This is a genomic window from Brevibacillus sp. SAFN-007a, from assembly GCF_051967035.1.
In the GTDB taxonomy this organism is placed as follows: Bacteria; Bacillota; Bacilli; order Brevibacillales; family Brevibacillaceae; genus Brevibacillus.
Map to the genome: position 1 here is coordinate 1 of NZ_JBQCKK010000010.1, position 57671 is coordinate 57671.

At 55.7% G+C, this 57671-nt stretch carries 50 protein-coding genes and 1 other annotated feature (1 of these 51 running past the window's edge); of the genes, 17 read left to right on the top strand and 33 right to left on the bottom strand.

The features are described 5' to 3' along the window. Positions 1 to 138: 138 nt before the first annotated feature. The 9 genes from nrdJ to ACTHO6_RS12415 form a co-directional block, all read right to left on the bottom strand. Positions 139 to 2400: a ribonucleoside-triphosphate reductase, adenosylcobalamin-dependent gene (gene nrdJ, locus ACTHO6_RS12375; protein WP_440241871.1), complete on the bottom strand. Its 2262-nt coding sequence runs from the start codon at positions 2398 to 2400 to the stop codon at positions 139 to 141. 273 nt (positions 2401 to 2673) lie between these two features. Beyond that, positions 2674 to 4428: a pyruvate kinase gene (gene pyk / locus ACTHO6_RS12380; protein WP_440241872.1), complete on the bottom strand. Its 1755-nt coding sequence runs from the start codon at positions 4426 to 4428 to the stop codon at positions 2674 to 2676. Positions 4429 to 4473: 45 nt separating this feature from the next. Further along, positions 4474 to 5433, bottom strand: a complete 960-nt coding sequence (gene pfkA / locus ACTHO6_RS12385) for a 6-phosphofructokinase (protein WP_440241873.1) — start codon at positions 5431 to 5433, stop codon at positions 4474 to 4476. Positions 5434 to 5655: 222 nt separating this feature from the next. Continuing rightward, the gene (gene accA / locus ACTHO6_RS12390; RefSeq protein ID WP_440241874.1) at positions 5656 to 6612 is read right to left on the bottom strand and encodes an acetyl-CoA carboxylase carboxyl transferase subunit alpha; all 957 of its coding nucleotides are present in this window, start codon (positions 6610 to 6612) and stop codon (positions 5656 to 5658) included. Continuing rightward, on the bottom strand, positions 6579 to 7523 hold the full coding sequence (gene accD, locus ACTHO6_RS12395; protein ID WP_440241875.1) for an acetyl-CoA carboxylase, carboxyltransferase subunit beta: 945 nt from the start codon (positions 7521 to 7523) through the stop codon (positions 6579 to 6581). Before accD ends, accA begins: the two co-directional genes overlap by 34 nt. 21 nt (positions 7524 to 7544) lie before the next feature. After that, positions 7545 to 7727: a glutamate decarboxylase gene (locus tag ACTHO6_RS12400; protein WP_440241876.1), complete on the bottom strand. Its 183-nt coding sequence runs from the start codon at positions 7725 to 7727 to the stop codon at positions 7545 to 7547. An 82-nt stretch (positions 7728 to 7809) separates the two neighbouring features. Then, positions 7810 to 8481 (bottom strand): FadR/GntR family transcriptional regulator, encoded by a 672-nt coding sequence (locus ACTHO6_RS12405; protein WP_440241877.1) that lies wholly within the window; start codon positions 8479 to 8481, stop codon positions 7810 to 7812. Positions 8482 to 8576: 95 nt separating this feature from the next. Next, positions 8577 to 9821, bottom strand: coding sequence for an NAD(P)-dependent malic enzyme (locus tag ACTHO6_RS12410; protein WP_440241878.1), 1245 nt, complete (start codon positions 9819 to 9821; stop codon positions 8577 to 8579). A gap of 168 nt (positions 9822 to 9989) precedes the next feature. Further along, positions 9990 to 13418, bottom strand: coding sequence for a DNA polymerase III subunit alpha (locus ACTHO6_RS12415; protein ID WP_440241879.1), 3429 nt, complete (start codon positions 13416 to 13418; stop codon positions 9990 to 9992). Between the two features lie 177 nt (positions 13419 to 13595). Here ACTHO6_RS12415 and ACTHO6_RS12420 point away from each other — a divergent pair, with 177 nt between their 5' ends. Further along, complete coding sequence (locus ACTHO6_RS12420; protein WP_440241880.1) at positions 13596 to 13907, top strand: YtpI family protein; 312 nt, start codon at positions 13596 to 13598, stop codon at positions 13905 to 13907. A gap of 227 nt (positions 13908 to 14134) precedes the next feature. On the opposite strand, the gene ACTHO6_RS12425 is transcribed toward ACTHO6_RS12420, so the two are convergent. Continuing rightward, complete coding sequence (locus ACTHO6_RS12425; RefSeq protein ID WP_440241881.1) at positions 14135 to 14773, bottom strand: metalloregulator ArsR/SmtB family transcription factor; 639 nt, start codon at positions 14771 to 14773, stop codon at positions 14135 to 14137. A 342-nt stretch (positions 14774 to 15115) separates the two neighbouring features. Here ACTHO6_RS12425 and ACTHO6_RS12430 point away from each other — a divergent pair, with 342 nt between their 5' ends. Beyond that, positions 15116 to 15517 (top strand): hypothetical protein, encoded by a 402-nt coding sequence (locus ACTHO6_RS12430; RefSeq protein WP_440241882.1) that lies wholly within the window; start codon positions 15116 to 15118, stop codon positions 15515 to 15517. A 326-nt stretch (positions 15518 to 15843) separates the two neighbouring features. Here the strand turns inward: ACTHO6_RS12430 and ACTHO6_RS12435 are convergent, their stop codons facing one another. Next, the gene (locus tag ACTHO6_RS12435) at positions 15844 to 17154 is read right to left on the bottom strand and encodes a DRTGG domain-containing protein (protein WP_440241884.1); all 1311 of its coding nucleotides are present in this window, start codon (positions 17152 to 17154) and stop codon (positions 15844 to 15846) included. 212 nt (positions 17155 to 17366) lie between these two features. After that, positions 17367 to 18524, bottom strand: a complete 1158-nt coding sequence (locus ACTHO6_RS12440) for a DUF445 domain-containing protein (RefSeq protein ID WP_440241885.1) — start codon at positions 18522 to 18524, stop codon at positions 17367 to 17369. Between the two features lie 93 nt (positions 18525 to 18617). Here ACTHO6_RS12440 and ACTHO6_RS12445 point away from each other — a divergent pair, with 93 nt between their 5' ends. The 5 genes from ACTHO6_RS12445 to ACTHO6_RS12465 all read left to right on the top strand — a co-directional run bounded on the left by ACTHO6_RS12445 (position 18618) and on the right by ACTHO6_RS12465 (position 24956). Then, positions 18618 to 20051 (top strand): YheC/YheD family endospore coat-associated protein, encoded by a 1434-nt coding sequence (locus tag ACTHO6_RS12445; RefSeq protein ID WP_440241886.1) that lies wholly within the window; start codon positions 18618 to 18620, stop codon positions 20049 to 20051. A 5-nt stretch (positions 20052 to 20056) separates the two neighbouring features. After that, a complete protein-coding gene (locus tag ACTHO6_RS12450; RefSeq protein ID WP_440241887.1) occupies positions 20057 to 21145 on the top strand; it encodes a YheC/YheD family endospore coat-associated protein in 1089 nt (362 codons plus the stop codon). 6 nt (positions 21146 to 21151) lie between these two features. Continuing rightward, positions 21152 to 22528: a YheC/YheD family endospore coat-associated protein gene (locus ACTHO6_RS12455; protein WP_440241888.1), complete on the top strand. Its 1377-nt coding sequence runs from the start codon at positions 21152 to 21154 to the stop codon at positions 22526 to 22528. Between the two features lie 42 nt (positions 22529 to 22570). Then, positions 22571 to 23881, top strand: coding sequence for a YheC/YheD family endospore coat-associated protein (locus ACTHO6_RS12460; protein ID WP_440241889.1), 1311 nt, complete (start codon positions 22571 to 22573; stop codon positions 23879 to 23881). 193 nt (positions 23882 to 24074) lie between these two features. Next, positions 24075 to 24956: a hypothetical protein gene (locus ACTHO6_RS12465; protein ID WP_440241890.1), complete on the top strand. Its 882-nt coding sequence runs from the start codon at positions 24075 to 24077 to the stop codon at positions 24954 to 24956. 150 nt (positions 24957 to 25106) lie between these two features. Here ACTHO6_RS12465 and ACTHO6_RS12470 read toward each other — a convergent pair whose 3' ends face one another. The 13 genes from ACTHO6_RS12470 to ACTHO6_RS12530 all read right to left on the bottom strand — a co-directional run bounded on the left by ACTHO6_RS12470 (position 25107) and on the right by ACTHO6_RS12530 (position 40461). Further along, on the bottom strand, positions 25107 to 26783 hold the full coding sequence (locus ACTHO6_RS12470) for a hypothetical protein (RefSeq protein ID WP_440241891.1): 1677 nt from the start codon (positions 26781 to 26783) through the stop codon (positions 25107 to 25109). Between the two features lie 5 nt (positions 26784 to 26788). Continuing rightward, positions 26789 to 27709, bottom strand: coding sequence for a hypothetical protein (locus ACTHO6_RS12475; RefSeq protein ID WP_440241997.1), 921 nt, complete (start codon positions 27707 to 27709; stop codon positions 26789 to 26791). After that, positions 27709 to 28731, bottom strand: coding sequence for a bifunctional UDP-N-acetylglucosamine diphosphorylase/glucosamine-1-phosphate N-acetyltransferase GlmU (gene glmU / locus ACTHO6_RS12480; protein ID WP_440241892.1), 1023 nt, complete (start codon positions 28729 to 28731; stop codon positions 27709 to 27711). Before glmU ends, ACTHO6_RS12475 begins: the two co-directional genes overlap by 1 nt. Then, the gene (locus ACTHO6_RS12485) at positions 28728 to 28910 is read right to left on the bottom strand and encodes a hypothetical protein (RefSeq protein ID WP_440241893.1); all 183 of its coding nucleotides are present in this window, start codon (positions 28908 to 28910) and stop codon (positions 28728 to 28730) included. Before ACTHO6_RS12485 ends, glmU begins: the two co-directional genes overlap by 4 nt. 56 nt (positions 28911 to 28966) lie before the next feature. Next, on the bottom strand, positions 28967 to 30799 hold the full coding sequence (gene glmS / locus ACTHO6_RS12490) for a glutamine--fructose-6-phosphate transaminase (isomerizing) (protein WP_440241894.1): 1833 nt from the start codon (positions 30797 to 30799) through the stop codon (positions 28967 to 28969). A gap of 53 nt (positions 30800 to 30852) precedes the next feature. Further along, the gene (locus ACTHO6_RS12495) at positions 30853 to 32214 is read right to left on the bottom strand and encodes a nucleotide sugar dehydrogenase (protein ID WP_440241895.1); all 1362 of its coding nucleotides are present in this window, start codon (positions 32212 to 32214) and stop codon (positions 30853 to 30855) included. A 41-nt stretch (positions 32215 to 32255) separates the two neighbouring features. Further along, the gene (locus tag ACTHO6_RS12500) at positions 32256 to 33047 is read right to left on the bottom strand and encodes a response regulator transcription factor (RefSeq protein WP_440241896.1); all 792 of its coding nucleotides are present in this window, start codon (positions 33045 to 33047) and stop codon (positions 32256 to 32258) included. Between the two features lie 2 nt (positions 33048 to 33049). Next, positions 33050 to 34486 carry a glycosyltransferase family 2 protein gene (locus ACTHO6_RS12505; RefSeq protein WP_440241897.1) on the bottom strand — a complete coding sequence of 479 codons (1437 nt, stop codon included), beginning with the start codon at positions 34484 to 34486 and terminating at the stop codon, positions 33050 to 33052. A 16-nt stretch (positions 34487 to 34502) separates the two neighbouring features. Then, positions 34503 to 35690: a HEAT repeat domain-containing protein gene (locus ACTHO6_RS12510; RefSeq protein ID WP_440241898.1), complete on the bottom strand. Its 1188-nt coding sequence runs from the start codon at positions 35688 to 35690 to the stop codon at positions 34503 to 34505. Positions 35691 to 35716: 26 nt separating this feature from the next. Then, positions 35717 to 37957 carry a hypothetical protein gene (locus tag ACTHO6_RS12515; RefSeq protein ID WP_440241899.1) on the bottom strand — a complete coding sequence of 747 codons (2241 nt, stop codon included), beginning with the start codon at positions 37955 to 37957 and terminating at the stop codon, positions 35717 to 35719. A gap of 672 nt (positions 37958 to 38629) precedes the next feature. Beyond that, positions 38630 to 39184 (bottom strand): peroxiredoxin, encoded by a 555-nt coding sequence (locus ACTHO6_RS12520; protein ID WP_440241900.1) that lies wholly within the window; start codon positions 39182 to 39184, stop codon positions 38630 to 38632. A gap of 73 nt (positions 39185 to 39257) precedes the next feature. Beyond that, a complete protein-coding gene (locus ACTHO6_RS12525; RefSeq protein ID WP_440241901.1) occupies positions 39258 to 39506 on the bottom strand; it encodes a glutaredoxin family protein in 249 nt (82 codons plus the stop codon). Between the two features lie 31 nt (positions 39507 to 39537). After that, complete coding sequence (locus ACTHO6_RS12530) at positions 39538 to 40461, bottom strand: NAD(P)/FAD-dependent oxidoreductase (RefSeq protein WP_440241902.1); 924 nt, start codon at positions 40459 to 40461, stop codon at positions 39538 to 39540. Between the two features lie 351 nt (positions 40462 to 40812). Here ACTHO6_RS12530 and nhaC point away from each other — a divergent pair, with 351 nt between their 5' ends. Then, positions 40813 to 42171, top strand: coding sequence for a Na+/H+ antiporter NhaC (gene nhaC / locus ACTHO6_RS12535; RefSeq protein WP_440241903.1), 1359 nt, complete (start codon positions 40813 to 40815; stop codon positions 42169 to 42171). Here the strand turns inward: nhaC and ACTHO6_RS12540 are convergent. The 3 genes from ACTHO6_RS12540 to ACTHO6_RS12550 are packed head-to-tail and all read right to left on the bottom strand — an operon-like array spanning position 42168 to position 45174. After that, complete coding sequence (locus ACTHO6_RS12540) at positions 42168 to 43382, bottom strand: sensor domain-containing diguanylate cyclase (RefSeq protein WP_440241904.1); 1215 nt, start codon at positions 43380 to 43382, stop codon at positions 42168 to 42170. The two genes, nhaC and ACTHO6_RS12540, sit on opposite strands and share 4 nt — an antisense overlap. 27 nt (positions 43383 to 43409) lie before the next feature. Beyond that, positions 43410 to 43736 carry a DUF3870 domain-containing protein gene (locus tag ACTHO6_RS12545; protein ID WP_440241905.1) on the bottom strand — a complete coding sequence of 109 codons (327 nt, stop codon included), beginning with the start codon at positions 43734 to 43736 and terminating at the stop codon, positions 43410 to 43412. 25 nt (positions 43737 to 43761) lie between these two features. Then, positions 43762 to 45174, bottom strand: coding sequence for an ATP-binding protein (locus ACTHO6_RS12550; RefSeq protein WP_440241907.1), 1413 nt, complete (start codon positions 45172 to 45174; stop codon positions 43762 to 43764). Between the two features lie 315 nt (positions 45175 to 45489). Here ACTHO6_RS12550 and ACTHO6_RS12555 point away from each other — a divergent pair, with 315 nt between their 5' ends. After that, a complete protein-coding gene (locus ACTHO6_RS12555) occupies positions 45490 to 46779 on the top strand; it encodes an amidohydrolase (RefSeq protein WP_440241908.1) in 1290 nt (429 codons plus the stop codon). A 10-nt stretch (positions 46780 to 46789) separates the two neighbouring features. Here ACTHO6_RS12555 and ACTHO6_RS12560 read toward each other — a convergent pair whose 3' ends face one another. From ACTHO6_RS12560 to ACTHO6_RS12570, 3 genes are all read right to left on the bottom strand, one after another. Continuing rightward, positions 46790 to 47248, bottom strand: a complete 459-nt coding sequence (locus tag ACTHO6_RS12560) for a TspO/MBR family protein (RefSeq protein WP_440241909.1) — start codon at positions 47246 to 47248, stop codon at positions 46790 to 46792. 270 nt (positions 47249 to 47518) lie between these two features. Continuing rightward, on the bottom strand, positions 47519 to 48214 hold the full coding sequence (locus ACTHO6_RS12565) for a metal-dependent hydrolase (RefSeq protein WP_440241911.1): 696 nt from the start codon (positions 48212 to 48214) through the stop codon (positions 47519 to 47521). A 169-nt stretch (positions 48215 to 48383) separates the two neighbouring features. Beyond that, entirely contained in the window at positions 48384 to 48578 is a 195-nt protein-coding gene (locus ACTHO6_RS12570) for a hypothetical protein (protein WP_440241912.1), read from the bottom strand. A gap of 287 nt (positions 48579 to 48865) precedes the next feature. On the opposite strand from ACTHO6_RS12570, the gene ACTHO6_RS12575 reads away from it, so the two are divergent. From ACTHO6_RS12575 to ACTHO6_RS12605, 7 genes are all read left to right on the top strand, one after another. After that, on the top strand, positions 48866 to 49462 hold the full coding sequence (locus ACTHO6_RS12575) for a hypothetical protein (RefSeq protein WP_440241913.1): 597 nt from the start codon (positions 48866 to 48868) through the stop codon (positions 49460 to 49462). Positions 49463 to 49674: 212 nt separating this feature from the next. Continuing rightward, positions 49675 to 50313, top strand: a complete 639-nt coding sequence (locus ACTHO6_RS12580) for a hypothetical protein (protein WP_440241914.1) — start codon at positions 49675 to 49677, stop codon at positions 50311 to 50313. A 256-nt stretch (positions 50314 to 50569) separates the two neighbouring features. Further along, complete coding sequence (locus ACTHO6_RS12585) at positions 50570 to 51580, top strand: helical backbone metal receptor (RefSeq protein ID WP_440241915.1); 1011 nt, start codon at positions 50570 to 50572, stop codon at positions 51578 to 51580. Positions 51581 to 51595: 15 nt separating this feature from the next. Beyond that, on the top strand, positions 51596 to 52579 hold the full coding sequence (locus ACTHO6_RS12590; RefSeq protein ID WP_440241916.1) for a FecCD family ABC transporter permease: 984 nt from the start codon (positions 51596 to 51598) through the stop codon (positions 52577 to 52579). Position 52580: 1 nt separating this feature from the next. Continuing rightward, positions 52581 to 53360 (top strand): ABC transporter ATP-binding protein, encoded by a 780-nt coding sequence (locus ACTHO6_RS12595; protein ID WP_440241918.1) that lies wholly within the window; start codon positions 52581 to 52583, stop codon positions 53358 to 53360. A 28-nt stretch (positions 53361 to 53388) separates the two neighbouring features. After that, the gene (locus tag ACTHO6_RS12600) at positions 53389 to 53895 is read left to right on the top strand and encodes a HugZ family protein (protein ID WP_440241919.1); all 507 of its coding nucleotides are present in this window, start codon (positions 53389 to 53391) and stop codon (positions 53893 to 53895) included. Positions 53896 to 53923: 28 nt separating this feature from the next. Beyond that, positions 53924 to 54400 (top strand): DinB family protein, encoded by a 477-nt coding sequence (locus ACTHO6_RS12605; RefSeq protein ID WP_440241920.1) that lies wholly within the window; start codon positions 53924 to 53926, stop codon positions 54398 to 54400. Between the two features lie 70 nt (positions 54401 to 54470). On the opposite strand, the gene ACTHO6_RS12610 is transcribed toward ACTHO6_RS12605, so the two are convergent. Further along, entirely contained in the window at positions 54471 to 55652 is a 1182-nt protein-coding gene (locus ACTHO6_RS12610) for a M20 family metallopeptidase (protein ID WP_440241921.1), read from the bottom strand. Between the two features lie 121 nt (positions 55653 to 55773). After that, a complete protein-coding gene (locus tag ACTHO6_RS12615) occupies positions 55774 to 57003 on the bottom strand; it encodes a Zn-dependent hydrolase (protein ID WP_440241922.1) in 1230 nt (409 codons plus the stop codon). 181 nt (positions 57004 to 57184) lie between these two features. Continuing rightward, positions 57185 to 57449: a binding site (T-box leader), on the top strand. Positions 57450 to 57517: 68 nt separating this feature from the next. Between ACTHO6_RS12615 and trpS the strand changes: the two genes are divergently transcribed. Beyond that, positions 57518 to 57671, top strand: partial view of a tryptophan--tRNA ligase gene (gene trpS / locus ACTHO6_RS12620; RefSeq protein WP_440241923.1) — the 5' end (the start) only. The gene runs 830 nt beyond the window's last position; only the first 154 of its 984 coding nucleotides appear in the window; its start codon is at positions 57518 to 57520; its stop codon lies off the right edge, out of view.

The window sequence follows — 57671 nt, forward strand, 5'->3', positions numbered from 1 at the left end:
CCTAGGGAATTCAGGGCTACAGCCGCCTAATAATACAGCCTCAATTAATATCTGTCTACTTGACAGGGGTCAGACCACGTGGCAGTCTCTCCCTTTTTCCTATGATTCTCCTGGCTGATTCTCCTCGCCGGACTGGCATTAGCGAATCGGGCAAGCGCCGCCCTCGCACGCTTCTGCGGTCGTCAAATCCGCTTCGCCGTTTGTTTCGAATCGCTGCAAAATCGCCGGGTCGAACGGCTTCATCGATTGCTTCAGCGCCTCGTACTGCTCTTTGGTGCACTCTTCATACGGCGCCAGCTGGTAGTTGCCGCCATCCAGTTGCAGGAAGGAAACGCCGACAAAATTGTCCCAGTTGGCGTAGACGATTTCTTCCACTTCGCCCCACTCTTCTTTGCGAACCGTAATCGTGTTGGAGGAATTGTGCTCCGTGTACTCCTTCTGAAAACGGAAGTACGTCTCGAACTGGCGCTTCGCGCTCACTTCGTTTTTCGTTTCCCGCGCGCCGGACGCGACCGGGAAGTCGATTACGAGCGTGCGCGCATTCGCCATGCGCTCTTCATGCGTCTCTCCCGGTGTGCCCACCTCGGGATGAACGGTCCAGCCGAGAGCCTGGACCGCTTTGGCCAGCGGGTCCTGGGCATTGATGCGAATGCGGCGGATGTAGTACGGCGAGTGCGACCAGTGCAGGCCGCTGGAAACGCCCCCTGCCACCTGCGACAGCGTGCCCTCCGGCTTGACGGTCGTGACGAGCAGCGGCGCGTTCACGCGCAGCTCGTACGCGTAGCGGTCCGCCTCGCTGCGGGCAGCTTCGCCCAGCTGCCGCAAAAGCTCCAGCTCCTGCTCTTCCGTGTAGCCGAGAGAGGCGAGCGCATCCTTCACGCCTGTCAACGACGTTCCCAGCAGGCGGTCGCGCTGCTGCACCGTATCCCAATGCGGCAGCTCCAGTGTCACCAACGTCATCCGCAAGCCAGCGCGGGCCGATTTGCGCTGCGCATCCAACAGCCCCTCCAGATCCAGATATTTGGAGCCATCCTCGCGCTCGTGGACAAACTGAACCAGGTTGACGGTCGTCAAGTTGCAGACGCCGTACGAATCCAGCAAAATTTCCGCACAAGGATTGAGTCCCTCGGCATTCGGACGGCGGCGGTTCGCTTCTTCCAGATTGATAAAGCCTGGCTCGCCTTCCAACTGCATCAGCGTGAAGACCAGATGCAAAAACGCTCTCGTCGGCTGCTTGGTAAACGCAATCGAGTTGTTGGACATGCGGCGGTGATCCAGACCAAAGCGTCCGTCTCCTACTTTTTGGATCCGGTCAAACCAGACGGGCTTGCGCTCTCCCAAAAGCTCTCCGACGCGGCGGTGGTGAGCGAGCTGTTCCTCTGTCCAGAAGCCGTTGATGCCGTATTTCGCCAGCATGCACTCGTAATCATCGTGGTCAAACAGGAAAATTTCCGCGGTGCGCCGCACGCCCCCCACAACGACGTTTGCTCCGATGAGGTTGCCGATGTCGAGAATATGTATGGGGCGGACTTTGCCGTATCCTTTTTCGTCGCTTACGATCGGGTCCAGGTCAGGATCGATCTGGTTTTTCAGTACCTTGTCAATTCCTTCAAACATCTCGCGCAGCGGCTCGTGTCCGCTGGCGGTGCCGCCAAAGCGCTTCAGCCGCTCTCCTTTTGGCCGCACGCTGTTGTAGGAGATTTTGACCGTGTGGATATGCTCGTAGGCGGGATCGGTGAGGATTTGCAGGTACAGACGCAGCGACTCGACCCAGCCCTCCTTGCTGTCCCCTACGTAAATTTTGGCAAAGCCGTTATCCAGCACATTCAGCTCGGATCGTTCCAGACGCTGGTGCTTCGGAAGCGGTCGGTACTCGGAAGAAAGCAAGGTGACGTTGGTGCGGATCGGACGAAGTCCGGCCGCCATTTCCTTCGTGCATTTAAAGCCCACACCCGTTCCGACAAGCAGCAGGTAGAACAAATCCCCCAGGTCGTCCCAGGATTTGATGTTCAAAAACGAGCAGTTGAAGTTGGCCAGCGGGTACAAGTCGGCGACGCCGTTCTCCGCTCCCCCGACCCACAACGTCCGTCCGGACAAAAACTGGCGAAGGTTGAACATGTTGTCAAACAGACCTTCCGCTTCTTGCTCCATCGCCCGCTCATCTGGCTGCAAGCCGATCTTTTTCAGATGCTGATAGGCGAGCTTCATATTGTAGTCTACCGAGCGGCGGCAGGTTTCTTTCCATGTTTCCCGTCTGCCTTTCTCCGGGAGAAAGCGAGAATACGTCCGGTAGAAAACAAATTGTCCCAGCGGGTTCATATGAGCAGGAAAATCTGGATATTGCGCTAGAAATTCATCCCTCAAAAAAACGGTACGGGATACGGTTTCGGTCGCCAGCATGCGTGTTCCTCCTTCGTTTCTTTCCTCTCTAGTTAACTATCTTTATGGAAAAAACTCAATAGTTTCACCTATATATTGTGCAAAATAAAATTCGACAGCACTAGATATTGTGTTTTTGTAAAAAAATGCTTGACATGACCGCCCGCCCCAAAGGAGCCATTTTCCCCTTTTCGCCAAGCGGGCGAGAGAGTCGGAGAGTCGGCCCAACGCAAAAAAGGGTGACCCCATGCCACCCTTCAGCCGTCTTGCCCGCGAAAAAACAAGACGTATCTCCTACAAAACGCGCGCGTGACCGGAGTAAATATGCCCACGCTCCGAGTCCACGGTCACGATCTGTCCTTCCTTCAACAAGTCTGTGGCAAACGGCACGCCCACGATCACGGGCACGCCCAGGTTCAAGCCCACGATGGCAGCATGAGACGTCAGCCCGCCCTCTTCGCAAATGACGGCGCCCGCCTTGCTGAAGGCTTCGATCATGTCGGAATCCGTTCCGATCGTCACCAGAATGACGCCTTCCTCCACTTTTTGCAGCGCTTCTTCTGCGGAACGGGCAATCACGACCCGGCTCGTCACGACTTTGCGGCCGATGCCTTGTCCTTTTGCCACCACATCGCCAATTACGTGAATTTTCATCAGGTTGGTCGTCCCTACTTCGCGCACAGGCACTCCCGCCGTAATCACCACGAGATCGCCATGGCGCACGTAGCCTGCGTCCAGCGCTTCCTGCACAGACATTTCCAGCATTTCATCGGTTGTGTTCGCCATCTCGCCTTTGACCGGGTAGACGCCGTTTACGAGCGCCAGACGGCGAATGACAGCCGCATGCGGCGTGACCGCGACAATGGGCGCTTTCGGACGGAATTTGGACACCATCCGCGCCGTATGTCCGCTCTCGGTTGCCGTAATGATCGCGGCCGCATCCAGATCCAGCGCCGCATTGGAGACCGCCTGGCTGATCGCATCCGTGATCGTCACCTGCTTGAGTTGGGCTTGTGCATACAAAATCTCGCGGTAGTTCAGCTCTTGCTCCGCTCGTACGGCAATGCGGTTCATCGTTTCCACGGATTCTACGGGATATTTGCCCGCAGCCGTCTCGCCGGACAGCATGATCGCGTCGGTGCCGTCGAAAATCGCATTGGCCACGTCGCTGGCCTCCGCACGGGTCGGGCGCGGGTTGCGCTGCATGGAGTCGAGCATTTGCGTAGCCGTAATCACAGGCTTAGCCAGCTCGTTACATTTTTTAATCAGCTTTTTCTGGACGAGCGGTACTTCCTCGGCGGGAATTTCCACACCCAAATCGCCGCGCGCCACCATGAGACCGTCTGTCACGGCGAGAATTTCATCGACATTGTCGACGCCTTCCTGGTTTTCGATTTTGGCGATGATGTCAATCTGCGCGTTGTGGCGCTCCAAAATCTGGCGGATTTCCAAAATATCGGAGGCTTTGCGAACAAAGGACGCCGCGATGAAATCAACCTGCTGCTGGATGCCGAACTCGATGTCCTGCGCATCCTTTTCCGTAATGCCGGGCAGGTTGATTTTGACGCCAGGTACGTTGACCCCTTTTTTGCTTTTCAGTGTTCCGCCGTTTTTGATGAGGCAAACGATCTCGTTCCCCCGCACTTCCTGAACTGTCAGCCCGATCAGGCCGTCGTCGATCAGAATCGTATCGCCCGCCTTGACATCCTTCGGCAGTTCCGCGTACGTAATGGAGACACGCTCGGCAGTGCCAGCGACTTCCTCTGTCGTCAGGATCAAGGTTTTTCCTTCCTCCAGCTCGACCGCATCAACGGCAAGCGTGCCCGTGCGGATTTCCGGTCCTTTCGTATCCAAAAGGATCGCGACCGGCTTGCCTGTCTCTTCGGATGCGCGGCGAATGTTTGCGATACGCGCGGCATGCTCTTCATGGCTTCCATGGGAAAAATTCAAACGCGCTACGTTCATTCCCGCGTGTATCAGCTTTTTCAGCGTCTCGACAGACTCGCTCGCCGGTCCGATTGTACACACGATTTTTGCTTTCCTCAACATAGGAATTATGCCTCCTCTATACACTGCTGCTCCAGCGCTTTTCGCCTAGATGGACAGTGTTCGCGCCAGTTGATATACAGATAAATCCAATTGATGCTTCTGTGAAAGTGCCTCGTTAAAATCTACATCGACGATCTGATTGTTTTGAATGCCGACCATCCGATCCTTTTTGCCTTCCAAAAGCAAGTCGACTGCCGCCGCCCCCATGCGACTTCCAAGCATGCGGTCCATCGCGGTAGGCGAGCCTCCGCGCTGAATGTGTCCGAGTACGGTCACGCGCGTCTCCCAGCCTGTTTCCTTGGTGATCGCTTCGGCGTAAGAGGCGGCGCTGCCCACGCCTTCCGCAACGATAATGATGGAATGCTTTTTGCCGCGGCGCTGTCCGGCGTGCAGACGCTCGATAATATCCTTCATGTCCTGGGATTCTTCCGGAATGATAATCGACTCGGCCCCTGCGGCAAGTCCTGCCCACAAAGCCAGGTCGCCTGCGTCCCGTCCCATGACCTCGATGATGTAGGTGCGCTCATGGGAGGTTGCCGTATCGCGGATTTTATCAATCGCTTCCACGATGGTATTCAGCGCGGTATCGAAGCCGATCGTGAAATCGGTGCACGGAATGTCGTTGTCGATCGTGCCCGGCACGCCAATCGTCGGGAAGCCTTTTTCCGTCAGCTTTTGCGCCCCGCGGAACGAGCCATCCCCCCCGATGACAATCAGCCCTTCGATCCCGAATTTGCGCAGCTGCTCGACCGCTTTTTGCTGTCCGGCATCTGTCTTGAAGGCTTCGCTGCGGGCAGAATAGAGGATCGTTCCTCCCCGGTGGATAATGTCCCCAACGGAGCCCAGTGTCATTTCCTGGATATCGCCGTTCATCAACCCTTCATATCCGTGATATACCCCGTACATTTGTACGCCGTGGTAAGCGGCACGGCGAACGGCCGCACGCACGGCCGCATTCATGCCGGGCGCATCTCCACCGCTGGTCAGAACCGCAAGCTTTTGCATGGAATCCACCTCTCCAATCTATATCGTCTTTAGCATGTCATGAAACGAAAACAGTATGTACCATACCGTGTATGAAACATGCTGTATTACTCCGTTTCGTATATCTGTTATACATACAACAGAAATGTGCCATACTTTTTGAAAGCTCTGATAACTCGCTTGTTCGAACTCGATTGTAGCAGATTTCCCGCGCAGAAAAAAGACAAAAAACGCCCCCTGCACTTACAGGGAGGCGTACTCGCCAATGCGTTTGAACTTCTCGTATCTGTCCTGTATCAGTTCATCTGGGCTCAAACGGCTCAACTGTTCCAGTTGCTCGGAGATGACCGCCTTGACCGAGGTTGCCTGTGCAATCAGGTCGCGGTGCGCCCCGCCAAACGGTTCCTCGATAATCCCGTCAATCACGCCCAGCGCGAGCAGGTCGGGAGCGGTGATTTTCATGGTCTCCGCTGCGCGCATGCCCAGGCTGGAATCTCTCCAGAGGATCGCTGCCGCACTCTCCGGCGCAATTACGGAGTAATAGGAATTCTCCAGCATAAAGATGCGGTTGCCTACGCTGATCGCCAACGCGCCGCCACTGCCGCCCTCGCCGATGACGATGCAAATAATCGGCACGCGAAACGTAGCCATTTCTCGCAGGTTGCGGGCAATCGCTTCGCTCTGGCCGCGCTCTTCTGCCGCTTTGCCTGGATAAGCTCCTGATGTATTGATAAAGCAGATGATCGGCCGTCCAAATTTGTCAGCCTGCTGCATGATACGCAAAGCTTTGCGGTAGCCTTCCGGATGAGCCATCCCGAAGTTGCGCTTGATGTTGTCCTTGGTGTCTTTGCCTTTTTGATGGCCGATCACCGTCACCGGACGCCCGTCGAACTTGGCAATCCCGCCCACGATCGATTGGTCATCCCCGTACAGCCTGTCCCCGTGCACTTCGAGAAAGTCCGTAAAAAGAAGTTGAATATAGTCCAGAGTCGTCGGTCTCTCCGGGTGACGGGCCAGTTGGACGCGCTGCCACGGCGTCAGGTTGCCGTAAATTTGCTCGGCAAGCTCCTTTGCCTTTTGCTCCAGACGCCTTACTTCGTCGGAGAAATCAATGCCTTTTTCTTCCGTAAAACGGCGCAATTCCTTGATCTTGTCTTGCAATTCTACTAATGGCTTTTCAAAGGAGAGTTCGCCTGCCATACTTCCACTCCTTCCCGTGACGTGTGCATCTCTACCAGCTTGGCCAGCGTTTGGCGCATGTCTTTTCGGTGTACGACCATATCGAGTTGACCGTGCTTCAGCAAAAATTCCGCTGTCTGGAAGTCTTTGGGCAGCTCCTGGCGAATGGTTTGCTCGATGACGCGGCGCCCCGCAAAGCCGATCATGGCACCCGGTTCTGCGATGTTGTAGTCACCGAGCGAAGAAAAGCTCGCCGACACGCCGCCGTATGTAGGGTTCGTCATGACCGAAATAAACAGCAAGCGTTCGCGGTCAAGCTTGGCCAAGGCTGCGCTGGTTTTCGCCATCTGCATCAGGCTCAGTACGCCTTCCTGCATGCGTGCGCCGCCGGATGCGGAGAACAGGATGAACGGCAGTCGGCGTTCGATCGCTTGCTCAATCGCGCGCGTAATTTTTTCCCCGACAACCGAGCCCATGCTGGCCATGCGGAAGCGGGAATCCATGACGCCGATCACAATCCGGTTGCCGCCCAGCATTCCCTCGCCGGTGATGATCGCTTCGTTCAGGTTGGTGCTGGCCATGTCTTGCTCCAGCTTTTCCAGATAGCCTGGAAAACCGAGCGGATTGGCTGCGATCAAGTTCGCGTCGAACTCCTCTGTCAACACCCCGTCATCCAAAATGGATTGCAGCCGCTCCGGCGCGGACATGGAGTAGTGGAACTGGCAGCCTTTGCAAACACGCAGATTTTTTTCCAAATCCTTCGAGTAGTGGATCGTCCCACAATGTGGGCATTTATTCATCAATCCCTCAGGGACTTCCTTCTCCTTCGTCCCCGCTTCCTTGCTAGCGTCGGCAGAAGCAGGGACGCGTGCCAGCGTCTCAGAAGGGACAGTGGCAAATTTGCGCTTTTTCCCAAAAAGATCTTTTAGCACAGGTACACCCCACCTTTCTCATCAGTGAAGGATCGAGCCGAGTACATCCCGGACTTCATTCAGTTCACCTTCGGGCACGAGAATCTCGTACTGCTTCGAGACCTTCGCCTCGCGAACCTTTACCAAAAACCCTTCCTCTGTCAAACGTTGCTGTATCCGTTCCGCTATTTTAGCGCTAGGAGCGATGTAGATGACCGTCCACATGCTGGCTTCCTCCTTCATCGTCCAATACAGGTCTGCATCATCATATCACAGCGCCAGCGCCCCTCGCAAATAGAAGAAACGTCTAGAGTTTGCTGTTCTCCAGATGGTGCCTCATTCTCTCAACCGCGACATGGACATCGCCTTCGCGGATGGCCTCCATGATCTGGCGATGCTCTTCCAGTGCCATGCGCGCCCTGCCTTCCCGCGACAGCGATTCCGTCCGCACGCTGTTGCTGTACTCGACCAGCGGCGTCCAGATGCGATGCAGAATGGAATTGCGGCTGGAGCGGCAGATCACGCGATGAAACTGATAATCTTCCTCGGTGGGAACCTCGCCTCTTTCTACCCGCTCCTCCGCAATGGCGAGAATCCGCTCCATCTCCTCAAAATGCTTCGCGGTTGCCCGCCTACAGGCGAGCCGAACGGCATCAATCTCCAGCATTTTGCGCATTTCGATCAAGTCCTTCTTGGTCTTGGTATCGCGCAAGATAAAAAAGCCAAGGATATCGATCAGACGGTTGTGCCGGTAATGCTTGAGGAAGGTACCCTCCCCGCGGCGAGTCTCGATGAGGCCGAGCAGTTCCAGCGCACGGAGAGCTTCACGTACAGAGGAGCGTCCAGCCCCCAGTTGCTCCGACAACTCTCGCTCCGACGGAAGCTTGTCGCCAGGCCGTAAGTTCTGCTCCTGAATAATTTCGTGAAGCTGCAGGAGAATGCCTTCGTATACCTTTCGATCTTGAGTGGAGTCGAGCACAATGACCCTCCTTCTCGCTACTGGTGAAGTGAAGCACCCTCCACCTATTCACGTCCGATGCAGATGCTGGTGGAGGGTGGGGGACTGCACTTCCTTTACACTTGCTGGTAGGAAATGGCTGCCAGACTGGCTGTTTTCTCTTTTACGGCTTCCGGATCGACGGTGATGCGGGCTACGCCGCTTTCCATCGCCGCTTTGGCTACAGCGGCTGCTACGTTTGGAGCAACGCGCGGATCAAATGGGGCTGGAATCACTTTTTCAGCAGAGAGCTCTTCCGGCGAAATCAGGTCGGCAATGGCATAGACGGCTGCCAGCTTCATCTCCTCGTTGATCTCGGTCGCGCGCGTATCCAGCGCCCCGCGGAAAATGCCCGGGAAGGCCAGGACGTTGTTCACCTGGTTCGGGAAGTCGGAACGACCTGTACCGACAACCGCTGCCCCCGCTGCTTTGGCCTCTTCCGGCATGATTTCCGGGGTCGGGTTCGCCATGGCGAAGATGATCGGATCGCGGTTCATGGAGCGAACCATCTCCGGAGTGACAGCGCCTGCTACGGATACGCCGATAAACACGTCTGCGCCCTTCATCGCTTCGGCCAGATCGCCTTGCAGCTTGCTGCGGTTCGTGATCTTCGCCATTTCTTCTTTCACCGGGTTCATTCCGTACGGACGGCCTTCATACACGATTCCTTTCGTATCGACCATGATGACTTCTTTTACACCCATGGAAATCAACAGCTTCATGATCGCGATACCTGCGGCACCCGCCCCGTTCGCTACCACGCGGATTTCTTCCAGCTTTTTGTCCACGACGCGCAGAGCGTTAATCAGACCGGCTGCCGTCACGATGGCCGTACCGTGCTGGTCGTCGTGGAAGATCGGGATGTTGGTCTCGCGCTTCAGGCGCTCTTCCACTTCGAAGCAGGCAGGAGCCGCGATATCTTCCAGGTTCACGCCGCCAAAGGTCGGCTCAAGCAGCTTCACCGTCTCGACGATTTTGTCCACATCGGTTGTGTTGAGGCAGATCGGGAAGGCATCCACGCCTGCGAACGATTTGAACAGCACCGCTTTTCCTTCCATAACAGGCATAGCGGCTTCCGGACCGATGTTGCCGAGACCGAGAACGGCTGTACCATCGCTCACGACAGCAACGAGGTTGCCTTTCATGGTGTATTCGTAAACTTTGGACTTGTCATCGAAAATGTCTTTGCAAGGCTCCGCCACACCGGGAGAATAAGCGAGACTCAGGTCGTACGCATTGCGAACGGGCACCTTCGTCACTGCTTCCAGCTTCCCTTTATTTTTTCGATGAAGTTCCAGCGCTTCCTCTCTCAGATTAGACATCTTTACCCACTCCATTTCACGATAATCTTTCTATGATGGCTTGAACGGTCACTTTTGTGCTTGAAAGCCCTAAGTGGTCTGACCACTTGAAGAGTTATGCATTCACTATAAAGCAAAACCCGTTCTCCTGTAAACCTGCCGAAAACGGCGAAAAAGGGAGGACATTCCTCATCCTCCCCCATTTATGGGCAATTCTTTTTGAATTACGCTGTCACGCCCCACAATATCTCGCGCTTGCTCCAAAAACGACTCGTCCACCTCTACCCGTATGTCGTCCGGAAGGCGAATGGTCTGCCTTTTTCCTTCGTAAAACAAAATCACGGGAATCGTCCCTTTTTTTTCGACAAACAACCGTTGCAGGCGGGCAAGTGTCGAATCATGCTCCTGCCGGGCCGATATTTTGACGAACAGAACCGTTTCCGTCGTCGGCGCAGGCAGTGTCTCGGCATCCCAGAAGCGCGATGCGATCAGCTTCACCGTATCCTCCTGATGGTCTACCCGCGCTTCGACCACGACGATGCGCTCCTTGCCCAAAAGCGGCCCGTACTTGGCAAACACCTGCGGAAAAACGACCAGCTCGACCGGCATCGTTTTGTCCTCCAGGGTCAAAAACGCCATCGGATCGCCTTTTTTGGTCTGGATGCGTTTTTCTTCCGTAATCATGCCGAACACCTTGACCGTTTTGTCGCGGGGAACCTCGCCGAGTGCGGAGATGGCCGTCACTTCCGGGCGGGCAGCCACATGGGCATACTGGTCAAGCGGATGGCCCGACAGGTAGACGCCGATCAGCTCTCTTTCTTCTTTCAGCTGCTGCGTGCGGGAGAGCGGCGGCACCTCCGGGTATTCCGCAGGGTCCAGCAGCGGGGCTGACTGCTCCTCGCCCGCAAACAGGTCGAGCTGGTTTGCGTCCCGCTCCACTCGTTTCGCGTTTGCCTTGCCCACCGCTTCATCGAGCAGCAGCAACAGCTGGCTGCGATGGCCGGGCAGCGAATCGAGCGCGCCGCACAAGGTCAACGACTCGACCACTCGTCTGTTCACGAGCCGCGCATCCACCCTGGCGCAAAAATCGAACAGGTCCCGATACGGCCGGACAGCGCGCTCCTTCACAATGGACTCGATCGCGCCGTAGCCGACGTTTTTCACGGCAGCCAGCCCGAAGCGGATCGCGTCCTCCTCTACCGTAAACGCCGCGGCGCTCTTGTTGACATCCGGGCCGAGAACGCGAAGCCCCAGTCGGCGCGCCTCTTCCGTGTACTCGGCGATCCGCGTCTGCGAGCCGATCGACAGGGACAGAAGCGCCGCCATGAAGGCGAGCGGATAGGTCGCTTTCAAATACGCCATCTGGTAGGCGATGATCGCGTAGGCGACGGAGTGGGCCTTGTTGAAGCCGTAATCGGCGAAGCGCACGATCAGATCGTACACCTGGTTGCCCAGCTCTTCTCCGTAGCCCTGGCGGACGCAGCCTTCCACGAACTTTTTCCGCTGTTCGGCCAACAGCTCGCGTTTTTTCTTGCCGACTGCCCGGCGCAAAATGTCGGCTTCGCCCAGGCTAAAGCCCGCGAGCGTGGACGAAATCTGCATGATTTGCTCCTGGTAGATCATGAAGCCGTGCGTTTCACGCAAAATCGGCTCCAGAATCGGATGGGCGTACTGGACTTTGCTCTGGCCGTGCTTGGCGGAAATGTACTGCGGAATGATCTCCATCGGTCCCGGACGGTACAGGGCGAGCACGGCGATGATATCGTCCAGGCTGGTCGGCTTCAGGTCGCGAAGCACATGGCGCATCCCGCCCGACTCCAGTTGAAACACGCCTGTCGTCTCGCCGCGCGACAGCATGCGGAACGTTTTCGGATCGTCCGTCGGAATGGTTTCCAGATCAAGCTCAATGCCCTGCTCGGCGAGGTGGCGGAGCGTCTCCTGAATAATCGTCAGGTTGCGCAGCCCGAGAAAATCCATTTTCAACAGGCCGACTTCCTCCAAAATCTCCATCGGATACTGGGTGAGCGCCAAGCCTTCGTTGCCGGTTTGCAGCGGCACGTAACTGGTCAGCGGCTCGCGGGAAATGACGACGCCAGCCGCATGGGTGGAAGCGTGACGGGGCAAGCCTTCCACGCCTTTGGCTGTCTCGATCAAGAGGGCGGCCTGTTTGTTTTCCGCACACAGCTTGCCGATCTCCGGATTGATCTCTATCGCGCGGTCAATCGTCATCCCCGGCGATTGCGGGATCATTTTGGCCACGCGGTCGATCAGCCCAAGCGACAGCCCGAGCGCCCGGCCGACGTCGCGCACCGCAGCGCGAGCCGCCATCGTCCCGAACGTAATGATCTGGGCGACGCGGTCGTGCCCGTACTTATTCGCCACGTAGCGGATCACTTCGTCGCGCCGCTCCACGGAAAAGTCGATATCAATATCCGGCATCGTCACCCGTTCGGGGTTGAGAAACCGCTCAAAGAGCAGATGGAAGCGGAGCGGATCGACGTTCGTAATTTTCAGCGCATAGGCGACCAGGCTGCCTGCGGCCGAACCCCTGCCCGGCCCGGTCGGAATGCCGTGCTGGTGGGCGTAGCGCATGAAGTCCCAGACAATCAGGAAGTAATCGGTAAAGCCCGTTCCGGTAATGATCGCCAGCTCGTGATCGAGCCGCTCCCGGATTTGCGGCGTCATTTCCCCGTACCGCTCCCGGCAGCCTTGTTCGCAGAGCGCACGCAGGTATTGTGCCGAATCTTGTCCCTTTGGCAAGGGGAATTCCGGCAAAATGTGCGCGCCAAACGACAGCTCCAGGCTGCACCTGTCTGCGATCCTGACCGTATTCGCCAGCGCCTCGGGCACGTAGGAAAAGGCCGCTGCCATCTCCTCGCCGCTTTTCAAATAGTATTGGTCCGTTTCGTAGCGAAAACGGTTTTCCTCCTCGACCGTTTTGCCTTCCTTGATCGCAAGCAAGATATCGTGCAGGCGATGCTCGTTTTGCAGGACGTAGTGTACATTGTTCGTGGCGACCAATGGGATGCCCGTCTCCTGGCTCAGCTTGACCAGGCGGGCATTGAGCCTGCGCTCGCTCTCCAGGCCGTGGTCGGCCAGCTCCAAAAAGTAGTTCGCTTCGCCGAACACGCGCCGATGCCACAGGGCCGCTTCCCGTGCTGCCTCCGCTTCGCCCGCGAGCAAATGCTGCGCGACTTCGCCGTGCTGACAGCCGCTGAGCGCAATCAGCCCTTCGGCATGCCGGACGAGCGCTTCCTTGTTCACGCGGGGAATGAGGTAGTTTCCATCGGTATTGGCGATTGTCGCCAGCTTGAGCAGGTTGCGATAGCCCGTTTCGTTTTCTGCCAGCACGATCAAATGGTGCGGGGCAGGCGCATGACGCACGCGATCCTGCAAGTTTCCTTCGATCACGTACAGCTCCATCCCGATGATCGGCTTGATCCGGGCCTGTTTGCAAGCTTTATAAAAAGGCACAGCCCCGTACAGGTTGGCGTGATCGGTAATCGCCAGCGCGCGCATGCCCAGCTCCTGGGCGCGTGCTACCAGCGCCTCGATCCTCGCTGCTCCGTCTAGCAAGCTGTACTCTGTGTGAACGTGCAAATGGACAAAGGAGGTCATCTGCTTCCTTCCTCTCCTGTTTTACGAGTCGAATCGTTTTCGTAGCTTTCTCTATCATTATACCGAAAGTAAGAGGAATGCGGGTGAATAAGAACGAATGTTCCTGTTCAAATTTGACCTTTGTTGCTTGGATTTGGTAGGATAATACCAGATAGGTTCGAAAGGATGAAGCCATCTATGTGGTCGGCCTTTTATTTGACCGGCGTTCTCGCTTCGCTCGTAGCCAGCGTCTATTTCAGCATTCACGCGCGCAGACGGGGCATCCACCCGCTGGAGTCCCGGATGACGCTTGGCAAAATGAATATGGCTCTCGGCATTCTCGTCTCGTTGTTCGGCCTCAACCAGTTTACGTTTGATACGCTCGATACGATCCGCATCGTGGTCGCGATCGTCATGCTGCTCGTCGGCGCGGTCAACCTGTATGTGGGAACCCGCAACTTTTTGCACTATCGCAGCGCCTGGCAGGCAGAACTGAAAAAAGGCATCTGAGAGAAAAGAAAAAGCAGGCTGAACGAGAGACGTAGTTGTTACCGCGGTGCCTCTCTATCGAGCCTGCTGGAAATCATTTTCCTGAATTGCCAATGGTTTGCCATGGCTAAACACAATCTGTTCCCGCTATAATCAGATTGTGTGACATTCTATTGTTTCCGACAACCTGAGCGCAGTGCCGACGGTTGTCCTTTTTTATGCCCTTTTTTCATGGGAATTGTTTCCAGTTAATGCAAATCCTCTGCTTTGGCCCACATTTCCTCGGGGTTCAGCTCGTAGATGCCGTCTTCCCGATACATGTAGTGGTTCATGACAAATTCCCGGCGAATCGTCGCGTAATCTTCGTGGAACTGGCGGATGTAGTCGTTGATCTCCTGCTCCTTGTACTTCCGGCCGTGCTCCAGCCCCCGAACCATGTGTTCGAACACGATCAGCTTTTTCTTGCGCTGGGACGGGATTTGCTTCAGCTTGCCGTCCGGAGTCAGGAAGCTTTTGATGACGTGCATGTGTTCCGCTGCCATTTGTGCCCTCCTCTGCTCGTGGTTTTCCTCCGCCTGTGCGAACCATTCCGCTTCGCTGCTGCGCATGTCCTTCGCCCGTTCGAGCACGTTCCATATTGCTTGCGTCTGCCGCTTCAGGTTGACCTCGTGCAAGGAAAAGTAGATCGTGTTTTTGTCTCGCCGCTCGTAGACGATCCCCGCCTCCCGCAGCTTCGCCATATGGTGCGTGATCGTCGGCGGCGTCACGCCGAGCTTGCCAGCGAGCGCCTGCCCGTGCAAGGGGCCGTTCGCCAAAATCGCAAGGATACGCACCCGCGTCGGATCGCCCAAGGCTTTGTAAAAGGTGACGAGTTTATCCAGTTGCACAGGGATGCTCCTTTCTTTTTGGTGTGGTGTGAGTTGCGCACGAAATTAGATTAACTTCTAATTAGATGATAGTGTAACTTAGTGGTTTTTGTCAATGTGTGGTGGTTTCTTTGAGTTATCCACAGGGTCGGTTGGGTTTCAAAGAGCTTGGCTTTTTCTTCGTTTTCCTCCCAGGGGCTGTTTGATTGAGCGGAGTTTTTTTAAGGGGAAGAGCGCTCTATCGGGCTACAGTGGCAGAGGAAAAAGAAGAAACCACTCAGGATTCTTGGGACCCCTGCTCGGATGATTCACTGCCCGGCTCCATTCCAAAAGGGAAACCGCGTCCAAAGTGGTCTTCTCAGGATGCTTGTTCAGAGTGGACGCTTAAAAGCGTGTTTCCCTTTTTCCATTGCGCCTCGGATGGGTCCCAAAGATCCTTCGTTTGTTTCTTCTTTTTCCTCTCAGGGGCGATTGGCTTCAGAACGGCTTTTTAAAGGCGAGGGAAAAGTGCTCGGTTCAGTTCGGCAGCAATGGTCGGAAAAAAAGAAGCTGTTGGCTTGGGCAGAGCTTTTAACGGCCACAAGCTCTCTACCTGGCCGTATGGCTGATGGAAAATGTAAAGTAGTATCTACAACTAAATGTATCTGCTGGAAAGTCTACTTTTTACTTGTAACGTATCCTTACGAGATTGCTAATCACGTTAGAAGCTCTGTTTCAGATGAAGTCTGGGACTTGCTAAACGCGAAAGATAGCTGTAAAGAATAGCTGGTTGGTCTTCACTCAGTAAGCATCCCGGCCATTTCTCACGAGGAAACATCAATGAAGCCTCTCCAATCCTTTTATCTTTTGACTCCAGCTACGCAGAGAAGAATATTTCCGGACGCCGCGACTCGCGAATTCCTGCGGAGCGGACAGTCCTCGCTTCCTTGCAGGACGTAGACTGGGCCCCGCTGAACGCGAGCGATAGCTTGTGTTCAGTGGGTGAAGACTAGAGCTTCGTCCGGAAATATTCTTCTCTCCCGACAGCCCCGTTTCAAAAACAAAAGGACAGCCCCCACGAAAAGAGGCTGCCCCCAAACGTACTACATCCATCACCGATCAATAATCTGTGCCGTAACCATCGCCTGCCCGACAAGCTGCTCGCCGTGGTAGACCGAAACCTCCACCTTCCCGAAGCGGCGACTGATATCCAAAAGCCGCGGCTGCACCCGGATGTGACTCTCCATCTGCACCGGCTTTAAAAAATAAACCGTGATATTCTCCGGCACCATGTCACCCCGCCGATGCTGGCGCAAGAGATTACAAGCCGCTTCCACCATCACGGTCGTCATGATTCCGCTCGCAATCGTCCCCAGATGATTCGTCATCTGCGGGGTGACGTCCCCCACATACACCAGTTCGTCAGCCTGACGCTCCTCGCGAAAATGAGACATGATCAGGTTCGGAAACGTTTCGCTCATCTGTGGCTGCTTCGCCGTATACTGGAGCGCTTTCAACACGTCGTTGCGGCTCAGCACGCCTACCAGCTTGCGATAATTGTCCACGACCGGCAACAGCTCGATCCCTTCCCACACCATCATATGGGCGGAAGAGGCGACAGACACGCGCGGAGAGGTCGTGATCGGATTTTTCGTCATGACCTTGTCGATCGTCGCCGTCTGGTCGTGGCCGATGATATCCTTCGAAGTCACGATCCCGATCAGACGCATCTGCTCGTCGACGACCGGAAAGCGCGTGTCCTGGTACAGCTCCGTGTACTGGTGCCATTTGGCGACCGTATCGCTCGGCAAAAGGACAGGCGTCTCCGCCAGCGGCTTCAGCACGTCCTCCACCATGACGATTTCTTTTTTAATCAAGCGATCGTAAATCGCCCGGTTAATCATCGAGGCGACCGTAAACGAATCGTAGCTGGACGAAATAATCGGCAAAGCCAGGCGATCCGCCAACTGCTTGATTTCCTCGCTCGTATCGAAGCCGCCTGTAATCAGGACGGCTGCGCCCTGCTGCAAAGCGATTTTGTGCGCCTGATAGCGGTTCCCGACAATCAGCAGGCTGCCCGCGTCGATGTAGCGCATCATCGCTTCCAGTTGCATCGCGCCGATCACGAACTTGTTCAAGGTCTTGTGCAGCCCTTCCCGTCCGCCCAGCACATGGCCGTCGACGATGTTGACCACCTCGGCAAAAGTCAGCCGCTCTATATTTTCCTTTTGCTTCTTCTCGATTCTCACTGTGCCGACACGTTCGATGGTGCTTACGTATCCTTGTGTCTCCGCTTCCTTGATTGCGCGGTAGGCCGTCCCCTCGCTCACATCCAGGTCTTTGGCGATCTGCCGCACGGAAATCTTTGAACCGATCGGAAGGCGATCAATATGCTGCAAGATTTGTTCATGCTTCGTTGCCATATTGCGACTCCCCCTTCCTGGTCTCCCACCCGTTCCAATGTACGTGCGCTCCTTCGACCAATATACCCGAAGGCGCGGCAAAAAAAAAGGGTAGCTTTTTCAAGCTACCGATCAGAAAGTATATCATTAAGGGGGTTTTCATCGTGCTATTATCATACCCAAGGAATATTACAGGATTATTACAAGGCGGTTACAGTTTCTTTTCAGTTTTCCTAGCCTAACCAGCTTGCCAAAATCCCCTGAACCAGACCGATGATCCCGCCGAGAATGAAGCCAAGCAGCGTAATCATCCGAAACTCTTTTCCCGAGATACCGACAATCATTTCTTCGATTCTTTCAATCGGGAAGCCCTCTACTTGTCGCGTCACAATATCGCGAACCGCCAGGCGGGAAAAAATCCGCTCCACGTTTTGCTGCAACGTTTGTACCATCCAGTTGGCCAACCGGGGGATGAGGTTCGCTCGGACCGTTTCCTGAACAGGGGCGGTCAGGCGTGACAGCGGCTCATCGACCAGCCGCAGGCTCTGCTCCTCGATTTTGGCGAAAAGCGCCCTCGACCAGTCGTCGATCTGCTCGCGGCCAAGCCACGCCACCAGCTCGCCGACATTTTTGTCCAGCAGCTTGTCCGCTTCCTTGCGCAAAAACTGCTGCAAACGTCCGGCCAGCTCCGGACTTTGCAAAAGGTCGTCGAGGACCGGGAGAATTTTGCCGATGATTTTGTCATCGCCGAGGAACATGCCGACCAGCCCGCCAAACATGCCTCCGCCCCCGCCGAGCATGCCTCTGACCATGCTCTGCAACGTCTGCTGTCCTTCCGGCGCATGCAGATAGCCGCGCAAACGGTCCAGGAGCAACTGGCTGACCGTCCCAAACAGAGCGTCCAGACGCTCTTGCCCCCCGTGCGGGATCAGCTCGCGCAGCCTTGTTTCTTCATAATGACGAAGCAGGCGCTGGACAAAAGCGTCCCACTTCTCCTGCACAGGAGCGCGTACTCCTTCCTTCCAGCCCCCTTCCTCCGTAAACAGGTCGGGTACAACGGCAAGCAAAGCCTGACGCAAGGTACGCTCGTCCGCCAGCCCGTTCATCGCCAGATTGTTCATCCAGTTCGCCAGCGCGTTCTCCAGGCCGCTCTGGGCAATCGCCCGCCTGACGCCCTCTGTCGTCAGCAAGTGCTCTTCCACCAATCTGCCCATTTGTATCGCAATGTCGTCCCGCCTTCTCGGGATCAGTCCCGGGGTAAACGGAACCTTCCACCTGCCGATATACCAAGGCTTGAGCGGACGGAACAACATGCGGATGGCCAGTTCGTTCGTAACGCCGCCAATGACAGAACCGACGGCGATATTCACTAATACTATCCATAAGTTCATAAATCCTAACAACCTTTCTTCTCGGCATGGCACCAAACGATTTGGCTACTCATACCATAGACTAACTTTATGCCTGATGGGAAGGGGATAGCCATGTCTTACGTTCCAACCATCGTCGTCGGATACGAGCCAAAGACGGAAGTAGACCTTTACCTGCCCCAGGCGCAAATGCGCAAATGGAATCTTGCTTCGCCCACCGCAACTGTCCAATTCGGAAGCAAAACGGTTCGCGCCCGCATCAGCGGCATCGATCGCAGCGGCCAAACGCTCATCCGTCCCGCCTTGGCCGGGTCGCTTCGCCTGCCTACTGGCGTTCCGCTGCTGCTGCGCTACAACGCGGACCAACAAACGCTTGTTTTCGGACCCTATGTAGGCATTCTCGTATCCTCTTACCATGCCCAAATGACGCAATCCCCGTTCGGACCGTTGTCTTCTTTTTTCAACGAAATCGCCGACCTTTGCCGCAAGCGGGGAGGAATCATCTGCGCCTTCCGATTGCAGGATGTCAATTGGGATGCCGGCATCGTGCGCGGTCTTGTTCGGAGAGGAGGAGTATGGCGCCAAAAGGTGCTGCCGCTGCCCCAATGTATCTACAACCGCCTCGTCTCCCGCCAGCGGGAGCGCAGCGAACAGATGACGGAATGGCTGCAACGCTGCAAGGAAGCCAACATCCCGTTCTTCAACGAACGCTTTTTGAACAAGTGGCACGTGCATTCCGCTCTGCAAAATCAGGAAAGCGCCGCCGCGCATCTTCCGGCCACGGTTCGCTATCAGAGCCAGGAAGATTTGCGGATGATGCTGTCTACGTACCGCACTGTATACGCAAAACCGGCAAATGGAAGCATGGGACGAGGGATTATCCGGCTGCGCCGAACGCAGGAGGGGTATCAGCTCGCCCGCCCAGGCGGGTTTGGCAAAACGTTTTCCAGCATCACCGGCTTGCAGCAGTACCTGCGCAAACAGACAAAAGGCAAACCTTATTTGCTACAGCAAGGTTTACCGTTGATCGGCATGCACGGGCGGCCGACCGATTTTCGCGTCCTGGTGCAAAAAAATCGAGCAGGCGAATGGGCCGTTACCTCTATGGTTGCCCGTTTGGGCTTGAATCGCATCGTTTCCAATATATCCAGAGGCGGTCAGATGATGACGCCCCTTCAAGCTCTGCGCGTATGTGGACCGTGGGCCGGTTCCGCTCGACCGTCTCCCGCCACGCTAAAAGAAGTGGCCCTGAAGCTGTCCATCCTGCTCGAAGAAGCGCTGCCCGGCCATTACGCAGAATTCGGGGTCGATCTCGGCGTGGATGTCCGCGGACAGGTGTGGCTGTTGGAGGTGAACAGCAAGCCTTCCAAGACGGCCAATACCATTCCCTTGCCAGAGGGCGTGGAGGAGCCGCCCCGGCGCGCCCGGCCTTCCGTCGTACGCATGCTGGAATACTCCTCCTACCTCAGCGGTTTTCCCCGGACAGCCAAACCGAAACCGAAAAGAGCAGCAGGAAGAGCGAAAAGCAAGAAAAACAGGCGAAGGTGACCCGCATGAGAGCAGACGCAAGAAGTCTTGGCATCATGACCCGCTGCCAAGGCTCCCATTTTGCAGACAAAGGGTATTACAAAAAGCTGACGCTGTACGGACGCAAGCACGGCATGCGCGTCTTTGTGTTCTCGCCGCGTCAGGTTGACTTTTCTTCCCGAACGGTAAAAGGCTTCGAATATCGCAAGGGAGCGTGGCACCCCGATGTCTTTCCGCTCCCGGCCCTGATCTACGACCGATGCTTCGTAGGCCCGGCTTACCGCCACTATAAACCATTTGTGGAAAAGTTGCAAAACGACCGCACCATCACCTTCTTGGGGCATGGCCTGTCCGGCAAGTGGCAGGTTCATCAAATGCTGTCCAAGTCGCCGCTTTTGTCTGCGTATTTGCCGCCGACCGAAATTCTGTCGTTCGCCACGGTGCATGACATGCTGCAAAAATACCGCGCCATCGTCATCAAGCCCATGGCGGGAACACACGGAATCGGCGTCGTGCGCATCCAAAAAACAAAGAGCGGCTATGAGGCGACCGGACGGAACCGGGAAAATCGGCCGTTTCGCAGGCAGATCCGGGATCCCGCCGGGCTAAAGACTTTTGTCGCCTCGTTCACCTCCGGGCGCAAATTCCTTGTACAGCCCTATCTCAAGCTGCACACCCCGGATGGCACCCCCTTTGATGTCAGGGTGCTGGTACAAAAAAACGGGCAGGGTGACTGGGAGACGACAGGCAAGGCTGTCCGCCTCGGCGACAAGCGAAGCATCACCTCCAACCTGCACGGAGGCGGCAAGGCAGAGCCGCTCTCCGCGTTCCTATCCCGACATTTCCAACCGGCCGTTCACTCGCGAATCGAGCAGACCATCAATCAGGTCGCGCAGGAATTGCCCCGCTTCCTGGAGGATTGCCACGGCAGACTGGTCGAGCTGGGAATCGATGTCGGGATCGACACGGAAGGAAATGTCTGGGTGATCGAGGTCAACAGCAGGCCGGGACGGACTGTGTTTCGCTTGATTGACGACCCGGTTGCCAAGCGTCACTCCATTACCCAGCCCGTTCGATACGCCCACTATCTCATGAAAGAGCGCGTAGGAGGTTAACTAAGCATGGAAACGTTCAAAATGCGGCTTCGCTTCCTTTCCAATTCCCGTGTCAGCGGGATCATCCTGCCGACGCATCTCTTCTCCAAGCTGCAGCTGCGCCATCGCCAAAAAGTGACGGTCATGCTGGGCAAAAAGGAAGTCGTCGCAACCGTACTGCAAGACAAACGCAACCCCGATTCCAACGTCATCAAAGTGACGACCCTGCTTCAATCGGAGCTGGGCATCCCGCACGGCGGTTTGATCCAGCTCAAACAGGAGGATTCGGCGCTCCGAATCGGTCCGGCGATCGGCATCGTCACGACAGGCATACGCAGGGACCCCCGGCAGCCGATTGGTCAGCGCACTTCTTTTTTCTACAAGCTGCTGCAAGCCCAGGAAGGCAAAGGCGTCTTTTACTATATTTTCTCCCCGCACGACGTGGACTGGAGCAACAATACCGTCAGCGCCTGGTTTCTGCGCAAAGGCAAAACCGGCGGGTACTACTGGAAAAAGATTGTTACGGCCATGCCGGATGTCGTCTACGACCGGATTCCTTCCCGCTCGGCGGAAAAGCATGAAGCTGTGCGGGAATTCAAATACAAGCTCGCCAGCTATCCGAACATGCCGATGTTCAACCAAGGCTTTTTCAACAAGTGGGGAGTCCATCAGCTCCTCTATCCGAATCCGGAAGTCAACGAGCACATCCCGGAAACGTACACCTCTCCCTCGCTTGCGACGGTACGGAACTTGCTGCGCAAATATCCGATTGTGTATTTGAAGCCGAAAAACGGAAGTCTCGGCTACGGCATCGTGAAAGTCGTCAAACAGTCGGACGGCAGCTATACAGCCTCATACCACAACGGAAGCGGCAACGTCAAGCGGCAGTTTTCCAAGCTGTCCAGCCTGTACCAGCACGTATTCCGCAGCCGGCGAGTAGGCAGCTACCTGGCGCAGCAAGGCATCCCGCTCAAAACCTTCCACGGACGCCCGTTTGATTTCCGTGTTCATTTGCACAAAAACCAGCAAAACGAATGGGTCGTTTCCTGCACAGCCGCCAAGGTAGCAGGCTCCGGCAGCGTGACGACGCACGTGCGCACGGGCGGTACGGTCATTCCCGGAGACGAACTGCTTCACCATCTGTACGGAAAACAAAAAGCGCTGATGTCCGAGCGAATCAGCGAGGCTTCCATCCGTCTTGCCACGGCGATCGAGCAGGCAAAAGGCATCGACCTTGGCGAACTGGGACTGGACATGGGCATCGACGTCCACGGTCATGTCTGGATGTTCGAGGCCAACTCCAAGCCAGGCCGCTCCATCTTCAAACACGCCCGACTCAGGCAGGCAGACCAGGAATCCCGCAAGCTGCTCGTCGACTATAGTTGTTATTTAGCCAATTTTTAGACGCTAACAAACAGCACCGTTTTTCAGGAAGGAGGAACACCCATGCTTCAGCAGCGCTCCGGGTGGCTGACCATCCTCCCCAGCGGCAAATGGTTCATCCAGCTACCACGGCAAGCTCTAGGCAAACGATCACAAAAGAAACTGTTTGCAAGCCTCGGTCCGTTTTCGCATCACAAAAGGGTGTACACGGGCTTGCCCGCGATGCAGCCAGGGCGTTTTCGAACGAGGATCAACTGGAAAATGATGAACAACTCGCTCAAGCTTGGCCCTCTGATTGGCATTTTGACGGTTGGCGAGGGCGCCGCGTTTTTGGGAAATCGGGAGAACTTCAAGGACATCACGCAATCCGGCAAGCGTTGGGGGGCGCTCGTGTACGTCTTTACCCCCCAAGGCATCAACTGGGAGAAAAAGAAGGTTCGCGGCTATTTGTACAACCAGAAGCAAAATCTGTGGCAGGAAGTCGTTCTTCCCTTCCCGCATGTCGTCTACAACCGCATCCCTACCCGAAAGGCAGAGCAACGCCCCGAGGTCAAAAAAGCATTGGCCCGCATCCACGAGATGCCCAACGTCACCTTGTTCAATCGCTGCTTTTTTGACAAGCAAGAGCTTTTCTCCATGCTGAAAAAGTACCCCGAGGTGCAAGCGTATCTGCCGGAGACGAAAAAACTCGATACACTCGCCCGCTTCAAAGGCTTTTGTACCGAGCATCGCTTCGTCTATCTCAAGCCGGTGCGCGGCAAGGCAGGAGAAGGAATCATGCGGGTCGATTACAAAAACGACAGCTGGCGGCTTCAACGGCTCAAGGAGCAAAGAGCCGTCACGCGCCGTTTTTCCAATCTGGACGATTTGTGGAAGCACGTGAAAAGCCACGTCCGGCAACAGCGCTACATCATGCAGCAGGGCATACGCCGGGCACGCTTCAACGGCAAGCCTTTTGACGTGCGGGTACTCGTGCAGAAAAACGGGCAGGGCGAATGGGGCATAACCGGCGTGGGGATCAGGCGCTCCGGCTCGCAAAACATCACCACGCACGTCCCGCGCGGCGGCTCCATCCACTCCTTGTCTTCCGTCCTCCAGACTCTGTTCCAGACGGACCCGGAAAAGATGGAACAAAAAATTCACCAGACAGCGCTGGCCATCGCCAGCTCCTTGAACGAAGAGATCAAGGACCTGGCCGAAATGTCGATGGACCTGGGGCTTACCGAAGACGGCAGCCTGTGGTTCTTTGAGGCGAACGCCAAGCCGGAGAAGTTCGACGAGCCTTCGATCAGACGCTTGTCTTTGTCCAATCTCATCCACTACGCCCAATACGTCTCCCGGCTGCAAAGCGGTCGCGAAGCCGCAGCAGGGTAATCGGCTTGTGCACGACTCGCTTTTTCCGCCCCGCGAATCCCACTGATTGCAGGAACATGCCGGATTGATCTCCGGCATGTTTTTTGCCTTGCGCCCGCCGATTTCTTCACTAATGCGAATTCTCTTGCTTCCTTTCCTTTTGCATGACTGAACCTTCCTTGGAAAAAATACTCGGCAGGAGGTGGTCTTACTCATGACCTACACAAACAACAACAACCATAACAACCAAATGCAATCTCAACAGCAACCGCAATTCCTCGGAGCGATAAGCCCAGCCGGAGCTATGTTCCAGCCAGGCTTCGCCGGAACAAACGTACAGGAAGTACAGCACTGGAACCATGGCGGACATCCCCAATCTATCGGGACTCCTACATACGGCATGGCTTCCGGTGGTGGAGTGAGCGGCGCAGGGTCGATCTTCTCGCCAGGATTTGCGGGTACGAACAATCAGGAAGTGCGCCAGCAAAACCACAGCTACCAGGCTCCGCAGCAAGGCTACGGCCAGCAGCAAGCGTATGTCCACCAGCAGCAGCAGCAACAGCAAGCGTATGTGCCCAACCAGGCATTCAACGCGATCATGCATCAATCCGGCAGCTACGCGCAGGCCCAGCCTTCCTACAACCAAGGCTACGGAGCTGGAGCAGGCTCGATCTTCTCACCGGGCTTCGCTGGCACGAACGCGCAGGAAGTGCGTCAACAAAACCAACAAGGCTATACAGGCTATCAAGGGGTGGCAAGCCAACAGCAGCCGTATGCCGCTCCAGTCGCCTATCCTCCGGCACTGACCGGCAGTATCTTCTCCCCTGGCTTTGCCCAGACAAACGTCCAGGAAGTGCGCCAGCAAAACCATGGCGGCGGCTATGCTTCTGCGCTTCCGCAAGGCGGCTTCGGCATGCAGGCTCCCTACGGCCAGCAACAGCCGCAAGCTCAGCAATACCAGCAACCGCTCGGCTCGGGAGCGCACTCGATCTTTTCTCCCGGTTTCGCTGGCACGAACGTTCAGGAAGTGCGCCAGTTGAACACGCCAGGCCAGACAGCTCCGCACACAGGCTCCATCTTCCCAGGCAGCTACTAAGCCATTCGCCGGGCAAAAGGCTTTGTTAGCGCTATGGCTTGGCTTCAGCCAAAAAAGCGCGACCATCCGCAGATGGTCGCGCTTTTTCCTTTGGACATAGCCGAAAGACTGCAACGGTGTGCCAGGCACAAGCGTCCTTTCCGGATTCGCTTACTCCTTGCCATTTTTCCAGTAATCGTAGGCGTGAATGGCATGGCCCATGAACGACGAATACGGCGCAAGCGCCTCTGTCACCTGTTGCAGTTGCCGATGCATCTCGCCCATCCCTTCCTCGTAGAACGTAATGCCGTTACCCTCGTGGCTCTCTTTCGTCTCGACGGCCACGACGATCTTCTTTCCGATGCTCTGCGCGTATTTCACCTGATTTTCTACCAAGCCGACGATGCGATCCGCCCGATCGCGAAAAGCCATAAGCGTCGTATGATCCAGCTGTTCGATCATCCAATGGGAAAACGGTGTGTCCGGCTGTCCCGGCACAGGCGTGTTGTCCAGCCAGGCGGCGAGATCGACGCTCGTTTCCAGTTGGCCGTCCTGCTTCGTCTCCTCGACGAACGCCTGGATGTTTGCCATCCACTGGCGCAAGACGGCGTCTTTGTCCTCGCGCCAGACCGGCATGACATACGGCTCGATATCGAGGTGGATCCCCTGGAACCGCTCGCCTGACTCTACCGATCGGTTGTACGCCTTCACCCAGTTCACGAGCTTCATGATTTTCCCTCTGCTCTCCGCCAGTGCCCAGATTGGATGGCCGCCCATGGCGTGGACCTCGATGCCTGCCTCCCTCGCCTCTCGGACAAAATCCCGGTAATAGGCGTGAGGCTGCTCCAAATCCAGACGAACGTAGAGCAGGTTGACGCCGTTTTGTTCGGCAAAGGCAAGAATTTCCTCTTTTTCCGTGCCGATCAGCTCAGCCCGCCAAATATAGGTGCCTTTGTAGCGCTCTTTTTTGACCGGAGCCAACGGAAGAGCCTCCTTCCAATAGCGGTAATCATGGATCGCGATACCGGAGTAGGACGGATGATCGCCCAATTTTTCAGGCAAAAGCGCCAGCTGTCGATTCATCTCCTCCACGCCTTCTTCGGCAAAAGAAGCGTGGTCGTCGCCGAGCTTTTTCATGTTGACGGCAACCATCACCCGCGTGCCCAGCTTGTCCGCTTCTTTCAGTTCATCCTCCACCAGTGCCAGAATGCCGTTTTTCCCGGACAGCGTATCGCGATAGGCCATGATGCACACCGTGTCAAACTGCTCGATCATCCATTGCGACACGGATACAGCCTGCTCGCCCGGAACGGGAATATCGTCGAGCCAAAAGGCGAGCGCCACGCTTGACACAAGCCCCTGCTTCTTCACTTCGCTCGTGAACGTCTGCACATTGGCGAGCCACTCAGAAATGATGCGCTCGCGATCAGTCTCCCAGAACGGCAGCAGGTACGGCTCGATGTCGAGCTGAATGCCGCGAATGCGCTCGTCTTCCGCCGCTTCCCGATTGTAGCGTTCCACCCACTCGACGATGTTCATCATCCGCTTTTCGTAGCTGGCAAGCGCCCAGGCAGGATGTCCCGCCACCGCGTGAACCTCCACGCCTATCGCATTCGCTTCGCGGATAAAGGCGCGGTAGTAATCAAACGGCTTGTTCATTTCGATTCGCAAGTAAATCAGATTGATCTCGTTGCTTTTGCAGAATTCCAGGATTTCCCGTTTTTCGTCTCCGATGATTTCGGATTGCCAAATCCACGTGGCCTTACTCTTTTTTTCCGCCGGGGAAAAGCCGAACAGAAAGCCGAGCGTCAGGCAGAGAACACTAAGGTAGATGGGCGCGGCTTTCATTTGTGCTAGCTACTCCTCTCATTGGCTTCTATGCTTCGTTTCCAGCTTTCGTAGTCGTGAATGGCGCTGCCTGCGAACGCCGGGTTGCCGGACAGCTCTTCCGTCAAAATCACCAGCTGGTTTCTCATCTCCGCCGGACCGTCCTCGTAGAAGCTCACATGCGAACCTTCCGTCGATTCCATGATGTTGACCCCGACGATCACCGAGCCTTTTTTCCGGGAGTTGGCATCGGCGACGATCTTTTTGACAATCTCGACAATGCCGTTGTCTCCCTGGGCGCGGTTGCGGTACGCCATCAGCGTGATGCTGTCGAGGCGCTGCACCATCCAGCTGCTGACTTTTTCCGAGCTGCCCGGGACAGGGACGGAATCGATCCAGAACGGCAAGTCTGCGCCTACCGCCAGATCGGTGTCCTTTTTCGTCTCGGCCACGAGGTATGCGACATTTTTTAGCCATTGGCGCACGACTTCCTGCTGCGACTCCTTCCAGGCGGGCAGCAAGTACGGCTCGATATCGACGTGGATGCCACAAAAGCGCTCGTCCGCCCTGGCGCTCCTGTTGTACGCCTTCACCCAGGAGATCAGTTCGTCGATGCTTTGGCGGTTCTTGGTCAACGCCCAGTTGGGATCGCCGCCCAGCGCCTCCACCTGGATGTCGGCCTGTCCCGCTTTGCGGATAAACGTCCGATAGGCCTCGGGGGGAACGGTAGTCGGTTCCACATGGAGATAGATCAGGTTGATGCCGTTTTCCTCGGCAAACGCGATCATTTCGTCTGTCTGCGTCTCGATTTGTTTGGCGTCCCAAATCCAGGTGGCTGTCGTCAGGGCAGCGCGAGAGTGAGTGGAGAGCACGAGCATGAGGATGGAAGCGGCCGCAAGAATCGCCATCCCGGCCCATAGCGGCCCGTATTTTCGCAGCGCCCGCATCAATTCAGGCCGTGATCCTGCCCGTTTGTCGTCGCTGCCACCTCAACTGCCGCCCTGTCTGTGTACGCGCTCCCGTCAAATGAGGAAAACGGCGGAACCCGCGTGTAATCCTCCACGACCATATCCTTGACGTGGGCGTGCGGCCCAACCTGGCAGCCTTCCCCGATCTGCGTCGCGCCAAGCAAAAACGTCCCGGGATACAGCACCGTATCGCGCCCGATCGTCACAGTCGAGTCGATATACGTAGCGGCTGGATCGATCATGGTCACGCCGTTATTCATGTGACGCTCGTTGATTCGCTTGCGCATCAGCCGTTCCAGGTGGGCGAGCTGCACGCGGTCGTTTACGCCGGAGCCTTCCTCGGCATCGTCTGCCAGGTGCGCAGCCACCAGCTCGCCTTGCTCCTGCAAAAGCGCCAGGACGTCCGGCAAGTAATACTCGCCTTGCGCGTTCTGGTTCGAAACATTCGGGAGAGTCGCAAACAGCTTTTGATTATCAAAGCAAAAGATGCCTGTGCTGATTTCGTTCACCTTTTTTTGCCCGAGGGTCGCGTCCTTTTCCTCGACGATTCGGCGGACATCGCCGTTCTCGTCGCGAATGATCCGCCCGTAGCCGGTCGGGTCGTCCACAATGGCGGTCAATACCGTCGCTGCCGCCTGCTTCGACAGATGGTAGTCGAGCAGACGCTGCAGCGTCTCGCTTTGCACGAGCGGCGTATCGCCATTGAGCACGAGCGTTACGCCGTCTTGCTCGGCGAGGATGTCTTTACTCATCCATACGGCGTGCGCGGTGCCGAGCTGCTCCTTCTGCTGCGCGTATTGCACGCGGCTTCCGAGCTGCTTTTTCACGGCTTCGGCCCCGTGACCGACAACGACAACCAAGGTATGTAGTGACAAAGGCTCCAGTGCCCCGACGACATGCTCGATCATCGGCTTGCCGCACAGCGGATGCATGACTTTGTACAAGGCAGAGTTCATCCTGGTTCCTTTTCCTGCTGCGAGCACTACTGCGTGTATGTTCATCCTGTCGCCTCCACTCTGGCCAGTTGGCCTTGCTGTTCAAAGTACGGCTTCAGTTCATCCGTCAACGTGTCGATCATCATGTTCACATCTACGTCTTTCCTCTGCACGCCTAGTCGATACGCCTGGAGCATGATTTCCAGCAAAATCTCCTGGTTCAACTCCCGCTTCGAGGTGCTCATTTGCCCGTTCCTCCTCGCAAGTCCAGATAGTGGTTCATAACGATAGACGGATTCGCTTACTCAACTGTTACACTTTTTGCCAAATTGCGTGGACGGTCTACGTCGTTGCCCAGCACGACAGAAGTGTAGTAGGCGATGAGCTGTAGTGGAATGACAGCGAGCACCGGGGTAAACAGCGCATCTGTCTTCGGAATCAGGCAGACGTCATCCACCGAGCGATGCAGATCGACATGATCCTCGTGCGTGATGCCGAGTACGTTGGCACCGCGCGCCTTCACTTCGGTAATATTGCTGATCATTTTCTCGTGCAAAGCGTCTTGTGTGGACAGGGCTACGACCCGCGTACCTTCCTCGATCAACGCCAGCGTGCCGTGCTTCAGCTCCCCTGCGGCATACGCCTCCGAATGAATGTAGGAGATTTCCTTGAGCTTGAGCGAGCCTTCCATGGATACGGCATAGTCCATTCCTCGGCCGATGAAAAACAGGTGGTCTTCGTCCTTGATCGCTTCGGCAAACTGGCGAAGCTGCTGGGCGTGCGCGAGAATCTCCTCGACCTGTCCAGGCAAGCGCTGCAAGCTTTGAATCAGCGACGCGATCTCGGCTGGCGCCAGCGCCCCTTTTTCCTGCGCCAGATACATTCCCCACAAATAGAAGGCAATGAGCTGGGACGTGTACGCTTTCGTAGAAGCGACGGCGATCTCCGGTCCGGCATTGGTCGTGATGACCTCATCTGCCTCGCGGGCAATCGAGCTGCCGACTACGTTGGTAATGGCAAGCACCACAGAGCCGTTGCGCTTCGCTTCCCGCATCGCCGCCAGCGTATCCGCTGTCTCGCCAGACTGGCTGACGGCGATCGTCAGCGTGTTTGGCCCAAACAATGGGCGACGGTAACGGAACTCGGAAGCCACATCGACCTCGACCGGGATGTGCGCCAGACTCTCAATCACATACTTGCCGACCAGCCCCGCATGGTACGCCGTGCCGCATGCGACGATGTAGATTTTTTCGATGCTTCGAATCGTTTCGGCTGACAACCGGAGATCAGGAAACACAATCCGTTTGCCGGATTCGTCGATCCGGCCTGTCATCGTGTTGCGCAGAGCGCGTGGCTGCTCGTGAATTTCCTTTTCCATATAATGCGCGTAGCCGTCTTTTTCCGCCTGCTCCTTGTCCCAGTCAACCCGGACAAGCTTGCGCTCAATCGGTTCCTCTGTCTCCAGGCTCATGACCTGTACAGAATCTTTCGTCAAGACGGCCAGGTCGCCGTCCTCCAATACGTACACATCGCGCGTATGCTCCAGGATGGCGGGAATATCAGAGCCGATGAAATTCTCGTTCTGGCCTACCCCGATAATCAACGGACTGGCCATACGCACGGCGATCAGCTTGTCCGGCTCATGCTCCGACATGACGCCAAGGGCGAACGCCCCGCGAATTTGGCCCGCCACCTTGCGCACGGCAGCGAGCAGGTCGCCGTTGTATTCGCGCGACAAAAGGTGGACGATCACCTCGGTATCCGTTTCCGAACGGAACACCACGCCTTGCTCGATCAGCTCCTGTTTGATCTCCAGGTAGTTTTCGATAATGCCGTTGTGTACGATGGAGAACTTTTGCGTCTCGTCTACGTGAGGGTGAGAATTCTCATCCGACGGCCGCCCGTGCGTCGCCCAACGCGTGTGGCCGATGCCGACCGTGCCGGAAAGCCCGGCCTTCTCGGTCTTCTCCACGAGGACGTCGATTCTGCCTTTTGCCTTGCGGACGGCAATCGACTTGCCATCGCAAATCGCGATCCCCGCCGAGTCATACCCTCTGTATTCCAGCTTTCGCAGGCCGTTAATCAAAATCGGCTGCGCTTGTCTGTACCCAATGTATCCCATAATTCCGCACATGTTTGTCCTTCCTCCTTCGGTCGTGCTGGTTTGTGTGTGGCGCTCGCCCGCCGTTAGGCGAGCAAGCTTACGACTTCCTTTTCCTCCTGGATAGCCACAGATGTGCCGATGCGATAGACATTCGGGTTGGTGATTCCGTCAAACGCGTTGCGCGTATCAATAATTGCGACGCCCAAGTCAGCCAGCTCCTGGTAGCGGAAGCACTTGTGGTTGGTGATGAGCACCATGCAATCGTACGTCTTGAACAGCTCGTAGTCGTTTTCAATCGAGGACACGACCTGCCCTTTTTTGTTCACGAAGCTTTGCGCATACGGGTCGTAGTAGTCGACCTGCGCTCCGCTCTTTTTGAACAGCTCGTAGATTTCCAGTCCGGGCGATTCGCGCAAATCATCCACATCCGGCTTGTAGGCCATGCCCAAAATGAGAATGCGCGAGCTGTTGATCGCCTTGGCGTAAATATTGAGTACCTGTGCCGTCTTGTTCAGTACGTAGTCTGGCATGTTGTCATTGATCGACTGGGCAATTTCGATGAACTGGCTGTGGAAACGATAGCCTTTCGCTTTCCACGACAGATACATCGGATCGAGCGGTATGCAATGCCCACCGATCCCGGGCCCTGGATAAAACGGCATGAACCCGAACGGTTTGGTCGATGCGGCCTTGATTACTTCCCAAACGTTGATGCCCATTCGATCGCACATCATTGCCATTTCGTTCATGAACGCGATGTTGACGCTGCGGAACGTATTTTCCAAAAGCTTGGACATTTCCGCCACTTTTGGCGAGGAGACCGGAACGACGGTTTTGACCAGGTTGCCGTAGAGAAGGGTTCCCAGCTCGATGCAACGTTCCGTCGTGCCGCCGATGATTTTCGGCGTATTGTACGTGTTGAACTTGCGGTTGCCCGGATCGACCCGCTCAGGCGAGTAGCAGAGGAAAAAGTCGACACCTGTGGTATAGCCGAGCTTTTCCAGCTCGCGCCCGATCAGCTCCTCGGTCGTTCCCGGATAGGTCGTGCTCTCCAGTGTAATCAGCAGTCCTTTGCGCATGTACTTCTTGATTTGCTCCACCACACTCGTAATGTAGGACGTGTCCGGGTCCTGGTTCGGGCTGAGCGGAGTCGGAACGCAAATGCTGATCGCATCCAGCTCCTCGATGACGCGATAATCCGTCGTCGGGGTAAAGCGTCCGGTCGCCAAGCACGCCTGCAAGGTTTCATTGGAGACGTCCTGCACGTAGGACTCGCCTTTTTTCAAACTCTCAATTTTTCCGGCATGCAGGTCGATCCCGACAACCGTATACCCGCTCTTCACGGTCTCTATCGCCAGCGGCAGTCCGACATACCCAAGCCCAATCACCCCGATTTTCGCTGTTTTTTGCCCAATGTGCTGCTGAAGTTCCTCGTATCTTGTCATCCTCGTTTCTCTCCCTTTCTCTTTCTACATTTCTGTTTTCGTTAGGAAATCAAGCGTTTGACTCTGGCCTCCAGCTCAATCGGTGAAAATGGCTTCGTGATGTAATCGGAAGCGCCCAAGGCAAACGATTTTTGCACATCTTCCTCCAGACGTTTGTCTGTCAGGACCATAATTTTGCTCATGACTTCCTGACGAAGATGTCTGATTTTCTCCATCAGCTGATAGCCGCTGACGACAGGCAGATTCAAGTCCGTAATTACCAGATCATAGTCGGCTTCGCGGAGCTTCTCCATGCCGTCCATGCCGTCATGGGCGACGGTTACCTGATAGCCCTTGCGCTGTAGATAGATGCGCAAAAACTCGTTGACCGTCTCATCCTGATTGACGAGCAAAATGCTTGCCGGCTCCTGCTCCCGGCTCGCCGCGTGCTGCTCGTAAACCTTGATGCTCCCAAGCTCGCTTGCGTCCTTCATCTCCTGAATCATTCGCATCAGCATTTGCCCCGACGAGCTTGAGCTTTCCGGAAAGCTGGCAATGACGATCCCTCCTGTCAACAGCTTGCGGCCGAGCAAATAGTCTTTGACTTGCAAGGCGTAAAAATGGGTATCGGCCAGCTTCTTTTGTTCCAGCAAAAGGCCGAGCATATTCTTGGCTTTGTCATGCGCAACATGCATCGTCACAGGATCGGCCAGCTTGGCTTCCATGTCCCTTTTGATGATTTCCAGCGACTCTGCGGACACGTTTTTGCAAGAGGCCAGGATTACCCCGCACGCCATGCGGTTCTCTTCCATCTTGCTTAACCACTCATAGAAAGCAGGTACGAGATTACTCATCATCAAGCCTCCAAACCGGATATATTTTTGTTGTTTTTGGACTGCCAGCTCGTCCGGGTCATCGTTCCCCACGAGTTGTTCTTGCGCAAATATTCAATATGGCCGAGGAATCTCCAGATGACGCCGATTTGCCGATAGCCAAAAAACATCAGGATGGTATAGAAAAGCATTTTGACGATGTCCCGGAAGCGGGGGTATCGCCGAAACGCGATTTCCTCCAGCAAGATCGAGCCAATTCCTAACAGCACGCCGTACAGCACGTTGAGCAGACCGTAGATCAACAGAACGTGGCTGTTCGTCATGTCCAGCATCGTATAACCGATGAGCGCCAAGAGGCCGGTGATGCGGAAATACGGATTCAGCGTCTCAAACAAAATGTTGAAGGGCAACGTCAGCATCCCGAACTGCTTGTATTTCGGACGAAAGACCATGTGCTTGCCGTATTCGATCATGTTTTTCAGGTTGCCGCGTCCCCATCTGCGGCGCTGGCTGCCGAGAATCTTCAGCGTGTCAGGCGCTTGCGTCCAGCAGACGGCATCCGGGCAAAACGCGACCCGGTACGGCAATTTGTGATCGAGCATGTACTTGTGCAGCTTGATAATGATGTTCATATCCTCGCCGGGGTACCCCTCGCGATAGCCGCCAACCTTGACCACGTAGTCTTTGCGAAACACGCCGAAAGCACCCGACACGATAATCAAGCCGTTGATCGCGCTCCAGCCGATCCGCCCTCCGAGAAAGGCCTTCAAGTATTCGACCGATTGCATCATCGGCAAAAACTTGTCGGGCAAACGAATTTCTTTGACGACGCCATTTTCGATCTTGCAGCCATTGGCGATGCGAATGTCGCCGCCGATGGCCACGGTTTCCTCGGGATTTTCCATGTACACCTTGGCGATGCGAATGAGTGCGTCTTTTTCCAATAAGGAGTCCGCGTCAATGGAGGCGATCAACGGGTAATGCGACAGGTTGATGCCCGCGTTCAGCGAATCGGCTTTTCCCCCATTTTCTTTGTCGATCAAATACAGATTGGGGAACGCTGAATTGTGATAGATTCCCCGCACGCGCGAGGTTTGCAAAAGCGGCTGGACAGGCATGTGCTGGGAGATTTTCAGCGAAAACTCCTCGATGAGCACCTGCAATGTATTGTCCTTCGATCCGTCATTGACGACGATCACTTCGTAGCGCGGGTAGTTTAACGCGAGCAGCGAGCGAACGTTTTCGATGATCGTCAGTTCTTCGTTGTACGCCGGGACCAGAATCGAGATCGGCGGTACATGCTCCGAGCCGGACAATGCCTGGAACCGCGAGTAAATGGAGTTCTTCAGAATCCCCATGATGCTCTTGAACGAGAACAGCATGATGATGAAATACAAGGAATTGATCGCGATCACGTAGTACATCGCAAACATTCCATAATAGAGCAGAAACTCTCTCATGCGGGCCTCCTTTCTTCTAGCCTTCCATTGCCTGAACCGCGGAGATGGTTGGTTTGTAAGACTTGCGGTACAGATGCAGCTTTTCGTTGTACGCCAACTGCCGTTCCGTGCTGCCCTCCTGCTCCAGACGAAGCTTTTCTCTTTCCAGCTCCTCCAAAATGATTTGGTGCGCCATGTCGACTTTGTGGCCAAGACGCTCTTCCCGCAAAATCTCGCACAACGCCGCGAAGCCTTCTGTCTGCATCTGGGCCAGGCTGCGCGCACTGTGGTGGCGTACCCACCAGTTCGTGTCTCCCACCGCTTTTTTCAGGGCGGGAATGTAGGCAGTCAGCTGCAAGGTCCCGATCGCTTTGGCGATCAGTGCGCGTATTTCCCAGTCTTTGTGGTTCAGAAAATCTTTGACGGTCTGGTCGTTGATATATCTGACATCGCGGCACATGAGCTTCACGGCCTTGATGCGTACTTCCTTGTCCGGCGACATGACGAGCTTGGGCAAAGCCGGCTCCAGGTCCGTCTGGGCGTGCACAGCGTAGCCGATCAGCCCGATTTTGACGAGTTCAGGGTCTTTGTCGCGGATGAATTCGGTATACAGCGAATCCGTATCCAGCTGGGAGTCGCTCAGGATGTCGACGATGAGCTGGTGGACGTTTTTCTTCGCCCGGACCACAAACGCTGCCATCTGCCGCAAATCGCTTGTATCTCGGGCGCATTTGGCGATTGCCCGGGCAACGATGAACAGGCTCGGGTCATTGGCCTTGCTCGTTTGCAGCAGGGCGAGCAAATCCGGTACAGCCTGCCGGGAGCGCATGACTCCCAGGTTGTAGGCGGCGTCAACTCGCGTCCATTTCCAACCGCTTTTCAGCCGTTCGAGATCGAGGGCAACCAGCCCCATATCCTCGCACAGCCGGATCAGCTTTTCCCGGTGGAGACCCGTAAAGCGCTCCAACAGCTCCAGCAGCTTTTTCTGGATCAGTTGCTTTTCTTTTTGCGTCGGTTCGCCATAGGGAACCTTCAGGCGTTCTTCCTCTTCGCTATAGGCCTGGAGGTAGACGAAGTAGTCGTGGTATTTTTCCTGGCAGCGCCGCGCCTGTTTTTCTGCCGATATATTTCGCAGCTTCAGGGCGAACAGCGCAAGCAATCCCAGCACGGTTAATCCGCACAGCGCGTACACGAAGACAATGGCCGTCGCCAATGGTGTTTGCACGTTTGCCACTCTCCTATCCAACCGACTTACGGTTGCGATTTGTCTTTGTCTGCCACAGGGGCATCTATCTCTTTGAATGCTTGCTGGACGATGGCATAGCTCTGTTTTTTTCGCTCGTGGTAGCCGACCTGCTCCCAGGCTGACCACGAGTAGAGGGGCAGCTGTGTCACCGGATAAGGAGAAGGCCATTCGGTTTTGCCGACCATGCTCTTCGTCGTGCGGTCCAGAAGAACCGGCAGCAGGCGAATCCCTTTTGTCGTGGTCGTCGTGAAGCTTTTTCCTTCATCCTGGTAGCTCATGACCGTAAGCGAACTTGGATCGGTAAAGCCAAGCAGCATCCACGGGACTCTCAGCTCGATCACTTCGCCTTTTGCCTGCCAGGCTGTCCGCGAGTCGTACTGCGGGTCGGCGACATCCGTCGTTCCTCGCAGCAGCTTGCCGACCACGACTTCCTCCAGCGGGTAGTATTTTTTGCTGTCCGGCGGCTCCATTTCCAGTCCGACCGCCAGCTTCCACGGTTTGAACATGCCGGAGTCGTCCTGCTGCTCCTCCGCTTTCACCTCCAGCATGCCGTACCGTTTGCCGTAGAGGCGTGTGTGAAAATCGTAGTTGGAAGCAATCTGGATCTGGCTTTCCTCCGGTTTACCCAGCTCGATCAGCGTCTCCAGCCCTTCGTCGAGCGTAAGGCCGGGGAGCTGTGCCGCATGCTTGTTGCCGCCTGGGGTCGTGTCTACGCCCAGGTAGAGCTTTTCTTTTTCCGGGTCAAACGCATGCGCAAGCTTGGCGAGCACGTACACGTAGCCTTCGTCGTGGGTCATCCAGATTTCGTCGACGCCAGGGACGCGGATGTCGAGGCGCCGCTTTTCCTCCGGCTTGAGCTGATCCCAGTCGGCGCGGTCGCCATCAATCGTGAGCACGCCTTCTTTGTTCGGATACATCCCCAGTACGCCAAACAGCGACTCGTTCGTCAGCATGTTGATCCAAAAGGCGCGGCGGTCTTCGGGAAGCTCGAAGCGCATCGTGTTCCACGTTTTTTTGAACCACTCGTCCTGCCAGACGAACAGGATGCCCCCTGCGTAGCCCTCCTGGTGAATCTCGCGCAACAGGGCAGCGTCGATCTCTCCCTGCTGCCGCTCGGAATGCCCGCCCTGATTGCGTCCGAGATTGCCGAAGTGGGCGACTCCGATCGATGCCGGAACGCCAAACTCCGTCACCATGATCGGCATGTTTTTGTGGTGGTCCTTCAAAAGCCGCAGGTACGCTTTGTACGAATCCACCTGGCCTGCCTCGTTTTTCACCTGCTGCAAGGCCGGATCGTAGCGGAACAAATCCGGATAGTACGGATACACGTGATAGGAAGCGAAGTAGCCGGCCTCCCAGTTTTTCGGCTGAATATGGGTCGGATCGACACTGACCAGATCCTCGTGGTACAGCGGCTCGCCCGGATGGGACAACGGATCCGTCGTCACCCAGTTGGTAAACGTCATCGGGTGCTGCCAGCCGTACTTGCTCTCTTCGGTTGCAACGGTGTCGACCATTTCCGCCAGCCACGTCTCAAAGGCGGTCGCCTCTGCCGTCGCCTGAAAATGCTTTCCCTGATACGGCGGCAGCTTTTGGTGCAGGCGGTTGGTGTTTTTCACCATCACAGGGTCCCACTCGGTGCCCGTGTGCCAGCCGATCAGGTACTGGCCCGCGTTGGCGCGGTATGTACCGCTTGCTTTTCCTGATTTTTCCGGCAGGGTGACTTCCCCGTACACAGCGCCGACCGCGTCTTTGATCTCTGCCCGAAACTGTTCACGAATCTCGGGCACGTACGCGTCTTTCTTTTCGATCAAAAGCTCTTCGGGGCTCCAGATGCCCTGCATCAAGTAGAGCGGGTCTCCCTCCTTCTGGCGGTTGTATTCCACCAGCGCCTCGTAAAAGACAGGCGGATGAATGGTATACACGCGGATGACGTTCGCTCCCAGTTCGTCGATCATGGCGAACCAGCGCAAGTAGTCGTCTTTGGTAATCGGCAGTTCGCCAGGAAAATGACCCGGCAGCGATGCGCCCAGATTGACGCCTTTGGCAAAGAAGGGCTGCCAGTTCCCATTCCGAAACACTTCGATCTGCTCGCCTGACGTCCGGAATTTCATCTGGACGCCAGCCGACGTCTCCATACTCTCGACCTGGTCTGCGTCCCACAACCACCAAATGGCGCTTGCACCTGCCAGCATCAAGGCCGTGAGACTTGCCCAGCGCCAGCGTCTATTCTTGTTTGGTTCCAATTTCCGTCAACCTCCGATATGTTGCCGCAAAACCTTCCAAACCGAACGATCGTGACCGTTTGGTTGGCCGCAGGCGGTCACCTCTCCCTTTATGAAAAGCGCCGCGCTGTTTTTGCATCCACCCCGCAACACGCGGTCGATGCGCCAGCAGGCGGTTACCGGCTCCCACCCAAACGTCACTGTCATTGTAAACATAGGGGGCAAATCGTTCCCATAGACGAAATTCACTAATGTCGGTTTGGCGGTTTTGTCATCAAACTGTAATGGAAGGGCGGATTCGCCCCCATCGTCCTACTTTTTTTGGTGGGAAGTCCTGCAACCCGCCCGTCCATCCGTCCCATATTTTTCTGACAATTAGGTAGATGTGCTTGCATCGTTTCTTTGGCGAATCCCTGGAAAATGGTAGGTTGCTACTATTTGGAAATTACGGTACGTTGTTTCTTTCGCTTTTTCTTTACACAAAAAATACAAGAAGCGGGGAAAACGAGCGGTTTCGGGACAAAGAATGGCCCGGGAGCGGTAGGAAGCGGGACCGTAGCGCTATCACGCATGTCCGGTTTTGCGAAGGTTTTCTTCCCCAATCAGCACAAAAAGGACAATCCCTCGTCTGTGAGACGGCGAGATTGTCCTTTTTCAAAAGTCACGCTTATGAAACGGAGGGCATCCATTCCATTACAAGGTTTTCATTCCCGGCTTCCAGTTTGCAGGGCACAGGCCGCCTGCTTGCAGGGCTTGCAGAACGCGGATGGTTTCGTCAACGCTGCGTCCGACGTTCATGTCTGTTACGACCTGGTAGCGCAGGATGCCGTCCGGGTCGATGATGAACAGACCGCGGTGAGCGGCGCCGGTTTCTTCATCCAGTACGCCGTAAGCGCGGGCGGTTTCTTTCTTGAAGTCACTTGCCAGCGGGAAGTTGACTTCGCCGATACCGTTTTGGTCGCGCGGGGTTCTGATCCAGGCGCGGTGCGTGTGAATGCTGTCGGTCGACACGCCCAGCACTTCGCAATCGAGATCGCGGAATTCCTCCATGTTGTCGCTGAAGGAAGTGACCTCCGTCGGGCAGACAAAGGTGAAGTCGAACGGCCAGAAGAACAGGATCAGCCATTTGCCTTTGTAGTCCGCGAGCGTCACGCGCTCTTCCAGTGTCTCCAAGTTTTTGGTCGTGAGCATGTGAAAGTCCGGTGCGGGTTTTCCTACTTGAAGTTGTACAGGTTGGTTCGTTGTCATTCTTCTTCTCTCCTCTTCATGGGTGTGGGGTCTCGAATGGGTCATTCACAAGAATAGGCAACCGCGGCTCGGGTTACTGTGCCGTTTCTTCCAGGGCAGCCAACGCTTTTTTGATGCGGTTCGGGTTGAAGCCCAAAATTTTCTTCTCTCCGATGACTGTCAGCGGTACCGACATCACGCCGAGACGGCTCAACTCTTGCGCAAACTCTTCATTTTCGTCGATGTTGCGCTCTTCGAAAGAGATGTTTTGTTCCGTCAAATACGTTTTCAGTTGCTTGCAGAAGCCGCAGTTTGTGCTGGAATAGACGATTGCTTGTACCATATAGATCTCTCTCCTTTTCCTATTGAGGTGATTATTTATATTGAGGAACCACTTTGGAACGCTTGTGAATGTACTTGTCCACGGCCATCGCCGCAATGGCACCGTCAGCCGCAGCCACGACCGCTTGCTTGACCGGGGTTTTGCGCACCTCTCCGGCTCCGAACACGCCTGGAACAGGAGACTGCATGTATTCGTCGAGGATCATGTAGCCCTCGTCATCGAGCGGTACCTGACCGTCTAGGAAATCCGTCCCCGGCTTGCTGCCGGACAGGAAGACGAACACGCCGTCTACAGCAAGCACTTCCTCTTCGCCTGCCGCATGGCGGATGCGCAATCCCTCTACTGTATCGGTGCCGATAATCTCCAAGGGGCGGGTGCGGTAAAGGATGACGGTGTTCGGCAGCTCCGGCACCTCATCCACTCCTTGCAGATCAGCACGCGGTACCAAAAATGTAATCTTGTCTGCAAACTTGGTCAGCGCCTGCGCTTCCTCCAACGCTTCCGCGGTATCGCCGATGACGGCTACGTGCTTGCCTGCATAAAAAGCTCCGTCGCACGTCGCACATGTGCTGACGCCGCGTCCGAGCAGGGCCTCCTCTCCGGGCAGCATGCGGTTGCGCCCTTTGGAGCCAGTCGCCACGATGACGGCTTTCGCTTCAAACGTGCCGTGCGCGGTAAAAATGCTTTTGACTTCCTCCTCGACATCGACGGCCGAAATCGTCGTCTGGATGAATTCGGCACCGAAGCTCTCCGCCTGTCTGCGCATGCTGTCCAGCAGTTCTTTTCCCGTCAGCTCCCCTTCCACGCCAGGGTAGTTGGCGATTTTATGGGTCAGGGCAAGCGCCCCTGTCCCAGGTGCCTTGTCGATCACCAGCGTTTTCAGATTCCCTCGGGCTGTATAAATCGCAGCGGACGTGCCGGCCGGACCGCCGCCGATGATGATGACATCGTACATGAATGGTTCTCCCTCTCTCTCACATCTAATTTAAAATAATTATCAACTAGGAACAATTATCATTTTACTAGTTATCAATTAAAAGTCAATATCTTTTTATAATCATTTTAAATAAGGTGCAGTCCACCGGATGAACTGGCAGACGCGTAGCCTGAACAAAAATGCCCTACTACTCTGTATTATTTTGCGATTGCGAATTCGGTTGAACACATTGACGAATCCGACCATTCAGGATAAAGTACGCCTATCACTGGAACGCACAAAAGCGAAAAAGCACAAAAGCATAAAAGCGCACGTACCTGTCGTTTGCTGTTCGCTCGCGTTAGCCTGATTTTGCAAGGAGTTGCCATCATGAACAAATCGATTTCCTTCTCGCAAAGCATCTGGGTGCTTTTGGCCATCTTCGGCATCCTGTTTCCCGCCTTATTTTGGGGAAAAGTCGAGCCTCACATGCCGCTTTTTGCCGCCACGATTGCGGCAGCCACGCTCCTGCGCCTGTTCGGAGTGCCATGGAAACAGATGGAGGAAGGGCTGGTCAAAGGGATCCAGACTGCCATCGCGCCCATGCTGATTCTCTGTCTGATCGGAATATTGATCGGGGTATGGATGATGAGCGGAACGGTGCCGATGATCCTGCACCTCGGGATTTCCCTGATCTCGCCGGAGTATTTTACGATCAGCGCCCTCTTTTTGACTGTGGTCGTTTCAAGCGTCACAGGCAGCACGTTTACGACGATCAGCACGATCGGCGTCGCGATGATGGGCGTCTCGACCGCTCTGGGACTTGATCCGCTAATGACAGCGGGAGCGATTATTTGCGGCGCCTGCTTCGGGGATAAAATGTCCCCGCTGTCCGACACGACCAACTTTGCCGCTGCCATCGCCAACGTGTCGTTGCAAAATCACATCAAATTCATGTCGCACACCGCACTGCCCGGGCTGGCGATTACGGCGATTTTCTTCGCCATTCAGGGGCAGTCTGCCAACGTAAGCCTGGAGGCCATCCAGGAAATCAAGCTGGTGCTGGAGCAGCATTTTTCGCTGGGAATCATGACGCTGTTACCAGCTGCCGTCGTCCTCGTCTGCTCGGCCCTGCGCATGCCGATTTTGCCGACCCTCGTCTTCGGGATATTGAGCGGGATCGCCACGGCTGCTCTCGTGCAAGGCGTTCACTCCCCTGTCGAATGGATGAACGTCATGCAAAACGGCTTCGCCAGCGAAATCGCCAACGAAGCCGTTGCTTCTATTGTGAATCGAGGCGGGCTGTTGTCCATGACCTGGTCCCTCGCCCTGATTCTGATTGCGCTGTCGCTTGGGGGAATCCTCCAGTACAGCGGTGTGTTTGAAGCCCTGTTCGCCGGCTTGATCCAACGCATCAAAAAAGCGGCAGGCATGGTCGGACTGGCCGGTTCGTCCTCCATTCTCGTCAATCTGTTGACAGGCGAGCAATACTTGTCGATCCTGCTTCCGGGACAAATGTTCCGCGATGCCTTTGCCAAGCAGGGAATCGAAGGCAGACGGTTGTCCCGGACATTGGAAGACTGCGGGACGCTCGTCAATCCGCTCATTCCCTGGGGCGTCAGCGGGGCCTTTTTCACCTCTACCCTGCACGTGGCAACGATCGATTACTTGCCCTATGTCATCTACCTGTGGATTTCGCCGCTGCTGACCTTCCTGTTTGCCCTGCGGCAGCCAACAACCAAAGCTTAGCCTGTCGCATACACGGTCGTGCAATTTTTTCCTCTGCGCTTGGAGCGGTACAGCGCCTCGTCTGCTGCCCGCTTCAAGCCATCTGCCGTGTCGCTGTCGTCGGGAAAACACGCGATGCCCACACTGACCGCAATCGGGATGCAGCAATTGTCCTGCAACAAGGGGTGCATCCGCAAAAAGTCGCGGATCGCCCTCACCTTTTCCTCCGCTTCCTTCATCGTCGCCTTCGGACAGAGCAGCATGAACTCGTCTCCCGCATAGCGGTAGGCCGTATTCTCTCGTCCGGCCACGACTTTCATCGCCTCGGCAATTCTTCGAATCAGCTCATCTCCCGCGTGATGCCCGTAATGATCGTTCACCGCTTTCAAACTGTCTGAATCCAGCATAATCAGCGCAACCGGAGAGCTTTTTTCTCTCAGCAGCTTTTCCAGATCGCGGTGAAACGCCCGGTAGTTGGCCAGTCCCGTCAGCTCATCCTGAAAAGACATCTGGTACATGCGCTCGTACAAACGCGCCGTCTCGATCGCGCTCGCCACCTGGAAGCCGATGATCTTCAACAGCTCCTCGTGCTCCTTTTTGTAGGCAAACTCGCGATAGGACTGCGCCGAAATGACGCCCTTGATCTGATTCCCCAGCATGAGCGGCACGAAAATACAGGTGTTCGTGTCGATCTCCGGACTGCCCCAGCGAATCATTTCCGGCTCGCTCGGCTCGTCCTTCATCGTCCGAATGTGGATCGTTTGCCGCGTCTCAATCACCTTGGAGATCATCGCCTGGCCGTAGGGAACCGTGATCGGGCCGTAGTTGATGCCATTGTCGATGCTGATGGGAATTCTGATCTCGCTGTCACCCTCGTCATAAAACGCGATAAAAAACGCGTCAGCGTGCATCACGCGGGAAACCAGTTCAAACGCCTTCCACAAAATCTTGTCCTCTTCGAACGTCTTCGCAAAAATATGGCTCAGGTCGTGCAAAATTTTCATGTGCTCCGACAGCCACATCATCTCGGACACCTTGTCCCGCAGCTCGCTGATTTTATTCAGCAGCTCCTTGTGCAGCGCCCCCTCGTCAGCTGACAACACCTCGTCAATCTCGCGGGCCACCGCTTCGATCTCCTCCTGGTCCACGGCATCGACTCGACTGAGCCAGCCGCTGTAGCGCGCCAGCAGCTGTCTTGCGTACACTTCTGTTACGGCGTTGTTTTCATGCATGTACACCCCTCCGGCTATTGGGTAGGCTTACGCTCTTTTCTCCTGATATCGGTCGACAGCCGCCCGAATGGCCTGCAAAACAGCGCCCTGGCCGGGGGCGAGAAAACGCTCCTGGATCGTCTGCGCAATCTCCTGCATCCCCCCTGCCACTGACTTGCCCACGAGCAGACTGACCAAAAACTCGCTCGTCTTGTCCATCACAAAGGTAAAACTGGCATCGCATATGACACCGTCATCGGCATCAATAATCAGCACGCAGCCCACCATCGTCGACACCTCATACAACGTCGTCCCTTTGGGGATTTGGGCAAATCCCGCTGTCAGCACCGTGTTCCTGTTTTTCCAGTCAGCCATCTGCTCGTCCTCCCCTTCGCCCTCTCTAACGGATCACGGGCAAACATACCTCCACGGTCGTTCCTCTGCCAGGCGTGCTCATCAGCCGTAATGTTCCCCGGTGGTTTTCGATGATTCGGCGGCTGACCATCAGTCCCAGCCCGGTTCCCGTCTCCTTCGTGGTGAAGAAAGCCTCTCCCAGTCGACCCAGCTGCTCCGCCGGAATACCTACCCCGTTGTCCTCAAAACGGATTACGACCTTGTCTCCTTCGCACCATAGCCGGATGACGATTTGCCCGCTGCCTGACGTGGCCTCGATCCCGTTTTTCAAAAAGTTGATAAATGCTTGCTTCAACTGATTTTCGTCACAATGAACCATGGGCAAAGCCGATTCAAATGAGACCTGAATGGTCACCTTTTGCAAAATCGCCTCTGTTTCCAATAACGTTACCACATGGGTAATCAGATTGGTCAAGTCGTGGACATCAAACGCCGTTGCGTGCGGCTTCGCCAGCACCAGCAGCTCGCTGACGATCATTTCGATTCGCGCCAGCTCCGAACTCATGATGGAAAAATACTCCGGCTTTCGCATGCCGTCTTTTTGCATCAGCTGGACAAAGCCTTTCAAGGAAGTCAGCGGATTTCGTATCTCATGGGCAATCCCCGCGGCGAGCTGACCCACCAGCGCCAGCTTTTCGGAGTTTTGCAAAAATTCTTGCGCTCTTTTGCGCTCGGTCATATCGCGTATCAATATGTACTGGCAAAGCTTGTCCTGCATCGTCACAGCTGTGCCGCAAACCTCCACATCCATCGATGTTCCGTCTAGCCGAATCAGCTCCACCTCAATCGGAGAGGTTGTCTCTCCCCGCTCCAGCCGCTTTTGCAGCTCGTGAATCGCGGGCATGTCGCGCGGGTGGAAAAAGGAAGAGAACGGATAGGGCAAAAGCTCCTCGTACCCCCGCGCTCCCATAAGCGTGATCCCGGATTGGTTGACGTACTTCAGCTCCCCTTCTTCATAGACGAAGGCCGCCTCCAGCGAGAGGTCCAGCAGCTTGCACGTTTTGGCCTCGCCGCGGCCAGCCATGGATTGCGACAGCTTCTGCACCATCGCGTAGTAGCCGATGGTGGAGCCTTCGGACAAAAACGCGCCATACGTAATATGGACAGGTACCGGCGGTCCGGCCTTGTGAGTAAACAGCGTGCAAAATGGCATGGGCTCTCCGTTTACTGCGCACTGGGTCTGACGGCGCACCTTCTCCTGCTCCTCCGCAATGGCGAGCTTCCAAAACGGGTAGCCCTCCCACTCTTCTGCTGAATAGCCCGTCAGCGCTTCGCACGCGGGATTCCCTCTGCAAACACTTCCTGATCGATCGAGCAAAAAGGCCGCTTGTACCATCTGCTCGAAGAAGGAGCGATAGAAAAGACTGCTCCTGCACTCATTATCCAACAAGTCTTTCATTGTGCCCCTCCCCTCCTGGGACGAGAAAACGGCTACTCCGCACGGCGGAAATAGCCTTAACCGTTCTCAATGCTATCCATACCCAATTTTACCCTATTCTTTTTGTCGTTTCCATCCCCTGGGGGATGAAATGCATAGAAATCTACCTTCCAGACTGACCAGTCTTGCAGGATAACCGCAGCGCCTCCGCTCCTTCCCCCCATCCGCCTCGTTTTTTTGCTTGCTGCTTTTTTTCCGCCCCCCTTCCCTCTTGACTCTGCCGTGGCGTCAAGCTTTACGCTTGCAACCGAACAGAAATCCAAGGGAGATGGTTGCATGCACACATTGTTGATCCAAGGGTGCCATATATTGACGATGGTGGAAAACGACAAGCCGTGGGTGGGGGACATTTTGATTGCGGATGGGCGGATTGCCCGTATCGCACCCAAGATCGAAGCGTCTGCCAGTCTGGTGCTTCCCGCCAAGGACATGGTCGCCATGCCTGGCCTTGTCAACGCCCACAACCATGCGAGCATGACGCTGTTGCGGGCTTTTTCCGACGACCTGAAGCTGATGGACTGGCTGGACAAAAAGATGCTGCCAGCGGAAGCGCGGATGACGCCAGAGGACGTTTACTGGAGAACAATGCTCGGAATTGCGGAAATGATCGCCTCGGGCACGACGTCTTTTGCCGACATGTACGTGCACATGGACGCCGTAGCCGAAGCGGTGCGAGACAGCGGAATCAGAGCTTCCCTGACGCGCGGCCTGATTTTTTTGCAGGAGGACGGCGGACGGCGCATGAACGAAGCGCTCGATCTGATCGACAGATGGTCCGGTGCGGCAGACGGCAGAATCACCACCATGCTCGGGCCGCACGCGCCCTACACTTGCCCGCCCCAGCCGTTGAAGGAAGTCGTCGATCTGGCCAGAAGCCGGATTCCGCTGCACATCCACCTGGCGGAAACCCGCGAAGAAGTGGAAAAAACCCGCGAGAAATACGACCGGACGCCGACCGAGTATTTGCAGGAGCTGGGAACGTTTCACGAAAATCACGTCCTGCTCGCCCACGCTGTCCACTTGAGCCGGGAGGACATCGGCCGTTTACGCGGCATGAAAGGCGGCGTCGCGCACAACCCTGTGAGCAATCTGAAGCTCGGCTGCGGAATCGCTCCTGTCGCGGAGCTGCTCTCCCAAGGTGTCACCGTCGGCCTGGGCACCGACGGAGCAGGCAGCGCCACCACGCTCGACATGTTTGCGGAAATCAAGGCGGCGTCCTGGTTGCAAAAGCTGCATCACGGCGATCCGACCGTGCTGCCTGCCGAGCAGGTTCTGCGCATGGCGACGATCGAGAGCGCCAAGCTGCTCGGGCTTGAACACGAAGTAGGTACGCTGGAAGCGGGCAAACGAGCCGATCTCATCCTGCTCGACCTGAAAAAGCCGCACCTCGCCCCGCTTCATGATCTGCATTCGCTGATCGCCTATAGCGCGACAGGAGCGGATGTCGTTACCACCATCGTCAACGGAAACATTTTGATGCACAACCGCGAGCTGCGAACGATCTCCTGGGAGGACGTCTATCGCCAGGCCACAGCGCGGGCAAAACGGCTGGTCGCAGGACTGTAGGTTGACAGGCTCACAGGTTCAGCACGCAAAACGAAACCGCCAGATAGACAGCAAATACGCTCCATTGCAAATACGGAATCAACAGCGACGAGGCAATCTTGTCCAGAGGTCGAATCACCCGGATCAGCACCCAGGTGGAGTACAGGATGAGAAGCGTATCGACGGCAGCCAAAAAAGGAAGCTGCAGCCTGTAAAACAAAAGCGTAAACAACTGATGGAAAAACCAGTTGATTCCATATAGCAACAAAAGCTCTCGGTTCATTTGCTTGCGGCGAACAGAAAGGACGACAGAGGCGGCAATGAGCGCATGCAAAAGAAGCCAGACAAGCGCCAGCACATGCTCGGGCGGCGTGCCTTCGGGCTTGGTCAGCGAATCGTACCAGGCCCCACCTCCCGGAAAGGCGAGACTCGCCAATGAATAGAGGACAATCACCGAGAAGAACAGCAGCGTATGGTGGAAAAGGCGCATCGCGACATTCCTCTCCTTCTTGCCAGACTCTCTTTCCTACGTTTCTATATCTATGAGACACGACTATTTTCATGCCGTTTTTTCAGAGAGTGGCCTGTCTCTTTTTTCTTCGTAGGATTATAGAAGCGAAGAAAAGGAAAAACCGCCTGTCCATTTTTTCGGACAAGCGGTTTACTGACAAAAGGGCGGTTCGTTTCGGGTTGCGGGCTGGCAGACTGGCGATTGCGCAGTCTTGCAGTCTCGAAGTCTTGCAACCCCGCGTTTTTGCAACTACGGCAGGCGCAGAATCTCTCCCGGCTTCAATGCCTTGCCTCTGATGTCTTTCTCTGCCAAAGCCGCGACAAATGCCTCTCCATCCTGCTTGATCGGCGGGAACGTATCGTAATGAATCGGCACGACATAATCGGCGTCGATCCACTCGGCAGCGATGATCGCATCGTCCGGCCCCATCGTGAATACATCCCCGATCGGCAAAAACGCCAAATCGATATCATGGCGATCCCCGATCAGCTTCATGTCGCCAAACAATCCCGTATCTCCTGCGTGATAGATCGTTTTGCCGCCCAGCTCGATTACGAAGCCGCCGGGCATTCCCATATAGACGATCTGGTGCTGGTCATCCAGCACGACGCCGGAACTGTGAAACGCCTGCGTCATTTTCACTTTTCCAAACGGCAGTGTCACGGAGCCGCCAAGGTTCATCGAAATGGTTTTTACACCTTGCCAGCCAAGATAGGTAGCCAGCTCATGCGTCGCGACGATGGTCGCGTCGTTGGCCTTGGCCAATTCCACTGCGTCGAGAATATGGTCCTGGTGTCCGTGCGTCAGCAGGATGTACTGAACGCGGATGTCCGCCAGCGTTGTTTTTGCCAGCGGATTTCCCGAAATAAACGGGTCAATCATGATCGAATGCCCTTCACTGGTCAACTGCACGGACGAATGTCCATGAAACCGGATTTCCAACATCGTATCCCCTGCCCTCTCTCATCGTAGGTTTGTTCCTCTATCATGTTACCATGGGCGGGGGCGGGAATAAAACAAGCTGTGCCACTCCCGGCAAAAAAGAAAAAAGGCCGCCGATCGCTCGACAGCCTGAGGAACAATTCATTTCTGTTCGCAAGACGTTTTTGGCAGCTTAGCAGTCGTGGTCGTGTTCGGTAACGGCAATAATCTTGGAATCACGAATAATGGTGCGACGATCGTTATCATGTTCGCGCAGGATGATGGTGCTGGATTTCACTTCAATCAGCTTGCCGAAAAAGTTGCCATTTACAGTCTCAACCTTTACATTTTTCCCTTCAAAGCGTCTCACCTGGTCTCTGAATGCCATGGTCAATCCCTCCTTCTGTAAGCATCCTATGTACGTTTGGCATAGCCCTACTAAGCGCATGCACAGAGAAACCGAAAATGTACTTGTACCCGCCCGTCATTCGCCCAGTTTGTATCGTGCAGCGCCAACAGGGCGAGTTTTGTCGGCAGATGGCAAAGCGAGGACGATTGCCAGCGCAAAATTCGAACGGTGCAGGAAATTGTCGCACGATTGCGAAAGGAAATTCTTCTGCCGTACAGAATGGGTAAAAAAATGGATGAAAAGCATGTACGGCAGGAGGGATACGCATGGGAGACGTCATTGAGCTTGTCGCCAGAGAACGGACCTACAGCGGCAGAGAGGTCGCCGAGATGCTGGGGATCGGGGCGAGCACGCTGCGCAAGTGGAGCATGCTATTGGAGCAGCACGGCTATTGGTTCCTGCGGGACAGCCAGAATCGGCGCGAATACCGTCAGATGGATGTGTCCTGCCTGCGCCGCTTTTACGAGCTGACCAAGGATCAGCTCATTCCCCAGGAAGAAGCCGCGCAAATGATCGTCAGCCAAAACGACACGACAGCGGGAGCGGCTCACAAAGAGACGGCTGCTGCTCTCGCTCTTGTCGCTCATCCCGTCGTAACCGAAGACGCTCTCGAAGCATGGGACGCCATCGACGAAAAGCTGCATGCCCTGGCCCTGCACGTGAAGCGGCAGGATGAGAACCAACAAGCGCTGCTCGCACGCCTGGAAAAGCAAGAGGCGTATATCCGCAGCAGCCTGAAGGAACGCGACCGCCGCCTGACCAAAGCGATGAACGACATCATGGACGCCAAGCTCCAGCTGGCAAAGCTCAAGGATGCCGAACGCAAGACGTCGATTTGGCACAAGCTGTTTCGGCTGAGCTAAGGGTGCCGGGAGGAAGCGGTTTGGCAAACTGGCGGAGGCGGTTTGGGCGGTTTCGTTTGTTCGTTCGGGAGGCCCATGAAAAAACACTCTGACTCGCCTCGGTGCGTGCCCTCGGCGGGAGAGTGTTTTTGTTTTGGTTAGGCAGGAAATAAAAGGGAATCTATTGAAATCATTCTGGAATCCTACTGAATATCGGCGTGGAGTGATACATAATGCGAAGACTGATTTTTGGACTCACGCTCATCCTTATTAGTGGCTGCAGCAACTCGGGGGTGGTGAACCAAGCACAAGAACAACCGACTCCATCGATAAACAACGCCACCTATCCAGCCGATCATCCGCCTGTGGTTGGTGAGGCTGGGAATGAAAAAAGCATAGAAGAGCCTATCTATCAAAGATTGGTTACGTACTACAATCGCCATGCCATCAGTGAATTTGAGGTTACGAACTATGCAAAAATCAGCAAGACCATTTTTTGTACGATTGCCTTCCACGTAGATAATCAGCGGCATTACGGGCTTGTTCAGGCTTATCCGAAAGATAAAGGCTGGGTCATTTTATCTATCAATGAAGCCCCTGAAATTCGCGAGTTACCTGTCGTACTGCAAATGAGTGTGGGGAAAGAACTGATAGAAGAAACGGAAACGCTCAAACAGCCGTACAGAATTTACTCAGGCTATATTAATGAGAAGCAGGTTGCAGAAATCAGAATCACTACCACAGATGATCGTATGTATAGAATCAAGATAGGCGATAAGCAAAAACAGTTTCTTTATGCGTCTCCTCGCGAGGAGGTCAAAGCAAACTTCGTCGCGCTGGATCAGAACGGAAAGATTGTGTATGAACAGTAATCAGCCGCAAGGGAAAGCCTGACTGCTACGGTCTGCCCAGGTTTTCCCCGCTGCAAAAAGGACGCTCACCCGTTGACGCAATGGTTTCGCCGCCACCCATTCCCTTCCCCCTTCAACCAATCGCCTGCTTCCAGCGATTCCCCGCATCGGAAGCCATTTTCCCTCCAAAATTCTTATTGATAATAGTTATCATTGTCTATATAATCAACCCAAACGGTATTGATTCTCATTATCAAGTATCAGGAGGCTATACATAGTGAAGCACGCAGGATGGAAAATGGGGATGATTGCCCTCTTACTGACAAGCGCGGTCGGATGCAGCAACACGCAGTCTCCCGAACAGGCAACGCCACAGCAGAACCAAACCAGCGAACCATCGAGCCAAAACACCTCCACACAGACGGCATCGAGCGAGCAGGCTGCTCCCTCTGTCAGCATTGATGAGAAAAAAGCGGGAGAACTGCTCGCCCAGTTTCAAAACCAAACTCCCACCAAAGTCGTGACCCTCTCAGTCCCTCTCACGGAAATTTTGCATGAACTGGGGGTCACCCCCGTAGGCGTACCGACGACAAATAGCAAGCTGCCAGCGGCTTTGGACAACGTCCCCCGCATTGGGACGTCGCACCAGCCAGACCTGGAGCAGATCGCGAAGCTGCAACCCGAATTCGTGCTCGGCCCTGCCTCGATCAAGGACAGCATCGACAAAAAGTTGAAGCCCGCGGGCACGCCTACCGCTTATTTGCCTGCTGATTCCATGGATGAGCTGAAATTGTCCACTGTCGTCCTCGGGCGGCTGTTCCGCCAGGAAGCCAAAGCAGAGCAACTGATACGCAAAATCGCCGAGCAGGAAGCAAGCATCATCGAAGCGACGAAAGGCAAACCGGCGCCAAAGGTGCTGTTCCTGTTCGGCTCGGCGGAAGCGCTCATGACCATGAGCGACCAGACTTTCGCAGGCAGCATTGCGCGCAACCTGGGAGCCGTCAACGTCGCTACCGACACGTTGAAGCAAACGCAAACGTACGCGCCGCTGAACATGGAGAGCATCGTCGCGGCCAACCCGGACGTCATTTTGCTCGTGGCGCACGGCGATCCGCAAGCCGTAGCGAAAACATTCGAAGAAGACGTGAAAAAGAACGGGGCCTGGGAAAAAATGAGCGCCTTCCAAAACGGCAACATGCAGTCGCTTGATTTCAACACATTCGGTACGGCCTCGATCGTCAATGCCCCTGCCGCCTACAAGCAGCTCGCGGATATTCTGTACAAGTGACAAGGAGTTTTTGCCGTGAGCCAGAAAAAACCCGTGCTGTTGGGAATCGCCTGCCTGCTGCTCGCGGCGGCAACGCTCCTGTCTGTCGGACTCGGGAGCGTGCCGCTCTCGCTGCAAGAGACCGTGACCACCATCCTTGGGCAAGGAAATGCGGCCAGCCATACGATTCTCTGGGACATTCGGATTCCCCGCGTGTTTCTCGCGCTTTTGATCGGAGCCAACCTCGCTCTTTCCGGGGCGCTGCTGCAAGCCGTCATGCAAAACCCGCTGGCTGATCCCGGACTGACCGGGGTATCCAGCGGGGCGGCTGTGACGGTGTTGTTCATCATGCTGGTCGTCCCCGATTATTTTGCGCTGATCCCGCTCTTCGCCATTGTCGGGGGCGGGATTGCAGCCGTGATGGTCTACCTCTGGGCCTGGAAAAAGCAAGAGGGGTTCACCCCGATCCGCATCATTTTGTCTGGTGTCGCCGTCAATGCGGTATTGGGCGGCGTCATCGGCCTATTGTCCATTCTCTACAGCGACAAGCTGCCAGCGGCTCTGCAATGGATGAACGGCAGCCTGTCCGGAAAAAGCATGAGCGATGTGCAGATGCTTTTCCCCTACTCCGCCGCCGGGTGGATCGCTGCGCTCATGTGCATCCGGTCGGCCAACATTTTGCGTCTCGGCGAACAGGTCGCGCACAATCTCGGACAAAATCTGAACCGCCTCCGCTTCACCCTGTCCCTGATCGCGGTCTACCTCGCCGCCATCTCCGTTTCGACCGTAGGGCTGGTCGGTTTTATCGGGCTGATCGTCCCGCACATGTCGCGCCTGCTGATGGGCACCGATTACCGGATGAACCTTCCCTTTGGACTCGTCCTCGGCTCGCTCGTCCTGCTTTCGGCAGACACGCTGGGCCGGACGCTGTTTGCCCCGCTGGAAATTCCGGCAGGGATTGTCATGGCCATCGTCGGCGGTCCCTACTTCCTTTATCTGATGCGTACAGGAGGAACGTGATGTGCTGAGCGTGCATGCGTTGAACATCCATTACGGCAAAAAACGAATCGTAAAAGACTTTTCTTTGGATATACATGAAGGAGAGATTGTCTCGATCATCGGGCCAAACGGTTCCGGCAAATCGACGATTCTCAAAGCCATCTCCCGGCTGATCCCTTGCCAGAGCGGCAGTGTGCGCATCGCCGGGCAAGCAGTCGACAGCATGAGCATCAAGCAGCTTTCTCGCGTTCTGTGCATGCTGTCCCAGTCCAACTCCTGTCCTTCGGATGTCACTGTCGAGGAATTGGTCGGCTACGGACGCGTCCCCCACAAAAAATGGTACGAACGACTGGATGCGGCCGATGAGGCAATCGTCGACTGGGCCTTGCAGCAAACAGGCATGGAAAGCTACCGGAGCCGCTATCTGGCTTCCCTGTCGGGCGGAGAAGCCCAGCGTGCCTGGATTGCCATGGCGCTGGCCCAGCAACCGAAGCTTTTGCTGCTCGATGAGCCGACGACGTATTTGGATATCGCCCACCAGCTGGATGTGCTGGAGCTGGTCGCGAAGCTGAATCGGGAATGGAAGCTCACGGTTGTCATGGTGCTGCATGACTTGAATCACGCCAGCGCCTACAGCGATAAAATTTGCGTTATCAAGGACGGGGAGCTTCGTGTTTTCGGCAAGCCGCAAGACGTGTTTACGACCGAGCTGATTCTCAGCGTCTACGGCGTCGACACAGACATTCAGTATGCGCCGGACAGCACCAGCCCGCGCATCCACGTCCTGAAAAAAGCGCAATAAACCATTCTGCAAAGCGAGGGATGCTCGTATGAAAGCAGCGGCTCAGGAAGCGATGAAAGTCCAGTACCAAACGTTTGCAGCCGGTATGAAGACACTCGTGCTCAGCACCGTCGACGAGCATGGAAAACCGTTTGTCTCCTATGCCCCTTTCGTCCAAACGAACGGAAAGTTTTACATCTACATCAGCAAAATCGCCAATCACTATCGCTATCTGGAAGAAACGCGGACGGTCGATGCCATGCTCATCGAGGATGAAGCGAAGACGGCCAATCTGTTTGCCCGTCAGCGCGCCCGTTTCGTTTGCACAGCAAGCAACATCGGCAACGCGGGCCACGATGAGATTTTCGCGCTGTTCGAGGAACGGTTTGGCAAAAGCATGATGGATATGCTGCGCGGCCTCGACTTCTCCCTGTTTGAGCTTGCGCCATCCACTGGTCGCTACATCGCCGGATTCGGTCAGGCGTATGACATCAATCTGGCCGCCGACCAGTTCGAACACGTCAATCGCGACGGACACACACCAACCGCCAACTAACGATTTATGCCGACAGGAGGACCCTTTCATGACCAATCCAACCTACTCCACTGCCTTGACATTGTGGCTCACCATCCAGGAGCGGTTCCACAAGACTGCCAAAAGCATGCCGGAACAAGACCTGCTTCTCGGAATGGGCCCAGCCACGATCGGGTATATGCTCCGCCATAACGCCGAGGTGGAATACATGTTTGCCGAGTGGTTTTTCGGCCGCAGCATCCCGGCAGACGTCGAACTGCTGACGAAAAACGGCCCTGTCGCCGGGAAGCATTTCACCAATTTGCAGGAGCTGGCCGATTTCATGACGGCTTCCAACCAGCACCTGCTCGAAGGAATGAAAAGCTTGTCGGAGGAAGCGTGGCATACCCCTGTCCATACGCCGCTCGGCAGCTCGACTCCGCTCGAAGCGCTGGGACGGCTGATGTACCATACCGGTATCCACGCCGGACAAATCTCGCAAATTCAAAAAGCGTTTCATACAAGAGAAAAAGAGCGCGCGCACTAAAGCGCCGCTCTTTTTCGCCAAAAGCGCTTCCTTCATTTTTGGGACGGGAGGCGCTTTTTTCTATGGGGTTCTACATGACGATCTTTCTTGCGGCGTTGAGGAACATTTTCACGCCGACCTCCAGCGCATCCTCGTCGATGGTAAAACGCGGGTGGTGGTGCGGATACGTAATGCCTTTCTCTTTGTTTCCGGCTGCTATGTAAAAGAAGCACCCTGGCGCTTTTTGCTGGAACGCGGAGAAGTCCTCGCCGCCCATGGTCGGACGCATCCGCGTCACCCATTCGGGTCCGAGCGATTCCACGACCACCTCTTCCATCAGGCGGGTCACTTCCTCATCGTTGATGACCGGTCGGTAGCCGAACTCGTACTTGAACTTGTAGCTGGCCCCGTGCGCTTCCGTAATCCCTTTGATGACGCGCTCCATCAGGCCGGGAACGGATTCGCGCAGCGTCTTGTCAAAGCTGCGCACCGTCCCGCAAATGTCCACTGTGCCCGGAATGACGTTGTGTGTCGTGCCGCCCACGAATTGCGTCACGGACAAGACGAGGTTGTCGAGCGGGTCGGCATTGCGCGACACGATGTGCTGCAAGTTGGTCACCACTTGCGCCGCAATCGCGATGCTGTCGATCGTCTCGTGCGGAAGCGCCGCGTGACCGCCTTTTCCCAGCACCGTAATCCAGAACGTATCAGGCGCTGCCATCATCGGCCCAGGGCAAATGCCCACAGTGCCGTACTCCATCGTCGCCCACAGATGCGTGCCGATGACCATGTCCACGCCATCCATGACTCCCGCCTGCACCATCTCCTCCGCGCCGCCCGGATACACTTCTTCCGCGTGCTGGAACAAAAAGCGCACCTCGCCTTTGATCCGATCCTTCATCCCGGACAAAATCTTCGCGGCTCCGAGCAGCATCGCGGTATGGCCGTCATGTCCGCACGCGTGCATCACGCCCGGATTTTTCGAGGCGAACGCAAAGGTGTTTTCCTCTGTGATCGGCAAGGCGTCCATGTCGGCGCGCATCGCCAGCACGTTTCCCGGCTGCGGACCGATCAGCCGGGCCATCACGCTGTTTTTCGTCGGTCGACTCACTTCCAGATTGCCAAAGGACGAAAGCGTCTCGTACACAAACTGCGCCGTCTTCTCTTCGTGAAAAGACAGCTCGGGATACTCATGCAAATAGCGTCGCCACGCGATTACCTGCGCTTTGGCTTCCTCGGCCGCCTGATTCAATGGTAGAGCTGTCGCTGTCATCCGGTTCTCCTCCTCATTCTGTCCGTTTTTTGCCCGTCGCCGCCAAGCTGTCGAACCCTCGTCTCTTTTCTCTCGTTGGGGAGTCTTTCGCTTTTCGATGTCCGTCCGCTCTCTCTATACCTTATACCTGTCTGGCCAAAGTCAGCACGGTGCGATACAGCACGTTGGCTCCGTCCGCGCAATCTGCTTTCGTTGAGTACTCGGCCGGATTGTGGCTGATGCCGTCTTTGGAGCGAATGAAAATCATGCCGATCGGACACAAGTCAGCGAGCTGCATGCAGTCGTGGCCTGCGCCGCTCGGAAGCCGGAACGCCTCCAAGCCTTCCTGGGCACACGCCTCTGCTGCCGCCTGCTGGATGCTCGCGGAGCAGACGGCGGGCGCGATCCGCTGCAATGGCTCCACCTTCCCTGTCACATTCCGCTCGGCACAAATCGCTTTGGCCCGCTCGTAAATGCGCTGCTCTACCTGATCGCGAACCGCTTTGTCCACATCGCGCAAGTCGAGCGAAAACTCGACCCGCCCGGGAATGACATTGACTCCGCCAGGGAATGCCTGTACCTGTCCGACTGTCGCCACACTGGTTTTCGTCCGCGCCGCCTCCTGCTCGATGGCGAGCATCACTTGTGCCGCCGCTGCCAGCGGATCGCGGCGCAGGTTCATCGGCGTGGCTCCGGCATGGCCCGCCTCGCCCTCCAGCACGAATTTCAACCAGAGCGGTCCCGCCACACCTGTCACGATCCCGACGGACAAATCGCGGCTCTCCAGCACCTTGCCCTGCTCGATGTGCAGTTCCACATACGCCTTGACGCTGCCGGGCGTGCGCGCTGCCTGACCTGTCCGGTCCGGGTCAAGCCCGACCTGGCGCATGGCTTCGGCAATCGTGATCCCGTCCTTGTCCGCCTGCTCCAGCTCGCTTGGCTTTATCCGTCCGGCCATCCCGCGGCTGCCGATCATGCCGTAGCCAAAGCGCGCGCCCTCCTCATCCGTGAAGGCGACCACTTCAATCGGATGCTCTGTCTCTATTCCTCGTTCCTGCATCGTCTGCACGATTTCTACGCCTGCCAAAACGCCAAGCGGTCCGTCAAAATCTCCGCCATTCGGCACGGAGTCGAGGTGCGAGCCTACGAGCACAACAGGTGCCGAAGGGTTTTTCCCCTCTTTTCGCCCGATCAGATTTCCGACCGCATCCTCGCGAACAGCCAGTCCCGCTTCCTTCATGAAGCTTGCGACGAGGTCCTTTGCTGCCCGCTCTTCCGGAGTAAAGGACAGCCTTGTGACCCCTCCAGCTTCCTGGGCGCCGATTCGGGCCACCTGTCTCAGTCGATCCCACAATCGGTCAATTTGAATCATGACGCACGACTCCTCCTTCGCACGACCGCCTCGTGACGGTTGATGTACGGATATGTCCCTCATTGTATAATAGTCTGTCTATTTTGAAAAGAAATACGCCGCTTCCCGCTGCTTCGCCAGGCTATCCCCCTCTTGCTTTTTTGGTTTGTCCTGCGTAAAATGATTGCTCAAAGGGTATTTTTCAATGGCAATGAGGGAGAAGAGTAGTCATTTTTCGAGACGGCAGAGAGCTGATGGTGGGTGCGAATCAGTGTCAAGGAAATGGTGAATGGGCTCCCGAGCTCCAAACCGAACCCGTTTTCAAGCGGCGGCAGTAGGCTTTGGCGTGACGTCCGCACGTTACAAAGGACACCGTATCCAAACGGTACGGAACAAAGCGATTTTGCGCATGGCTCTTCCCGTGTGCAAAATAACAAGGGTGGCACCGCGGTTCATTCGTCCCTGTCCAGGGCGGATGAACCTTTTTGTTTTTCTCCCCAACAATTTTTCCTCAATGGAAAGGAGCAACACTCTCATGAAAACCATTTTTTCCGGTATTCAGCCGAGCGGTATTTTGACCCTTGGCAACTACCTGGGCGCGATGAAGCATTTCGTTCCGCTGCAGGACCAGTTCAACTGCTTTTACTGCATCGTCGACCAGCACGCGATCACGGTCCCGCAGGAGCCTG

Bases quoted from the DNA above. Each gene is read 5' to 3' on its own strand.
- nrdJ (WP_440241871.1), bottom strand. From the start codon at position 2,400: ATGCTGGCGACCGAAACCGTATCCCGTACCGTTTTTTTGAGGGATGAA.
- pyk (WP_440241872.1), bottom strand. From the start codon at position 4,428: ATGTTGAGGAAAGCAAAAATCGTGTGTACAATCGGACCGGCGAGCGAG.
- pfkA (WP_440241873.1), bottom strand. From the start codon at position 5,433: ATGCAAAAGCTTGCGGTTCTGACCAGCGGTGGAGATGCGCCCGGCATG.
- accA (WP_440241874.1), bottom strand. From the start codon at position 6,612: ATGGCAGGCGAACTCTCCTTTGAAAAGCCATTAGTAGAATTGCAAGAC.
- ACTHO6_RS12400 (WP_440241876.1), bottom strand. From the start codon at position 7,727: ATGTGGACGGTCATCTACATCGCTCCTAGCGCTAAAATAGCGGAACGG.
- ACTHO6_RS12410 (WP_440241878.1), bottom strand. From the start codon at position 9,821: ATGTCTAATCTGAGAGAGGAAGCGCTGGAACTTCATCGAAAAAATAAA.
- ACTHO6_RS12415 (WP_440241879.1), bottom strand. From the start codon at position 13,418: ATGACCTCCTTTGTCCATTTGCACGTTCACACAGAGTACAGCTTGCTA.
- ACTHO6_RS12420 (WP_440241880.1), top strand. From the start codon at position 13,596: ATGTGGTCGGCCTTTTATTTGACCGGCGTTCTCGCTTCGCTCGTAGCC.
- ACTHO6_RS12430 (WP_440241882.1), top strand. From the start codon at position 15,116: ATGCTTGTTCAGAGTGGACGCTTAAAAGCGTGTTTCCCTTTTTCCATT.
- ACTHO6_RS12435 (WP_440241884.1), bottom strand. From the start codon at position 17,154: ATGGCAACGAAGCATGAACAAATCTTGCAGCATATTGATCGCCTTCCG.
- ACTHO6_RS12440 (WP_440241885.1), bottom strand. From the start codon at position 18,524: ATGAACTTATGGATAGTATTAGTGAATATCGCCGTCGGTTCTGTCATT.
- ACTHO6_RS12445 (WP_440241886.1), top strand. From the start codon at position 18,618: ATGTCTTACGTTCCAACCATCGTCGTCGGATACGAGCCAAAGACGGAA.
- ACTHO6_RS12450 (WP_440241887.1), top strand. From the start codon at position 20,057: ATGAGAGCAGACGCAAGAAGTCTTGGCATCATGACCCGCTGCCAAGGC.
- ACTHO6_RS12455 (WP_440241888.1), top strand. From the start codon at position 21,152: ATGGAAACGTTCAAAATGCGGCTTCGCTTCCTTTCCAATTCCCGTGTC.
- ACTHO6_RS12460 (WP_440241889.1), top strand. From the start codon at position 22,571: ATGCTTCAGCAGCGCTCCGGGTGGCTGACCATCCTCCCCAGCGGCAAA.
- ACTHO6_RS12465 (WP_440241890.1), top strand. From the start codon at position 24,075: ATGACCTACACAAACAACAACAACCATAACAACCAAATGCAATCTCAA.
- ACTHO6_RS12470 (WP_440241891.1), bottom strand. From the start codon at position 26,783: ATGAAAGCCGCGCCCATCTACCTTAGTGTTCTCTGCCTGACGCTCGGC.
- ACTHO6_RS12475 (WP_440241997.1), bottom strand. From the start codon at position 27,709: ATGCGGGCGCTGCGAAAATACGGGCCGCTATGGGCCGGGATGGCGATT.
- glmU (WP_440241892.1), bottom strand. From the start codon at position 28,731: ATGAACATACACGCAGTAGTGCTCGCAGCAGGAAAAGGAACCAGGATG.
- ACTHO6_RS12485 (WP_440241893.1), bottom strand. From the start codon at position 28,910: ATGAGCACCTCGAAGCGGGAGTTGAACCAGGAGATTTTGCTGGAAATC.
- glmS (WP_440241894.1), bottom strand. From the start codon at position 30,799: ATGTGCGGAATTATGGGATACATTGGGTACAGACAAGCGCAGCCGATT.
- ACTHO6_RS12495 (WP_440241895.1), bottom strand. From the start codon at position 32,214: ATGACAAGATACGAGGAACTTCAGCAGCACATTGGGCAAAAAACAGCG.
- ACTHO6_RS12500 (WP_440241896.1), bottom strand. From the start codon at position 33,047: ATGAGTAATCTCGTACCTGCTTTCTATGAGTGGTTAAGCAAGATGGAA.
- ACTHO6_RS12505 (WP_440241897.1), bottom strand. From the start codon at position 34,486: ATGAGAGAGTTTCTGCTCTATTATGGAATGTTTGCGATGTACTACGTG.
- ACTHO6_RS12520 (WP_440241900.1), bottom strand. From the start codon at position 39,184: ATGACAACGAACCAACCTGTACAACTTCAAGTAGGAAAACCCGCACCG.
- ACTHO6_RS12525 (WP_440241901.1), bottom strand. From the start codon at position 39,506: ATGGTACAAGCAATCGTCTATTCCAGCACAAACTGCGGCTTCTGCAAG.
- ACTHO6_RS12530 (WP_440241902.1), bottom strand. From the start codon at position 40,461: ATGTACGATGTCATCATCATCGGCGGCGGTCCGGCCGGCACGTCCGCT.
- nhaC (WP_440241903.1), top strand. From the start codon at position 40,813: ATGAACAAATCGATTTCCTTCTCGCAAAGCATCTGGGTGCTTTTGGCC.
- ACTHO6_RS12540 (WP_440241904.1), bottom strand. From the start codon at position 43,382: ATGCATGAAAACAACGCCGTAACAGAAGTGTACGCAAGACAGCTGCTG.
- ACTHO6_RS12545 (WP_440241905.1), bottom strand. From the start codon at position 43,736: ATGGCTGACTGGAAAAACAGGAACACGGTGCTGACAGCGGGATTTGCC.
- ACTHO6_RS12550 (WP_440241907.1), bottom strand. From the start codon at position 45,174: ATGAAAGACTTGTTGGATAATGAGTGCAGGAGCAGTCTTTTCTATCGC.
- ACTHO6_RS12555 (WP_440241908.1), top strand. From the start codon at position 45,490: ATGCACACATTGTTGATCCAAGGGTGCCATATATTGACGATGGTGGAA.
- ACTHO6_RS12560 (WP_440241909.1), bottom strand. From the start codon at position 47,248: ATGCGCCTTTTCCACCATACGCTGCTGTTCTTCTCGGTGATTGTCCTC.
- ACTHO6_RS12565 (WP_440241911.1), bottom strand. From the start codon at position 48,214: ATGTTGGAAATCCGGTTTCATGGACATTCGTCCGTGCAGTTGACCAGT.
- ACTHO6_RS12570 (WP_440241912.1), bottom strand. From the start codon at position 48,578: ATGGCATTCAGAGACCAGGTGAGACGCTTTGAAGGGAAAAATGTAAAG.
- ACTHO6_RS12575 (WP_440241913.1), top strand. From the start codon at position 48,866: ATGGGAGACGTCATTGAGCTTGTCGCCAGAGAACGGACCTACAGCGGC.
- ACTHO6_RS12580 (WP_440241914.1), top strand. From the start codon at position 49,675: ATGCGAAGACTGATTTTTGGACTCACGCTCATCCTTATTAGTGGCTGC.
- ACTHO6_RS12600 (WP_440241919.1), top strand. From the start codon at position 53,389: ATGAAAGCAGCGGCTCAGGAAGCGATGAAAGTCCAGTACCAAACGTTT.
- ACTHO6_RS12605 (WP_440241920.1), top strand. From the start codon at position 53,924: ATGACCAATCCAACCTACTCCACTGCCTTGACATTGTGGCTCACCATC.
- ACTHO6_RS12610 (WP_440241921.1), bottom strand. From the start codon at position 55,652: ATGACAGCGACAGCTCTACCATTGAATCAGGCGGCCGAGGAAGCCAAA.
- ACTHO6_RS12615 (WP_440241922.1), bottom strand. From the start codon at position 57,003: ATGATTCAAATTGACCGATTGTGGGATCGACTGAGACAGGTGGCCCGA.